This is a genomic window from Winkia neuii subsp. neuii DSM 8576 (assembly GCF_000420405.1).
Taxonomy (GTDB): Bacteria; Actinomycetota; Actinomycetes; order Actinomycetales; family Actinomycetaceae; genus Winkia; species Winkia neuii.
In genome coordinates, this window is sequence record NZ_ATUW01000009.1 from 1 (window position 1) to 57,671 (window position 57,671).

At 55.2% G+C, this 57,671-nt stretch carries 43 protein-coding genes, 1 pseudogene and 1 CRISPR repeat array (1 of these 45 running past the window's edge); of the genes and pseudogenes, 22 read left to right on the forward strand and 22 right to left on the reverse strand.

Going from position 1 to position 57,671, the window contains the following annotated elements; all coding sequences use genetic code 11:
• The first annotated feature begins 5 nt into the window (after positions 1–5).
• A CRISPR array of direct repeats spans positions 6–278; the repeat unit is 29 nt; unit sequence GGAATTACCCCCGCTCGCGCGGGGAAAAG.
• A gap of 143 nt (positions 279–421) precedes the next feature.
• The gene (locus tag G437_RS0108505) at positions 422–2,473 is read right to left on the reverse strand and encodes a hypothetical protein (RefSeq protein WP_024332138.1); all 2,052 of its coding nucleotides are present in this window, start codon (positions 2,471–2,473) and stop codon (positions 422–424) included.
• Positions 2,474–2,694: 221 nt separating this feature from the next.
• Here G437_RS0108505 and G437_RS0108510 point away from each other — a divergent pair, with 221 nt between their 5' ends.
• Both G437_RS0108510 and G437_RS0108515 read left to right on the forward strand, forming a co-directional pair.
• Positions 2,695–3,102 (forward strand): YccF domain-containing protein, encoded by a 408-nt coding sequence (locus G437_RS0108510; RefSeq protein WP_024332139.1) that lies wholly within the window; start codon positions 2,695–2,697, stop codon positions 3,100–3,102.
• 59 nt (positions 3,103–3,161) lie between these two features.
• Positions 3,162–3,821 (forward strand): SDR family oxidoreductase, encoded by a 660-nt coding sequence (locus G437_RS0108515; RefSeq protein WP_024332140.1) that lies wholly within the window; start codon positions 3,162–3,164, stop codon positions 3,819–3,821.
• Positions 3,822–4,008: 187 nt separating this feature from the next.
• On the opposite strand, the gene G437_RS0108520 is transcribed toward G437_RS0108515, so the two are convergent.
• On the reverse strand, positions 4,009–4,230 hold the full coding sequence (locus G437_RS0108520) for a hypothetical protein (protein WP_070622297.1): 222 nt from the start codon (positions 4,228–4,230) through the stop codon (positions 4,009–4,011).
• A gap of 299 nt (positions 4,231–4,529) precedes the next feature.
• Here G437_RS0108520 and G437_RS0108525 point away from each other — a divergent pair, with 299 nt between their 5' ends.
• A complete protein-coding gene (locus tag G437_RS0108525; RefSeq protein ID WP_051141934.1) occupies positions 4,530–5,213 on the forward strand; it encodes a helix-turn-helix transcriptional regulator in 684 nt (227 codons plus the stop codon).
• A 73-nt stretch (positions 5,214–5,286) separates the two neighbouring features.
• Here G437_RS0108525 and G437_RS0108530 read toward each other — a convergent pair whose 3' ends face one another.
• The 4 genes from G437_RS0108530 to G437_RS0108545 form a co-directional block, all read right to left on the reverse strand.
• Complete coding sequence (locus G437_RS0108530; RefSeq protein ID WP_024332143.1) at positions 5,287–6,429, reverse strand: trans-sulfuration enzyme family protein; 1,143 nt, start codon at positions 6,427–6,429, stop codon at positions 5,287–5,289.
• 78 nt (positions 6,430–6,507) lie between these two features.
• On the reverse strand, positions 6,508–7,860 hold the full coding sequence (locus tag G437_RS0108535; RefSeq protein WP_024332144.1) for an aromatic amino acid transport family protein: 1,353 nt from the start codon (positions 7,858–7,860) through the stop codon (positions 6,508–6,510).
• A gap of 26 nt (positions 7,861–7,886) precedes the next feature.
• Complete coding sequence (locus G437_RS0108540; RefSeq protein ID WP_024332145.1) at positions 7,887–8,270, reverse strand: Rid family detoxifying hydrolase; 384 nt, start codon at positions 8,268–8,270, stop codon at positions 7,887–7,889.
• A gap of 298 nt (positions 8,271–8,568) precedes the next feature.
• The gene (locus G437_RS0108545; protein WP_024332146.1) at positions 8,569–9,906 is read right to left on the reverse strand and encodes an aromatic amino acid transport family protein; all 1,338 of its coding nucleotides are present in this window, start codon (positions 9,904–9,906) and stop codon (positions 8,569–8,571) included.
• 678 nt (positions 9,907–10,584) lie between these two features.
• Here G437_RS0108545 and G437_RS0108550 point away from each other — a divergent pair.
• The 15 genes from G437_RS0108550 (at position 10,585) to G437_RS11435 (ending at position 34,080) form a co-directional block, all read left to right on the forward strand.
• On the forward strand, positions 10,585–14,685 hold the full coding sequence (locus tag G437_RS0108550) for a Rib/alpha-like domain-containing protein (RefSeq protein ID WP_024332147.1): 4,101 nt from the start codon (positions 10,585–10,587) through the stop codon (positions 14,683–14,685).
• A gap of 132 nt (positions 14,686–14,817) precedes the next feature.
• A complete protein-coding gene (locus G437_RS0108555; protein ID WP_024332148.1) occupies positions 14,818–15,462 on the forward strand; it encodes an endonuclease III domain-containing protein in 645 nt (214 codons plus the stop codon).
• A 299-nt stretch (positions 15,463–15,761) separates the two neighbouring features.
• The gene (locus G437_RS0108560; RefSeq protein WP_024332149.1) at positions 15,762–17,417 is read left to right on the forward strand and encodes a BCCT family transporter; all 1,656 of its coding nucleotides are present in this window, start codon (positions 15,762–15,764) and stop codon (positions 17,415–17,417) included.
• A 52-nt stretch (positions 17,418–17,469) separates the two neighbouring features.
• Positions 17,470–18,420: a restriction endonuclease gene (locus G437_RS0108565; protein ID WP_024332150.1), complete on the forward strand. Its 951-nt coding sequence runs from the start codon at positions 17,470–17,472 to the stop codon at positions 18,418–18,420.
• A 38-nt stretch (positions 18,421–18,458) separates the two neighbouring features.
• Complete coding sequence (locus G437_RS0108570; protein ID WP_024332151.1) at positions 18,459–18,719, forward strand: hypothetical protein; 261 nt, start codon at positions 18,459–18,461, stop codon at positions 18,717–18,719.
• Positions 18,720–18,723: 4 nt separating this feature from the next.
• Positions 18,724–19,038 (forward strand): hypothetical protein, encoded by a 315-nt coding sequence (locus G437_RS0108575; protein WP_024332152.1) that lies wholly within the window; start codon positions 18,724–18,726, stop codon positions 19,036–19,038.
• 128 nt (positions 19,039–19,166) lie between these two features.
• On the forward strand, positions 19,167–19,805 hold the full coding sequence (locus G437_RS0108580; RefSeq protein ID WP_024332153.1) for a BrxA family protein: 639 nt from the start codon (positions 19,167–19,169) through the stop codon (positions 19,803–19,805).
• Entirely contained in the window at positions 19,805–20,473 is a 669-nt protein-coding gene (locus G437_RS0108585) for a DUF1788 domain-containing protein (RefSeq protein ID WP_024332154.1), read from the forward strand. Before G437_RS0108580 ends, G437_RS0108585 begins: the two co-directional genes overlap by 1 nt.
• Complete coding sequence (brxC, locus tag G437_RS0108590) at positions 20,470–24,024, forward strand: BREX system P-loop protein BrxC (RefSeq protein ID WP_024332155.1); 3,555 nt, start codon at positions 20,470–20,472, stop codon at positions 24,022–24,024. The genes G437_RS0108585 and brxC overlap by 4 nt, the downstream gene beginning before the upstream one ends.
• On the forward strand, positions 24,021–27,617 hold the full coding sequence (gene pglX, locus G437_RS0108595) for a BREX-1 system adenine-specific DNA-methyltransferase PglX (RefSeq protein ID WP_024332156.1): 3,597 nt from the start codon (positions 24,021–24,023) through the stop codon (positions 27,615–27,617). The genes brxC and pglX overlap by 4 nt, the downstream gene beginning before the upstream one ends.
• A gap of 2 nt (positions 27,618–27,619) precedes the next feature.
• Complete coding sequence (pglZ, locus tag G437_RS0108600; protein WP_024332157.1) at positions 27,620–30,157, forward strand: BREX-1 system phosphatase PglZ type A; 2,538 nt, start codon at positions 27,620–27,622, stop codon at positions 30,155–30,157.
• A complete protein-coding gene (gene brxL, locus G437_RS0108605; protein ID WP_024332158.1) occupies positions 30,154–32,244 on the forward strand; it encodes a BREX system Lon protease-like protein BrxL in 2,091 nt (696 codons plus the stop codon). Before pglZ ends, brxL begins: the two co-directional genes overlap by 4 nt.
• Before the next feature lie 62 nt (positions 32,245–32,306).
• Positions 32,307–32,459: a hypothetical protein gene (locus G437_RS11360; RefSeq protein ID WP_155845689.1), complete on the forward strand. Its 153-nt coding sequence runs from the start codon at positions 32,307–32,309 to the stop codon at positions 32,457–32,459.
• The gene (locus tag G437_RS0108615) at positions 32,438–32,623 is read left to right on the forward strand and encodes an isochorismatase family protein (RefSeq protein ID WP_024332159.1); all 186 of its coding nucleotides are present in this window, start codon (positions 32,438–32,440) and stop codon (positions 32,621–32,623) included. The genes G437_RS11360 and G437_RS0108615 overlap by 22 nt, the downstream gene beginning before the upstream one ends.
• Positions 32,624–33,819: 1,196 nt before the next feature.
• Positions 33,820–34,080 (forward strand): hypothetical protein, encoded by a 261-nt coding sequence (locus tag G437_RS11435; protein ID WP_024332161.1) that lies wholly within the window; start codon positions 33,820–33,822, stop codon positions 34,078–34,080.
• A gap of 137 nt (positions 34,081–34,217) precedes the next feature.
• Here the strand turns inward: G437_RS11435 and G437_RS0108630 are convergent, their stop codons facing one another.
• A complete protein-coding gene (locus G437_RS0108630) occupies positions 34,218–34,418 on the reverse strand; it encodes a hypothetical protein (protein WP_024332162.1) in 201 nt (66 codons plus the stop codon).
• Positions 34,419–34,843: 425 nt separating this feature from the next.
• On the opposite strand from G437_RS0108630, the gene G437_RS0108635 reads away from it, so the two are divergent.
• A complete protein-coding gene (locus G437_RS0108635) occupies positions 34,844–38,026 on the forward strand; it encodes a family 20 glycosylhydrolase (protein ID WP_158237499.1) in 3,183 nt (1,060 codons plus the stop codon).
• A gap of 253 nt (positions 38,027–38,279) precedes the next feature.
• On the opposite strand, the gene G437_RS0108640 is transcribed toward G437_RS0108635, so the two are convergent.
• The 5 genes from G437_RS0108640 to G437_RS0108660 form a co-directional block, all read right to left on the reverse strand.
• Positions 38,280–39,641, reverse strand: coding sequence for an alpha/beta hydrolase-fold protein (locus tag G437_RS0108640; RefSeq protein ID WP_024332164.1), 1,362 nt, complete (start codon positions 39,639–39,641; stop codon positions 38,280–38,282).
• 353 nt (positions 39,642–39,994) lie between these two features.
• Positions 39,995–41,647, reverse strand: coding sequence for a glycoside hydrolase family 36 protein (locus tag G437_RS0108645; protein ID WP_024332165.1), 1,653 nt, complete (start codon positions 41,645–41,647; stop codon positions 39,995–39,997).
• Between the two features lie 128 nt (positions 41,648–41,775).
• Positions 41,776–43,131: an ABC transporter substrate-binding protein gene (locus G437_RS0108650; RefSeq protein WP_024332166.1), complete on the reverse strand. Its 1,356-nt coding sequence runs from the start codon at positions 43,129–43,131 to the stop codon at positions 41,776–41,778.
• A gap of 104 nt (positions 43,132–43,235) precedes the next feature.
• A complete protein-coding gene (locus G437_RS0108655; RefSeq protein WP_024332167.1) occupies positions 43,236–44,117 on the reverse strand; it encodes a carbohydrate ABC transporter permease in 882 nt (293 codons plus the stop codon).
• A gap of 5 nt (positions 44,118–44,122) precedes the next feature.
• A complete protein-coding gene (locus tag G437_RS0108660; RefSeq protein ID WP_024332168.1) occupies positions 44,123–45,067 on the reverse strand; it encodes a carbohydrate ABC transporter permease in 945 nt (314 codons plus the stop codon).
• A 117-nt stretch (positions 45,068–45,184) separates the two neighbouring features.
• On the opposite strand from G437_RS0108660, the gene G437_RS0108665 reads away from it, so the two are divergent.
• Positions 45,185–46,339 (forward strand): ROK family protein, encoded by a 1,155-nt coding sequence (locus G437_RS0108665; protein ID WP_024332169.1) that lies wholly within the window; start codon positions 45,185–45,187, stop codon positions 46,337–46,339.
• Positions 46,340–46,560: 221 nt separating this feature from the next.
• On the opposite strand, the gene G437_RS0108675 is transcribed toward G437_RS0108665, so the two are convergent.
• Entirely contained in the window at positions 46,561–47,913 is a 1,353-nt protein-coding gene (locus tag G437_RS0108675) for an MFS transporter (protein ID WP_231782368.1), read from the reverse strand.
• A gap of 105 nt (positions 47,914–48,018) precedes the next feature.
• On the opposite strand from G437_RS0108675, the pseudogene G437_RS11665 reads away from it, so the two are divergent.
• Both G437_RS11665 and G437_RS0108680 read left to right on the forward strand, forming a co-directional pair.
• A pseudogene (locus tag G437_RS11665) lies at positions 48,019–48,147 on the forward strand (LacI family DNA-binding transcriptional regulator); the annotation flags it as partial.
• A gap of 9 nt (positions 48,148–48,156) precedes the next feature.
• Entirely contained in the window at positions 48,157–49,023 is an 867-nt protein-coding gene (locus tag G437_RS0108680; protein WP_024332171.1) for a LacI family DNA-binding transcriptional regulator, read from the forward strand.
• A gap of 15 nt (positions 49,024–49,038) precedes the next feature.
• Here G437_RS0108680 and G437_RS0108685 read toward each other — a convergent pair whose 3' ends face one another.
• The 9 genes from G437_RS0108685 to G437_RS0108725 form a co-directional block, all read right to left on the reverse strand.
• Positions 49,039–49,971, reverse strand: coding sequence for a nucleoside hydrolase (locus G437_RS0108685; protein WP_024332172.1), 933 nt, complete (start codon positions 49,969–49,971; stop codon positions 49,039–49,041).
• 271 nt (positions 49,972–50,242) lie between these two features.
• On the reverse strand, positions 50,243–51,142 hold the full coding sequence (rbsK, locus tag G437_RS0108690; protein WP_024332173.1) for a ribokinase: 900 nt from the start codon (positions 51,140–51,142) through the stop codon (positions 50,243–50,245).
• 2 nt (positions 51,143–51,144) lie between these two features.
• Positions 51,145–52,167 (reverse strand): aldose 1-epimerase family protein, encoded by a 1,023-nt coding sequence (locus G437_RS0108695; protein ID WP_024332174.1) that lies wholly within the window; start codon positions 52,165–52,167, stop codon positions 51,145–51,147.
• Positions 52,164–53,528 carry an L-fucose:H+ symporter permease gene (gene fucP / locus G437_RS0108700; RefSeq protein ID WP_024332175.1) on the reverse strand — a complete coding sequence of 455 codons (1,365 nt, stop codon included), beginning with the start codon at positions 53,526–53,528 and terminating at the stop codon, positions 52,164–52,166. Before fucP ends, G437_RS0108695 begins: the two co-directional genes overlap by 4 nt.
• Positions 53,525–54,175: a deoxyribose-phosphate aldolase gene (gene deoC, locus G437_RS0108705; RefSeq protein ID WP_024332176.1), complete on the reverse strand. Its 651-nt coding sequence runs from the start codon at positions 54,173–54,175 to the stop codon at positions 53,525–53,527. Before deoC ends, fucP begins: the two co-directional genes overlap by 4 nt.
• A gap of 84 nt (positions 54,176–54,259) precedes the next feature.
• A complete protein-coding gene (locus G437_RS0108710) occupies positions 54,260–55,237 on the reverse strand; it encodes a sugar-binding transcriptional regulator (protein ID WP_024332177.1) in 978 nt (325 codons plus the stop codon).
• A 135-nt stretch (positions 55,238–55,372) separates the two neighbouring features.
• Entirely contained in the window at positions 55,373–56,710 is a 1,338-nt protein-coding gene (locus G437_RS0108715; RefSeq protein ID WP_024332178.1) for an alpha-L-fucosidase, read from the reverse strand.
• A complete protein-coding gene (locus G437_RS0108720) occupies positions 56,710–57,606 on the reverse strand; it encodes a carbohydrate ABC transporter permease (protein ID WP_024332179.1) in 897 nt (298 codons plus the stop codon). Before G437_RS0108720 ends, G437_RS0108715 begins: the two co-directional genes overlap by 1 nt.
• Positions 57,606–57,671, reverse strand: partial view of a carbohydrate ABC transporter permease gene (locus G437_RS0108725; RefSeq protein WP_024332180.1) — the end only. 852 nt of this gene lie beyond the right edge of the window; the window shows 66 of its 918 coding nt (coding positions 853–918); its start codon lies beyond the right edge, outside the window; its stop codon occupies positions 57,606–57,608. The genes G437_RS0108720 and G437_RS0108725 overlap by 1 nt, the downstream gene beginning before the upstream one ends.

The following is a 57,671-nucleotide window of genomic DNA, read 5'->3' on the forward strand; positions in this document are numbered from 1 at the left end:
TAACCGGAATTACCCCCGCTCGCGCGGGGAAAAGCCCAACGCTTGCGCTGGCTTACGCCTCGCACTGGAATTACCCCCGCTCGCGCGGGGAAAAGATAATAGGGACATATTACTATCTAATGCCATTAGAATTACCCCCGCTCGCGCGGGGAAAAGGTTAAGAAATTGATTTGCCCTTGGTACGCTTGGGAATTACCCCCGCTCGCGCGGGGAAAAGGGGACGCAGGTAAAATCCCCCCGGCCTCAATAGGAATTACCCCCGCTCGCGCGGGGAAAAGACTAAATGACCTGCGCTTTTGGGCGTCTATATCATTCTTCCATGCTGGTAGCTATCTTACAGTCTGGCGCATGCAAGGCGCGTATCTATACCTAGTAACGCACCATCTAAGTTCTCCAGCTCAGCCTCTGACGCTAGCCTCGGTCAGTTCTTTTTGCGGCTTAGTTTTGCAACTGCGCCCAGGCTAATCATTGCCATGGCTCCTAGCAGGGTGGGTACTAAAGCTGTCGCTCCAGTTGTGGCTAAGAACGAGCCGACTGTTTTTGGCTCACCCGCTTGCCGTCCCGCATCAGACTTGCCGGCGTTTTTGCCCCCAGCATTTTTGCCTTCGCCGCTGGGCCGAGCACCGGGTTGCGAACCAGGCTTTGCCCCAGGCTGCGAACCAGGTTGGGTGCCGGGTTGCGCGCCAGGATCGCTAGTGTGGCCGCCCTCGTCAGAAGCGTGGCCGCCCTCGTCAGAAGCGTTGCCACCCTCGTCGGTACCTGTGGCACCGTCCTTGCTGCCGTCGGCATCCTCACCGTCCTTGCCGCCGTTGGAGCCCTCGTCAGCTCCCCCGGCTGTCGCTCCCGCTCCGATTGGCAGAGTTACTTCCTGTACCTTTTTCCCGGAAACTAGGTCCCAGGCTTCGACGGTCAGGTGGTCGTCGAACACGCGGGCTCGTAGTGAGGACGAACGGTCGTCTTTCAGCGTTTCTTCGTCATTGTCGCCATCTGGAACTATGCCTTCTTTGACGGCGCCCGTGTTGAAGACGGGTATTCCGTCTCCAACATTTTCAGGCAGGGTGTAGCGCCCCCACCAGTCGTTTAGCGTAACAATGTCGTGGGTGTGGGAGGTAAAGAAGGCAACATTTTTGCGTCCACTCAAAATGTCGTTGAGCTCTTCAACGTCGTTGTAATCGTTCTGGTACCAGGCCGAATGCGTACCCGAAACCGTGTTAGCTAACGTGTAGTGGGAAAATATGAGCACCGGCCGCCCTTCGTTTTCCCAGTGGTCCAGCCGCCCTTTCAACCAATCGAGTTGGGCCTGCGACGCGTTCCAAAACGGTTCTTTCCCCTGGGAGGCGTGGTCGTCGTAGTATTCCGTTCCGAGGGCGATGAGCACCACTCCCCCAACTACTTTTTCCGCGTACGGCTTGTCGCGGTCAGCCCAGGTCAAAAAGTTTTTCTGCGCTTTTTCGCTGGATAGTTCTTGCCCGTACTGTTCGTGGTTGCCGCTACCCCACAGTATGTCGGCTCCCGTGTAGGGGTGGGCTTTCAATACCTTTTCGGCTTCGAAGTAGTTCTTATCGCGCATGGTGTCCACGAAATCGCCGTTTACCACTAGCGCCGTACTCTTGTCTTTGAATGCGGAAATGCGGTCCATTGCCCGCCCCCACTTTTTCCCATTTGTTGGGGCGTCGGGATTAGCATGCGTGTCGGAAATAATATCGATAATTCCGGTCGGCTTTTTATCTTCGTATTTATACGGCTTGTGTAGGGCAACATTGTCAATTGCCCACCACTTATCGTTATATGAGTTGTTGTAGTTGAAGGATATTTGCGCCGTTTTGGCTCCGCCCGGCACTTTTACCTCCAGCTCGTGGTGGTTAGAGTAGTCGTTTTTATCCAGTGTCAGCAGGGTTCGGCCTTCCCCGCCGTCAAAGCTAATAGTTACGGTGGCGTTTTGGCCCTTTTTGCCCTGCCGATAGTGGGAGTCGAATCCCAGCACCAGCTGGTTTTGTCCGCCTACCGGAATCTGGGGGCTAACCAGCGCTGTTGAGAAGCTTTCGTCTTTGGCTAGGCGCTGGTGTTCTGATTCCATTACCGCAAAGTTGCCGCTGCCGCGGGTGAACCAGTGGCGTTCATCTGTGCCTGCCGCCCAGGTCCACTGTCGCACGTCTGTGAAGGTCCAGCCTCGCCAACGCTTTTCGCCCGAGGAGGCTTTCGAGGTTTTCACTTTCCACCCTTTGGGCCCGGTGTGTGAGAACCAGTCGGGTAGGTGCAGCTCGTCGAAGTTTTCTGCCCAGATTGTTGCCGGCCTTTCTAGGGTGCCGTTCGCCTGGGTATTGTATTTGCCCATGTCCGAGGGCGCTTTCACGGCCGCTCCCGTGGCTTTCGGTGCCACGGGCACGTCCGCCTCCCCCGCTTGCGCGAGCGGCATCGCAACCATGGTGGCCGCTGCGATGGTTGCCAGCGCCCCTAATTTTTTCGCTCCCATTTTTCCTCCCTTTAGGCCCGGCGGGCCGTGGTGTTTAGGCCCGGTGGGCCCCTCTTCCAGGCCCGCCGTACCGTGTTCTGCTAGCCGCCGGGCCGTGTTCTGCAGGCCGCCGGGCCGTGTTTCTTCCGCGTCAGCCTAGCTAGGCAAAGCAACGCTTCTTTGACCTCTAGGTGAAGGTGGGGTGAACCTGCCCGGGCTCTGCCGGTAGAATTGGGCCCATGTTGCGCGTGATTTTCAATATTTTGTGGCTCTTTATGGCTGGCTTGGAACTGTTTTTTCTTTACATCGCTGCTGGTATCGCCGGGTGCATCTTCATTGTGACTATCCCGGTTGGCGTAGCTTGTTTCCGCATGGCTTGGTATATTTTGTGGCCGTTTGGGCGCAAGGTTGTGCCTAAGCCGGGGGCGGGTGCCGGCTCCGCGCTTATGAATGCTGTGTGGTTTTTGGTTGCTGGCCTTTGGCTCGCCATCGGGCATATCGGCACCGCGTTCGTGCAAATGCTTACGATTGTTGGGATTCCGGTGGCGATTGCGAATATCAAGCTGATTCCCATTTCGTGTTTCCCGTTTGGCAAGCAGATCGTGCCTAACGAGTCTGCCGAGGTCACGGTTCAAACCCCACTGGCTTAGCTTGTTCACGCACAGCAATTACCCTTCCGGGGCCCCGGGGGTCTTGTTAGCGTGAAGGCATGAGTAAAACGGTTGTAATCATTGGTGGCCATGGGAAAGTTGCGCGTATTGCTGGCCCTCTTTTTGCCGAGGGCGGCTACGCTGTTCGCGCCTGGGTTCGCAACCCTGCTCACGTCGACGAGGTTAGTGTTGCCGGCGTGAAGGGTGAGCTGAATTCCATTGAGCAGATGGATCAGAAGAAGATCGCCAAGGAGCTCGAGGGCGTGGACGCTGTTTTGTGGTCTGCTGGCGCTGGCGGTGGGGATCCGCAGCGCACTATTGGCGTGGATCGCGATGCCGCTATCCGCACTATGGAGGCCGCGAAGGCTGCTGGCGTTAAGCGTTTCGTGATGGTCTCTTACGACGGTGCTAACGCCCAGGGCGAGCCCGATAAGTCCAACGATTTCCACTACTACTGGCAGGCTAAGAAGCAGGCTGACGAGCATTTGCGCGAAAGTGGGTTGGATTGGACTATTTTGGCTCCTGGCCCCCTCACTTTGGACGAGGGCACTGGCCGCGTTGGCGCCGAGCCCGGTGCTGACGGTAACCGCCGCATTTCGCGCGCTAACGTTGCGCAGGTTGCCGTTACCGCCATGGACGAGCCGAATACTGTGGGCAAGACTGTGCTTTTGGCTGATGGGGATACCCCGATCGCCGATTATTTGGCAAACCTCAGCTAGGGCTTTACTTTGGGCGGGGCCGGGCTTGTTTCCCGGCCCCGTTTCGTATGCTTACGAGGGCGGGGCCCCTTTTCTCTGCGAGGGCGGGGCCCCTTTTGCGGGCTCGCGAGGGCACGCCCCTGCGAGGCGGGAATAAAAAAAAATTGGCACCACAAAAAGTGGTGCCAATGGGCCAGTTGGCCAGTGCTTATGATCTGGGTGTGCGGGGCATTGTTGAGCGGATTGCCGCATAGATGGTTACGAGTGCCAGGATCATGGCTACGAACCAGGTGATCATTGCGGGCGCCCACCTGCTGATGAACACAGGCCCTGAGCTGATCATGCACAGTACAGGGATCATAATCGCACTGATTAGTAGTAGGTTATTCTGTTTGATGCGCGGCTTGTCGGAGTCGCTATTGCGGCTCATTTTCAATCCTCTTTTCCAGATTCCCGTCCTTGCGGAAACTTCACTTACAGCACGTTGGCTGGCATCACCGACCATGTGACGCACCTCTATTTTACGCCCTCGCCTGGACATTTTCCACTCTTTGCCACCGCTAGAGCACCGGGTAAGGACCTTCCGCCTACGCTTACTTCAGATTTAACTTTCACCGCCCTAGGCAGATTCCTCTGCACGGCCCACTCCCCAAGGGCGCTGCTCTGTTTCGGTTAGGTACCTTATAATTTATCTGAACTCTGTTACAGATCCGCAACTAGGCAGGCGCGATGGGTTTCGAAAAGAACCTCAACTCCGATCTCTCAGCTGAACGGAAAATCATTATCCGCACTTTGATCCCTCTGGTAGAACCTCTTCAGGCTGTTTTACCTGCCCCTAGCGAGGTTGTACTCCACGACCTTTCAAAACTGCCAAATTCTATTGTTGCGATCGCGGGTAATATTACCGAACGCAGTATCGGCGGGGTTGCTACGAACACTCTTATGCAGGATGCCTCTTCCGGGAATCTGGATACCAAATACAACTACAACACTAAGGCTGCCGACGGCAGCGACGTTTCCTGTTCGACAATTGTTTTTCGCGCCTCGAACAACGTTCCAGTTGACGCATTGTGCGTAATTAAAGATGTTTCAGTTTGGAAGAATCTGCAGGAGGCTTTGAGCTCGCTAATTCCTCCCGCGGTCGTGGACAATGCGCAAACTCCGCCGCCGGATGCAGAAGTTTTTAGCAAAGATGTTGACGAGCTCGCGGCAGATTTACTGAAAAGTGCTATTGCTAGGGCTGGCTCCCCTGTCGCAAATATGACTAAGAGCCAAAAAATAGCGGTGGTGGCAGATCTTCAAGATCGCGGTTTTTTCGTTTTGAAAGAGTCGGTTGAAAAGGTTGCCAGCGCGTTGGAGGTTACGCGTTTTACTATCTATAACTACCTAAAGGAGCTTGGCAACAGGAAATAGGTTGGGCGTTGCGCACGATCGCCACGCGGCTTTCACACACAACGCCCAGTCCTAGAAGCATTACCTTTGCCGGTTACAGGATTTGGTCGAGCCCCTGTTTCAGGTCGGCAATAATGTCAGAGGTTTCTTCAATTCCTACCGATAGGCGCAGCAGCCCGTCGGTTACCCCCTGTTTGGCGCGTTCTTCAGGGCTCATGCAGGCGTGCGACATTGCCGCCGGGTAGGAAAGAATTGATTCGACTCCGCCTAGGCTGACAGCCAAGATTGGCAGTTTCAGCACTTGCGCCAGCTTGTTCACGGTCTGCCTGTCGGCCACCTCGAAGGATAGTACGGCGCCGCCGCTGGAGGCTTGCGACATGTGTAGTTCATGCGCAGGGTGCGATTCCAACCCCGGGTAGTGCAGTGCTTTTACCGCCGGGTGGCCTTCTAGCATCTTTGCAATTTCGAGGGCGGATTTACCTGACTGGGCCATTCGCAGCCCCATCGTCTTCATTCCGCGCATAACCAGCCAGCAGTCTTCAACTCCTAGCGTGCCTCCAAGTGCTTTCTGCAGCAGGAATATTTTTTCTGCCAGGGCGTCGTCGCTGGTTATTACCATGCCTGCGATTACGTCGGAGTGGCCGTTGAAGAACTTGGTTGCCGATTCGATTACAACGTCTACGCCTAGGTCTAGAGGACGCTGGAATAGCGGGGTCATAAAGGTGTTGTCGGCGATGGTTACCAGGCCGTGGCGCTTGGCTATTTCTACTACGCCTCTAATGTCGGTTACGTTTAGCAGCGGGTTGGAGGGCGTTTCTAGGTAGATGCCTTTCGTGTTTTCTTTGATTGCCCCTTCCCACGCCGTAAGGTCAGTTTCGTCTACGAAGGATGCTTCGATGCCGAATCGTGCCATCACTTCGGTGGCCAGTTGGAAGGTACCCCCGTAGATGGATTTGCACATTACTACGTGGTCGCCCTTGTTGAAGGTGAGTAGCGCAGCCGATATTGCGGCCATTCCAGAGGCAAAGGCGAAGGCGTGTTCGCCTCCTTCCACTTTGGCTACCCCTACTTCGAGGGCGTGGCGGGTGGGATTGCCGAAACGCGAATAGGTGTATTCGGGGGCTGCTTCAAGCGATTCTTGTTTGAAGGTCGAACACTGGTAGATCGGGATGGAAGACGATCCGGTGTACTGGTCGAAGACCTGGTAGCCGTGGATCAGTTTTGTGTTTGTTTGCATTTTTACCTCTTTTAGAAAGCACAACTGGCGTGCTTTGTTTTGACTCACAACGATGTAGTAGAACGTTTGGTTTTTTGGCTAGCTAAAAGCTAAGAACGGGGATACTAGCAGTAGGATGCCTGCGAATACTATTAGGATTAATCCTGGCCCGCGCAGTTCTTTTAGCGTGGGTACTCGCAAAACCAGGTAGGCGGGGATTAGGCAGCCGATCATCCCAAAGATGGGCGAGCAGATCGAGGTGAACGAGAGTACCGGCGCGTTCAGCACGATCGCACCCCACGACACTAATACCCCGAATACTAGGATTCCCCACGAGAGGTAGCGGCGATTTATGCGCTCTTCGGGGATGAACCGCTTGATCACGTTTGTGGCTATGCCTTGGCAGGCTTCCCGGAAGCCTTGGAAGACGCCGAAGAAGGCGGTCATCACGGCGAAGATGTTGAGGACGACGCTCAGGATCTGCACCCAGGCTCCGTCTAGGTTTCGCGCGGCGATTGCTAGGGTCGAGATGTTTTCGTTTGCCGCCTGCACTGCCTGGTCGTGCCCTAGCACCAGGTTGAAGGACATGGCGTAGAAAAACACCACGGTGAACAAAATAAAGAAGGCTATGTTCATCGCCCGCACGGATTTATACCGTGCCACTTCAATGTTTTTGTTGTGGCTGCGGAACGAGATCACCATGGGCGACAGAGACTGTATAAACAGAATAGAGGTCAGCGTAAACGGCAACAATACGATCGTCTGCTTAATTAGGTACCCCATGTCCGGGAAGGTACCTATGTTGGCTATATTCCAACGGGGAATCATCACTACCCCAAGTAGGAAGATGATCGTTATTTTGGTAATCACCATTACCGAGGAAATGCGGAATAAAACTTTTTCAGCTCGCGAGGCGATCACCACTAGCGCGCACACAATCGCCAATCCGTAAAGCGGGTTTGAAGACCAGTTAGTCTTTGTGATTCCGAATGTCTTCAAGTATGAGGCCGAATCGTTGGTGATCGCAGTTGAGTACACGAACACCCAGATCACCAACATTATGAAGTAGAGCAGTCCCAGTAGGATGCCCCAGTTCTTGCCCAGGTATTCCGCGATCACGCTCGGGTAGTCTTCACATTTTTTCGAATGCGCCAGCGTGTTGATGAACAGCCTTTGGAACAGCCACATTGCTGGGTAGGCGATTATTGCGGATACAAGAAATACCCACACCCCAATGATTCCGACTTTTACTGGTAGGAACACGATTCCTGCCCCAATAGCCATGCCGATGGAGAGGATCACCCACCCCCAGTCCGTGCTGTCGAATTTTACGGCTTTTTGCCATTCTTCTTCAGTTAGGCCTGCCTTTTTTGCGTGTTTGCTAACTCTGCTGCCGGTACACGCCCCGCTTGAATCGGCTCCAGCTTCGTTGCTGGATACTGTCGTTGTCACTGCCGTTTCCTATCTAGTAGTTCTATTCATTTGGTTGGGCACGAAGCCAGGGCCTCTATTTCTACCCGTGCGCCCATCGGCAGGGCTGCAACTTGGAAGGCACTGCGGGCGGGATATTTTTCTACGTCTTTGAAGGCGTTCGCATACACTTCGTTTACTGCCGCAAAGTCGTCTATGTCAGCCAATAACACCGTGGTTTTAAAAACGTCATTTAGCGTGCTACCAAATTCGGCTAGTACTGCCGCGACGTTACGCAGCGATTGGGCCGCCTGAGCCTTAACGTCTGCTACTTCAATCTGCCCAGTTTCCGGGTTCAGCGGTAATTGCCCCGAAACTGCAATCACGTTGCCTGCAGCTTTTGCTGCCGAATAGGGTCCTACTGCTTTAGGGACCATTTTTACCTCAGGCATTTTTCCTCCAAAAATACTTATGCGCGCCCTGCCGGCGCTACAAAAATATTGACGCAAACGCCCCGCGCAAGTCAACTATTTGTTGAAACTATTTTTTCGGCCTCTTGCTGCCGTTTGATGCCCCTACCCGGCGAGCCACCCCGAAACTAGCGGCCACTTTTCAACAGTTTTTCAACATTAGGTTGAAAGACCCAATCGCTCAACAGAAAGGTTTTTCACACGCTAACGAGGGCGGCCACCCCATCACGCCGGTAGGCTAGGGGCGGCTTCAACACTGAAACCGCCCCCTCTACTCTTGCTAGCTAAACGCCAGGAAGGGCGATACCAGCAGTAGGATGCCGGCAAATACGATCAGGATCAGGCCTGGCCCACGCAGTTCGCGCAGCGATTTTACGCGCAGCACCAAGTAGGTGGGAATCAGGCAGCCGATCAACCCGAAGATGGGCGAGCAGATCGAGGTGAACGAGAGTACCGGCGCGTTCAGCACGATCGCACCCCAGGCTACTAGCACCCCGAATACTAGGATTCCCCACGAGAGGTAGCGGCGATTTATGCGCTCTTCGGGGATGAACCGCTTGATCACGTTTGTGGCTATGCCTTGGCAGGCTTCCCGGAAGCCTTGGAAGACGCCGAAGAAGGCGGTCATCACGGCGAAGATGTTCAGGACGACGCTCAGGATCTGCACCCAGGCTCCGTCTAGGTTTCGCGCGGCGATCGCAAGGGTGGAGACGTTTTCGTTTGCCGCCTGTACTGCCTGGTCGTGCCCTAGCACCAGGTTGAAGGACATGGCGTAGAAAAATACGACCACAAACAGGGTGAAGAAGGCTACGTTCATAGCGCGCACGGATTTATACCGTGCCACCTCGATGTTTTTGTTGTGGTTGCGGAACGAGATCACCATGGGTGAAAGCGACTGTATAAACAGGATTGAAGTCAGCGTAAACGGCAACAATACGATTGTTTGCTTGACCAGGTAGCCCAGGTCCGGGAAGGCGCCAATATTGGCTATGTCCCAGCGGGGAATCATTACGAGCCCGAGCAGGAAAATGATGACTATTTTAGCCATTACCATTACCGAGGAGATGCGGAAAAGAATTTTTTCTGCCGCCGAGGCGATAGCCACCAGTACGCACACGATCGCTAGCCCGTATAGCGGGGCTGTAGAGAGGTTTGTTCGGGTTACGCCGAAGGTTTTTAGGTACGAGGCCGAGTCGTTAGTTATGGCGGTCGAGTATATGAATACCCAGATCACCAGCATTATGAAGTAGAGCAGCCCCAGTAGCATTCCCCAGTTTTTGCCTAGGTAGCCGGCTATGACCGAGGGGTAGTCTTCGCACTTTTTGGATTTGGCTAGGGTGTTGATGAAGAGCCTTTGGAACAGCCACATTGCCGGGTAGGCGATTATTGCGGATACAAGAAATACCCACACCCCAATGATTCCGACTTTTACTGGTAGGAAGACGATGCCGGCTCCGATTGCCATGCCTATGGACATGACGATCCATCCCCAGTCGGTGCCGTCGAATTTGGTGGCGGCTTTCCATTCGGAGGGGCTCATGCCTGCTTTTTTAGCGTGGCGGATTACCCGGGAGGAGAAGTTTTTACTTGTGGGCGTTGCGGTGTTTGTTGTACTCATCGCCGCCCCTTAGTTTCGCGTACCCCGGTCCCACCTGCGGGCGCAACACCGCCTGCTTTTTTCGAGGGCGGACCGGAGCTGGCTGGTGGGTAAGATAGTTTTCATATTCCCTTTCTCCATTTCTTTAGCGCGCCTTTACGCGTCACAACATTTACCGTTGTATAAGACTTGGTTGCATAAAAGTTTCCTAGCAGAATGCGACCCTGTCAAACGCGAAAATAAACGGCCTGGTCACAGGGATTGAGGGCTTGAAGGACGCCTACAGTGCCACGTCGAACAGCTCACAATCGGCCCGACACACAGGGCCCGCATCGCCCCTGCCGGAAAATACAGTTGGAAATAAACAGTTTGAGCTCGTTTTTAACAAATTTTTTCCGCCTGGTTATTATCTGGTTGCGCATGAAACTTCTGGTGTGTGGATTTATTTAACCGGTGGAAGTTCGGCAAGAATATACATTGCCGCTTTGCCTGGCGGATGGTAAATTTTCCACAGCTCTTATCTAAATGCAATAAATAAGAGTGTCCAAATACCTAACTAGCATGCTATTCTCTTGGCGTCATTTGACCAGATTTCAACCGAAATATGCGCGAAGTAACCCATATTCAGGCATTTCGTAGTTCAAATGATGGACAATTCTCACTTGTATTTTTTAGCGATTTACGGCAAGAAGGGAAGCCATGAAGAAAAATAAGGCCAATGAGGCTCTGCGGAAGCATGCCGCCGGCGCCATTGGCGCTGGTATTTCCACTGTACTGATTCTAGGTAGCATGAGTTCTGTGGCGGTCGCTGACCCCACTTCTGGCGCTTCTGCCGATGCTACTTCTGCTCACGCCAGTGAGCCAGCTAAGGCTATTCACTGCGGCGGGGCGGTTGTAAAGAATTTCTTCCTCATAGATGGGCTCACGAAGGCGGAAGTCCAAGATGTGATCACCAGGAAGCTCACCGAGCAGGGGCTCAATCCTGCTGATTACACGATCACTATCAACGATGCGGATATTACCGCCGCTAACCAGGGTTCGAACGGGCCGGGGCGCAAAAACCGCCTCCAGACGATCAATGTTTCTATTGCTCCTAAGGCTGCGGGCACGCCAGCCGTCACCTGCAGCACTAAGATCCTTTACTACACGCCTCCGTTTGCGCACCTGGAAAAGGGCGAGTTCCCGCAGAATCATTCGAGCCACAACACCGGCAAGCTGGTATTTGATAACCCCGATTCCTACACCATTTCGCCCGAGGACAAGGCTAAGCTGATTGATGCTTTCCTAAAGGCCAACCCGAACCTGCAGCTGGAAAAGTCTCAGTTGCAGATGGACGACAAGGGCAACCTGACCATAACTAATAAGGCCGGCGAGGATCCGTATTCTGTGACTGTTCCCGCCGAAGAATTTGTCAGCGTGGTGGGCAAGGTTAAGGACATTTTGGTGTTCTTGGATCCGGCTACTGGAAACAAGCTATCTACCGAGGTTCCCGCAGTGCGTGTGCCGCTGAAGGCGGGCAACTGGGATGGTTCTAAGGTTTGGGCTACTAACGCGGCGGGCGGCAACCCCAATTTGGGTGCTAAGAAGCAGCTTTCTGGTTTGGATCTAAAGCGCGAGGGCAACGAGCTGGTAGTTTCCGGCAAGTACGACTCGACTATTTCGAATAATCTTGGGGGCATTCGCTACCTGGGTATTCACCAGAATATGAGCAAGGACTACGCCTACACGCAGTCGTTCTCTAATGGTTTCAAGGTGCGCGTCGTTCCTACTAAGGGTGATTTTGAGATTCGCAATCTAGATAAAGATGCGAAGTTCACTCAGGCTGACGTAGAAAAGCTGATTGGTGTCGACTACAACAATCTCAACCTGCTAAAGCATGGCAATGATGGCAGTCTGACTAAGGCTCAGGTTGCAGCGGACGTGAAGTCGAAGATCACCAAGCATATTTCCGCTGACGGACTAAAGCACCAGACTGGCACCCAGGAGTTCTTGGGTACGCTCTCCACTGATCTTGGGGTTGTTTCTCCGGAGCTGAAGGCTACGGTCATCTATTACACCGAGAAGATTCCCACTACCCTAGTTGGGGATCCTGCTAATCTGACTGCCGAGGAAATCGCGAAGATTACTGACGAGGTGAAGAAGGCCAATAATCTGAAGGACACCGATAAGGTGACTGTAGATAAGGCCGGCAACGTCACTATTGAATTCAATCGCGACGGCAAGAAGATTGGTACGAAGCAGTTCAAGGCTCCGCTGGCCCAGGCCAGCTACCCGGATAAGAAGGTTGAGGCCGGCAAGAGCGTCGAGACCCCGATTACCACTCCGGATGGTTTCGCCTTCCCTGAGGGAACCAAGTTCGTTGTGGACGGTAAAGCTCCCGACGGGCTAACCGTTGGCGACGACGGCAAGATCACCTACAACGCCCCCAAGGGCCAGCCCGCAGGGGACGTGACTGGCAAGATCCTGGTCACCTTGCCGGGCCAGAAGACTCCGACTCCGGTTCCTTACAAGATCACGGTGATCCCGGCTGTGCCCGAAATGTCCTACCCGGATAAGAAGGTTGAGGCCGGCAAGAGCGTCGAGACCCCAATCACCACTCCGGATGGTTACACCTTCCCGAAGGGCAGCAAGTTTGAGGTGAAGGATGCTCCTAAGGGGCTAACCGTTGGCGACGACGGCAAGATCACCTACAACGCACCTAAGGATCAGCCTGCTGGCGATGTGAAGGGTGAAGTTCTGGTGACCCTGCCTGGCCACGACAAGCCTACTGCGGTTCCCTACAAGATCACGGTGATTCCGGCTGTCCCACAGATGTCTTACCCCGACTCTAAGGTAGAGGTCGGCAAGAGTGTCGACGTGCCAGTGACCACCCCCGACGGTTACAAGTTCCCTGAGGGAACCAAGTTCGTTGTGGATGGCGACGCCCCCGATGGGCTAACCGTTGGCCAGGACGGCAAGATCACTTACAACGCGCCGAAGGATAAGACTCCGGGCGAGGTAACCGGCAAGATCCTAGTGACCCTGCCCGGGCACGACACCCCCACCCCGGTTCCCTACAAGATCACGGTGATCCCGGCGGAGCCGAAGGCTTCTTATGAGGACAAGAAGGTTCCTGCTGGGGAAACAACCGAGGTCACTCCTACTCCGGCTGACGGCTACAAGTTCCCAACCGGAACTACCTTCACCATCGACGGAAAGACTCCCGACGGTCTGACGATCGACCAGGCGACTGGCAAGATCACCTACACGGCTCCTAAGGACAGCCCGCATAAGGAGGTCACCGGCAACGTGCTAGTCAACGTCCCTGGACGTGACAAGCCCACCCCGGTTCCTTTCAAGGTCACGGTGATCCCGGCGGAGCCGAAGCTAGCCTATGAGGACACCCCCATCAACGCAGGCGAAACTGCCAAGGTAACCCCGAATGGTGTAGACGGGTATAAGCCTCTCGATGGCACCACCTTCGAGCTGCCCAAAGACGCTCCCGAGGGCGTAACTATCGACCCGAAGACCGGGGAAATCTCTTACACGGCTCCCAAAGACAGCCCGCACAAGGAGGTCACCGGCAACGTGCTAGTCAACGTCCCTGGACGCGACAAGCCCACCCCGGTCCCCTACAAGATCACGGTCACCCCGGCAGAGCCCAAGGCTTCTTACCCGGATAAGACTGTTCCCGCAGGCGAGTCCACCGAAGTAACTCCGGAACCCGCCGACGGCTACAAGTTCCCAACCGGAACCACCTTCACCATCGACGGAAAGACTCCCGACGGTCTGACCATCGACCAGAATACTGGCAAGATCACCTACACCGCACCGAAGGATAAGACTCCGGGCGAGGTAACCGGCAAGGTACTAGTAAACGTCCCTGGACGCGACAAGCCCACCCCGGTCCCCTTCAAGATCACGGTGATCCCGGCAGCTCCGGAGCTGTCTTACCCAGACGGAAAGGTTGAAACTGGAAAAACTATCGAAACCCCGATCACTACCCCGGAGGGTTACAAGTTCCCTGAGGGCAGCAAGTTCATCATTGATGGAGATGCCCCAGACGGACTAACCGTCGACGAAACCGGCAAGATCACCTACACCGCTCCGAAGGATAAGGCTCCGGGCGAGGTGACCGGCAAAGTCAAGGTGACCATTCCAGGGCACAGCACTCCTGTAGAGGTCCCCTTCAAGATCACCGTGGCGGCCCAGCCTAAGGAGGACGGTCCGTCTGATACTGCTAAGCAGCCGGGTTACGAGACCACAACCGGTACTCCGGGGGCGAGCGTCGAGCTGAAGTTGCAGCCGGGCGACACCCCGATCCCGGCCGAGGCTACTTTCGCCAAGGTCAAGGGCCCGGACTATGTTTCGGTTGGTAAGGACGGCACCCTAACAGTGAAGATTCCTGCCGATGCGAAGGATGGGGATCAGATTTCGGGCACCGTGAAGATCACCTACCCGGATGGGACTGAAAAGGAAGTTCCGTTCTTGGTGCGTGTTGAAAAGAAGGACGTGCCTGAAACCGCTTCTCCGTCCCCGTCTACCCCGGCTGACGATCAGGGTGGTAAGGATGAAACCCCGGGTGCTGGTTCCGATCACGACAACGGCCCAGCAAAGCCGGATGAACAGGCAAAGCCTGCCGAACAGGCTAAGCCGGCTCCGGCGCGCAAAGTTGTTGTGACTCATAAGCGCACTCAGGCGGCTCAGCCGGTTTTGTCGCACACTGGTGCTACTGCAGCTACTTCGGTATTGGCAGCTCTTGGGCTGGCGGCTGCAGGTGCGGCAGCTGTTATTTTCCGCCGTCGGAAGAACGATAATTAGTAGGCTTTAGCCTTCTGTTGGGCGAGAGTGCGGGTTTCCGCCTCTCGCCCTCGTTCTTTTAAGCCGGCTTGCTTGCACCCGCCCGCACCCGGTGGCGTTAGTGTGGGTTTGGCTAGTTTTTTAGGAGGCGTGGTGCCGGCTTTTCGCGCTCTTTTTGATTTGCTTGCAAGCCAGGTTTGTGCGGGCACGTGGTGGCCTGCCCAGTCGCGGTTTGAGATTGTTGCCGGTGCGATTTTGACGCAGAATACGGCTTGGACGAATGTGGAGTTGGCGCTCGCTAATTTGCGTCGGGAGCGGGCGCTCGGGGCGGATGCGATTTTGGCTCTGCCGGCGGACCGGTTGGCGCAGCTGATTCGCCCTGCCGGCTATTACAACGCGAAGTCGCGGTATTTGCGTACTGTTAGTGAGTGGTTTTTGGCTCGTGACGAGGCCGCAGCCCACCTTGATACTGGCCGGTTGCGTTCCGAGCTGCTTGCTTTGCGCGGGGTTGGCCCCGAGACCGCTGACGACATTTTGTTGTATGCCTACAACCGGGGCGTGTTTATTTACGACTTGTATGCGCGCCGGCTGTTGGCGGCGGCAGGTTTTGGTGAATTTCGGACCTATGATGCGGCGAAGAAAGCCTTGGATGCGCAGGTGGCTGGGGAAGGGTTTTCGGCCCAGGAGCTGGCCCTGTTTCATGGCCTGGTTGTGGATGCAAGCAAGATTGCCCGCAAAGTGGGCGGCTGGGCCGACGCCTACCCTCTGCTGCAGGTGGGTAGTTTCCCGAGTCCGTAAACCGTAGTGGTCCGACTATGAGCTCGCCAGCGCATGTTGCTTGCAACTGCCCCTAAATGTGCGTGCCGGGCCTGCGTCATATCGATGTGATATTACTAGGATGTTCCCTCCTGCGAAGTTGTTGGGGTTTGCGGGGCTCGCTCAGGTTGACGCGCGGGCCGCTTTAGCTGGATTTTTATCGCTTTCGCATTTGCGCATCCCGCCTTGTTGTGGGAGGTCGACTGCCGCGGCACCCTGCCCGGCTGTTGCGGCTAGTTTGGTCCCCATCTTGGCCGCGTCCGTCTACAGGAAGTGAGTTTATGGTTTCTAAGAAGCGTTTTCGTGTTGGCGTGTTTGCTGTGCCGTGGTTGGCTTTGGTTACGATGCTCGCGATTTCGCTGGTGGGAGCCGACATTTTGATGCGCGGCCTGGATTTTACGACTTCGTTCATTCTGGACAATTTCGGGTGGCTGTTTAACTGGAACACGTTTATTGCGGTCGTTTTGATCGTGTATTTGGCTTTTTCACCGCTCGGGTCAAAGAAGGTGGGTGGGGAGCTTGCCCGCCCTGTTATGAAGTTTGGTTCGCTGGTGTGGATTACGCTTTGCACTACGATCGCGGCGGGGATTTTGTTTTGGGCTTGCGCTGAGCCCCTCTACCACCTTCACCAGCCGCCAGCTCAGGCGGGTGGGCCCGCAAATTCGCCTGCTGCGGCCTTGTTTGCTATGAAGACCATGTTTTTGGAGTGGACGTGGTCCCCTTATGCCCTTTACACGGTGGCTACGGTCAGTTTTGCATTTGCGTTCCACAATATGCGTTTGCCGCATTCGCTGTCTTCGGGGTTGGTGCCTATTTTTGGCGAGGGCGTACTGCGTTTTTCGAGCGTTATTGATGCGGTGTGTCTTACTGCGTTAGGCCTGGGTATGGCTGCTTCCCTGGGTACGGGTGCGCTTTCGATTGCGGGTGGCATTGAAAATAAGTTTGGCCTCCCTTCGGGCCCGGTTTCGTGGGCGATAATTATTACGGCTATTGTGGTCTGTTTTGTGCTTTCTTCAGTTTCTGGGGTTATGAAGGGCATTCGTAAGCTTTCCGAGCTGAACATGAAGGTATATTTGGCTATTTTCGCTTTTGTGCTGGTTTTTGGCCCGACCGCCTACATTTTTTCTTCTGGTACGGAATCGATTGGGGCTTTTCTGGCGGATTTTCCTAAATTGTCGTTGGCGATGGGCACGGCCCACGGTGAGGATTGGAATAAGACTTGGCCTATTTTTTACTGGTGTAATTGGTTGGCGTGGACGCCCATTACGGCCACGTTCCTTGCTTCTATTGCGAAGGGGTTCACCTTCCGCCGGGTGATTGTAGCGAATTTTGTGTTGCCGTCGCTATTTTCTTCGCTGTGGATGGCGATTTTTTCTTCCTCTGCGATTTATTTTGACAAGCATGGGGTGGGCCTGTGGCAGGCTATGCAAGAGCGCGGCCCCGAATCGGTTGTTTACGGGATTTTTGAGCAGATGCCCCTGGCCGTAATTGTGATCCCTGTTTATTTGTTTATTGTGTTTATTTCGTTTGTTACGGCTTCGGATTCGAATACTACGGCTGTGGCCGACATTTGTATGCCGACTTCTGGGAAGGCACCTGCTGGTAAACAGGCCTTGAAGGTTGTTTGGGGAGCCACCGTGGGCGCGGTTACTTGGATCGTCATTAGTTTCGGCGGCATCGACGGCATCAAGATGGCGTCGAATTTGGGCGGGTTCCCCAACCTGTTTTTGTTTATTGGTTTGGGTAGTGGGATTGCCTATGTTTCGCGCCAGCCGGAGCGGTTTTACAACTACCTGGACGGCGAGCGTCCCAGCCTGGTTCGCGACCTTAAATATCGCCTGGCCGAACGGAAGCAACAGGGCAAGGGCGAGGGCGAGGGCGCGTCCGGTACAGCAAAACGGCAAGAGCGGGAGGTTTCTGGGGGGCCCGCCCTATAGCTGGGGGTCCCGCCCTATAAACTGACATTGTTTAGCTGCTGAAGGAGGCAATATGGCCATCTCCGTTCCCACCTGCGAGGAGGGCATTCCTACGATTGATGGCTTCCGGCCCGCTGTACTTGCCGTGATGAGTGACGGTGCTGCCCGGAAGGTTCGCGATATTCGGGAAGCGGCTGCGGATTATCTTGGGCTCACTGAGGAGCAGAGGCAAAAGTCGATCCCTACGGGGCAACCGATTTACCGGAATCGGGCGGCGTGGGCTTGTTCGTCTTTTGTGAAGGCGGGCCTTCTTTCTAGGCCGTCTAAGGGCGTTTATGTGATTACTGAGGACGGCAAGGTGGTTGCTAACAGGCAGCTCGCAAAGTACAGCGAAGCTGATATGTGCGAGTGGCCTATGTGGCAGCAGTACCAAAGTGAGATTGCGCAGCGGCGTGGGCACACTTCGCCTAGTGCCCAGCAGATTAGTGCGGATCAGGTAAATGAGGATCCTCAGATTCGGATCGACCAGCTAGTTAGGGATGTTAACGCCGAGGTCGAAACGGAACTGCGGCAGATGCTTTTTGATTCTTCCCCGGAGTTTTTTGAGAAAGCCGTGATCGAGCTGCTGTGGGCCATGGGCTATGGCGGCCATAGTGGCACTAAGGAGCATTTGGGCAAAAGCGGCGATGGGGGCGTCGATGGGGTTATTCGCCAGGATCCGCTTGGGCTGCAAAATGTTTACGTTCAGGCTAAGCGGTATGCCCAGAACAATCCGGTTGGGCGCGCTCCTATCCATGAGTTCGCCGGCGTTATGGCTAGTAAGGCGGCTGATCGCGGGGTTTTTATTACGTCTTCTACGTTCACCAAGGCGGCCCTGGAAGCGGCCAAGTATATGCGTTCAAACATTGTTCTGATCGACGGTATCCAGCTGACTTCCCTGATGTTGGCTTATGGGGTGGGCGTGGAAAAATCCCAGACCGTAACCCTGTACAGAGTTGACCAGGATTTCTTTGCCGAGGAATAGCCTCGTCTCATTTGTCTGTGGCGCCGTATAGACTACTTATGAAAACTCGCCAGGGCATCGCCCTGATGTTGAAAGGAGCCACGATGGCGACTCATGCGGCGCCGGTGCCTCATACTATCGGAGCACCGGTTCGTCTCAGCACAGACCAGATACGGCGCATGCGTGACGCGTTGGTAACCCAGTACGGCTCACGTGAACAGCTGCTGGATCTTGACAAGCAGCTAGGCCTGAAGTGGGCACAGCGAGTGGCACTCGAAAAGCTGGAAGATTTGGATTACCTAGAGGGAGTCGGCCATTAACCAATTGGATCTAGATGAGCAGGGATTTTTTCCGACTTTCAACACCCTGCACCTGCCCGTAGGTGGCAGCAGATTTCGGCCAGGTATTGAAGATGTGCTGCAGATGGCAGTTTCGGAATTCGGCATAGACGCGCAGGACAACTGGAAGCGCTACCTTGAAGACTCCCGCGCGGATTACCGTGAATCTCAGGTAAAGGCAATGGTTGCGGAACACCCCGAACTTGCTGTAACTGCACTGTCCGAGTTGGGATATGAAATAGACGGTTCTAACACAAAGCAGCTCAAGCAACGTCCATTTGACTCACTGCGAGTTTATTAGACGCCACCCACCCCTTCCTGCGCCCAACCTGCTGCGGGTCGCGTTTCTACTGTTGGCGGTGGAGCCATTTGGGGGCGCTGCCGGCTACACTTAGTGTGTTCAGCAGGTGTGTTTCGCAAGGGAGGGCGATGTCCGATTCAGGCTACGAGCTCGGTTTTACTTCGGGCACGCTCATGCTTGCCGGCTACCGTGAAGCCGCCGAACTTTTCCTTGAAGGCCTCCCGCAAACCCAGGTTAGTAAGCGGCTTTTCGCCGAAAATCTGGTGCGTATCGAGGGCGGAAACCACCGCCGCGCAATGGCTTCTCTTACTGCCTCCCGCCTGGCCCCGCTGGGCAGGCCGGCCTGGCAGTATTTGGCGTCTGGCCTGCAGGGGGCCGAATTTCTAATGTGGCTGTCTCTTTGCTTGCGCTCCCGGCTAACGGCCGATTTTGCTCGCGAAGTGTTGCGCGATCACGCACTGATCCAGGCTAGCGCCACTACCGACCAGGATTTTTTGGAGTTTTGGAAGCAGAAGGCGCTCTGGCACCCCCATTTGCAGGGTCGCAGCGACAAGTCAATAGATAAGGTGCGCCAGTTTGTGTTCACGCAGGCGCGCAAGGCGGGTTTTTTGGACAGGCACAACGTTCCGCAAGAGGTTTTCATCCCCACCCAGGTTGCGCAAATAGTCGTGGCCGCCCCAGGCAAGTGGGGTTGGCCTATGCGCGAGGCGTTTCCGGTGCCCCCGCAACAGTTTGAATTACTTCCCAACGATCAGGCAGGTGCGTGATGTCAAAGCAGTCTCACACGGCATCTTTTAGGCGCTCCCAACAGTATCCGCCTTCGCTACAAGAAACGTTAGATATTGCTCTGAGGGTGATGGCCTCGCGGCGGTTTTTGAATAGGGAGGGCCTTGGCAACGAGGTCCCCTACTACGTGTTGCGTTACCGCATCGAGTGGGATCGTTCCTTCGACCAGAGCCTGCGGCAGATGCTTTCGCACCTGAACGAGTCGGTGCCAACCCTGCACGTTGACGTCTACCAGTTGGCCTTACAAATTTGGCGCGACTGCGGCTACTGGGATCAGATTTTGGCTCAGGAAGGCGAAATGGACAGGCAGGATTTTGCCGACGGGCTGGCACAAATCTTGGATGCTGAACGGGTGCTTGCCCCGGCTATTGCCGAAAGAATCCAGGCGGCCCCCGATTCGCGGGTGGTGATCCTTTCTGGCGTGCACCACCTGTTCCCCATCATGCGCGCTCACCGGCTGCTGAATTGTTTGCAGCCGCTCACGGGGGATGTGCCCGTGGTGCTTACTTTCCCGGGCTCTTACCGCCAGTCGCCTACGGTGGGTTCGGCCCTAGTCTTGTTTGACCAGGTTAGTGAAGATAACTATTACCGCGCTTTTGATCTTTTGGACCAGCAGTACGCATTGGAAACTATCGAGGATGAATCATGAAGCTAGCTGAAATGTATGCGAAGGACATTAACCGCACTATTGACGGGGTAATTAAGGCTAGCGAGGACGAGCACGTGCGCCTCGAGGTCGAAGAGTACGTGTTCACTGCCGAAATTAAGAATGGGCTTTCCCGTATTTTGGAGCAGTACACTAGCCCTCACCCTAAGTCGAATGGCGTGTGGATTTCGGGCTTTTTTGGTTCTGGTAAGTCGCACCTGCTCAAGATGACGTCGTTCCTACTCGGTGACGTGCAGGGTTCTTCGTCTGTGAGCCGGGATTTTGTGGCCGAACAGTTTTTTCAGAAGGCCGACCAGGACGCGTTTTTGCAGGCTTCGCTGAAGAAGGCGGCGGCTATCCCGGCCACGTCGCTGCTGTTCAACATCGATGCGAAGGATGACAAGGCACAGTCTTCGAAGAATCTGGCGCTGCTGGGGGTGTTTTACCGCGAGTTTTACCGCGCCTGCGGCTATTACGACCGCGATTTGGCGGTGGCCCGCCTGGAGCGGGATTTGGATTCGCTGCACAAGCTGGCCCAGTTCAAGGAGGCTTTCACCCAGGTGTCGGGTGGTAAGCGGTGGGAGGATGCCCGCAAGGCGGCCCTGTTTGCGAATGGCGATGCCGAGGCTGCGCTCGCGCAGATTGGCTCCCCTATTACTAACCCGATTAAGACTTATCGCGACAATTTGGCTTTGTCTGCTGAGGGGTTTGCCGAAGAGGTGCGCGATTGGATCGACCGGCAGGGCCCCACTTACCGGTTGAATTTCTTTATTGACGAGGTCGGCCAGTACATTGGCACGGACACTAAGCTGATGCTCTCGCTGCAGACGGTTACCGAGGAGTTGTTTTCGAAGTGTCAGGGGCGCTCGTCGGTGTTTGTCACTTCGCAGGAGCAGCTTTCTTCGGTTCTTGGCGAGCTGGCTGACAGGCGCGGGGATGATTTTTCGAAGATTCAGGGCCGCTTCGACACACAGGTTAACCTGTCTACGCAGGAGGTGGAGGAGGTTGTTTCGAAGCGTCTGCTCACTAAAACGGATCAAGCCTCCGCTGCGCTGCGGCAGGTTTATGCTGCCCATCAGGCCGAGTTTGAGTCTGCTTTTAGCTTCCCGAATTGGGAGAAGACGTATAGGAACTATTGCACTGCCTCCTCGTTTGTTGATACTTACCCGTTTGTGAACTACCAGTTCGACATGTTTACCCAAACTATGATTGGCCTGTCTTCTGCGGGCGCGTTTACGGGCCGGCATTCTTCGGTGGGGGCCCGTTCGCTGTTGGGGGTTGCCCAGCAGATCGCGAAGGATATCCAGAATAAGCAGGTGGGGGTGCTTGCCTCCTTTGACCAGTTCTACGACGGTATGGATCAGTCGCTGAATTCGGATATTAAGCTGAACGTACAGAGGGCTCTCGCGCAGTTTAGGGATTCCAACCCGTTGGCGATTCGGGTGCTCAAGGCTCTGTTGCTGGTGCGGTACGTACAGAATTTCCCTAAGGATCCTAAGAATTTGCGCGTGCTGTTGCGCCGCGATTTGGACGAGGACGTGGCCCAGCTTGAGGCTGACATCGAGGAGGCGCTCAAGCAGCTTGAGCGACAGGTGCTGGTTCAGCGCATGCCGAATGGCACCTACGAGTATCTGACTAACGAGGAGCAGGATATTAAGCGCGAGATCGACAGTATGCCGGTCTCTAATTCGCAGGTGTGGGATTACGTGAAGAGCGCCATCGTGTCGGCGCTTGGCAGCGATGCTACTAAGTACCGTTACCCGGATTCGAAGATGGACTTGAACGTTGGCATGTTTGTCGACGATACGCAAGTGGGGGCCGAGCAGCAGATTGCCATCCGCTATTACACCCCGAACGCGGGCGTGGACGAGGGGATTGTTGCGCAGCGGTCGGTGGGCTCGCAGAGGGACCTGTTTGTGCTGTTGGATTTGGAGTATGAGCATTACTCCGAGATTGAAACGTGGCATAAAACTAACGATTATTTGCGCCGCAATTCGACTTCTGCCCAGGGTAGTGCTTCTAGGTTTATTGTTGAGCACAAGGCGAATAACGCCGAGCGTAACGCTTCGTTGCAGAAGGATATTGCCGATTCGATTAAGAACGCTCGTTTCTTTGTAAATGGGTTAGAGGTCTCGCCTTCTTCTAGGGCTAGCGCTAAGGATGCGGTCAGGGCTGCCTTGGGCCGGGTGGTGGCCACGGTCTACAACCGAATTGGCGAGGTGAAGCCTTTCCTATCTTGGACGGAGTCGAATATTGGCCTTGCTTTGCAAGAGGACGAGGGCGGCATTTTCACCAGCCCCGAGGTGGCTACGCTGTCTAGCTTGGCGAACGAGGTAGCCCAGTGGATTGCCACCACCAGGCAGCGCGAGGGCAAATCTACTTATGTTTCCGACGCTGTGGAGCACTATCGCTGTGCCCCGTGCGGGTGGCCGGCGGCGGTAACCTTGGCGATTATTGCTAGGGGCGTGCGCGATAACAAGTTGGAGGTGTCCCACAATCAGGCGCCGGTTCCGCGCACGCAGTTGGCGCAGCTGCTGGCAACGCGCAGCGAGCACAAGTCGCTGCTGGTGGAGCAGAAGAAGACCTACGACCACTCGCAGGTTGCCCGTTTGCTGGCGGTGGCCAACGATCTGACTAACGCGTGGCCGCAGATGCAGCAGGCCGGCGAGGCTCCTAAGGAGGTTACCCGGTACGCCTACAAGGTGATTGAGGATATGCGCCAGGTAGCCGAAAGCGATTTTGCGTTTGCCGCCCAGACTGAGCAGGTGATTAAGGCTTTCGAGCCATTCTCTGTTACCCATAATGTCGATTTCTTCATGGACGGGCAGAATATGGCCAGCCTCGAAGAATTGTTGGATGTGAAAGAGGATTTTATAGAGCCGGTTAGGGAGTTCTTTAAGAAGCATCTTCCACTGGCCGAAAAAGCCAGGCAGTTGGCTCTTTCTCCGGAAAACTACGATCTGCCGGGGGCAGATGCGCAACTGCCGGGCCAAATTCAGGCTCTGCTTGAAAGCCCCAACCTGTACAACCTGGTGCCGAAGCTGAAGGTAGCAACCGAGTCTTTAGAGCGCGCCCAAAAGGCGCTTGCACAAGAGCAACACCGGCTGATCGCGGCCGAATTGGCCCATGCTGTCGAGGGCGTGCACGCCTCCCAGCAGTGGCGTGAGGCTAGTGAGGCCTCGCGCGAGCGGGTGGGTAATGCTATTGCCGAGTTCGAGAAGCTGGTTGCTAGTTCTGCTAATTCGGCCCAGCTGTCTAGTTTGCAGCTGAAGTTGAATGCGGCTAAGACCAGTTGGGTCAACGAGCTGATGCGCGTAAGCCCCGTGCCTACCCCCGCTCCTGCTGCCCCTGGCGACGCGGATGCGTCCCCGGCCGCAGAGCCTGCCCCGCAGTCGGCAGTGTCGAAGCAGCCCAGGGCGAAGAGCATTTCTTCTTTCCTTGGCTCTTCTTCGCTGGCTACGATCAGTTCTACCCAGGAACTGGATGAGTATTTGGGCCAGCTACGCGGGCAGTTGGCAGATTTTATTGACGATGGTGGGGTTGTGACGCTGTGAGTGCTTTGTCCTTAGAATCTTTAGCTACTTCTGCCCGGGCTAGCTTGACCGACCAGGTGGCTGTGCGCCTGTCTAGCCTGCTTGCCAGCCCAGACACGGATGGGCACGTGCGCACCTCGCTGACGAATGCGATCGCCGCGTTCGGCCAGGATGGGGTTACAGAGCGGGCAGCCTATTCGTGGTTCAACCGGCTGACTGCCGCCCGGTTCATGGATGCGCACTCCTATTCGGGTACCTACCAGGTGGTGACTCCCCCGCCGGGGTCTAACCAGCCTGAGTGCCTGGTGCAGGCCAGGCAGGGTAGCTTCGACTACAAGATTGATCCGCAGGTGCAGGCGCAGGTAACAGACCTGCTGCTGGCCAGGAAAGACCGGCAGGCTTACGTCGCCTTACTTACCGCCTACTTCCAGCTGTGGTCTAAGGCCATGCCCGAGGTGTTCCCGCAGGCGAATAGTTGGGTGAACTATTTAGCCCCAGGCGATCTGCTATCCGCTACGTCCGTGCGCCTGGATATTGTGCAGGCAATGGACCAGGATGTCTGCAAAGATGTGGAAGCTATTGGCTGGTTGTACCAGTACTACATTTCGCAGGTAAAAGCCGAAATTAACGACTCAAAGAAGAAGATCACGGCTAAGGAGCTAGCCCCTGTAACCCAGCTGTTTACCCCACACTGGATCGTGCAGTATTTAGTCCAGAACACGGTGGGCAAACAGTGGCTGCGGGCCCACCCTGCCTCCCCCTTACGCGAGCAGATGGAGTACTTGGTACCCGCCGCCCAGGGGCAAGAAGATGCCGGGTTGGCCATTGGGGATCCCACCGAGTTCCGCATCATTGATCCTGCCTGCGGTTCTGCGCACATGCTAACGTACACGTTCGACCTGCTGTGGCAGATGTACGTCGAGGCCGGCTACTCTACCTCCAAGATCGCCAACCTGATTTTCACCCACAACCTGACGGGTATCGAGATTGACCGCCGCGCGGTACAGTTGGCTTCTTTCGCCTTGGCCATGAAGGCGCAAGAGCACGACAGGCGCTACCTGGAGCGCTCCGGGGTGGCCAGCCCAAACATTGTGCATATCCGCTCCGTGGCAATCCCGCCCATCTCCCCCGAGCAATACCAGCGCATCTGCGACCAGCTGGCAGGCAGCGCCGAGCAGCTGCCTGCCCTGAAAGAGCTGAACAAGCTGCTCGACCAGCTGGGCGAGGCCTCCACCTTCGGCTCGCTAATTCAACCCCCCGCCGGAGCCTACGCAGTACTGCAACAGCTGGCCAACGCTACCGATGCGCAACTAATGGGCACCGACCCTGACGAGCTAGCAACCGCCGCAACAATAGTTAAAGCCCTGCAAAACAACCAGTACACGACAATCGTTGAAAACCCGCCATATGCGGGACGAAAAAAACTTTCTTCACTCTTCTCTGAATATCTTCAGAAGAACTACCCCAGTTTCAAAGCCGATCTTTTCGCGGCATTCTTTAATAGATCTTCTGCGCTAGGCACAGCAGATGCAGAAATGGGATTTATGAGCCCATTTGTGTGGATGTTTATCAAGACGTACCAAGAACTTAGAGAATGGATGATTCAGACGTGCACCATCACCAGTCTCATCCAACTGGAATATTCTGGATTTAGCGGCGCAACGGTACCAATCTGCACATTCACTCTAATCAATTCGCCACATCCTAATTATCAGACTGGATTTGTAAGGCTAGCAGACTTTGTCGGCCCAAAGCTTCAGCGGCCCAAAGCTCTGGAAGCAATCAAGAATCCCGACTGCGGATGGTTTTATAGACGCACCTCAGACTCATTCCAGGCAATTCCTGGGTCTCCGATTGTGTATTGGCTCCCCGACGCGCTCCTAAAAATATTGCAATCAGATGAACACATTGACGAAGTATTTGATGTTAGAAAAGGCATGGACACAGGGGATAACGACAGATTCCTCAGAGAATGGCATGAGGTTAATAGGGGCGACATCCTGCCCGATCATTTTATCCGAGGCGATTCAATCCAATCTACCTGGATCCCTTACAATAAGGCTGGCGGAGGGAACCGATGGTTTTCATACCAAAACACCGTAGTATATTGGCACAACGATGGTGCCGCGATAAAACACTCTCCTAAGTCTAATATAAGAGCCGAGAACTTTTTTACGCAGCCATCTCTCTCCTGGGGGTGGGTGACAAGTTCTCGATCCGCTTTCCGTTATTATCAAGCAGGCTTCATATTCGACTCGGCCGGTCCCTCTATTTTTGGTAGGGTAGACGATAAATTTTGGACCACGCTATCATTCCTAAATTCTAGCTCCGCTACGACTATACTGAGTGCTCTATCTCCAACACTAAATTTTGTAATAGGAGACATAAAAAGACTACCTTCTGTATCGGCGAATAAGAAAATAGCAAAGGAAGTTAAGGAGATTATTAGCATATGCAGCGAAGATCTGAATGAATGCGAAACCAGCAAGACTTTTAACGTGTTTCCCGTCGCTAAAGCGCGAGAATCTCGAATGGCCAAATCATTCCTTGCTCACTATCGGAGTTCTGTTGATCAAGCAGAAGCCATAAAATACAAAGCTACTCATTTCGATGAGTACTGGGCAAACATTTTTTCAGTTCCTAATTGCGGTGTTGAAGAACTTTCGACAGTTTCTTTACATTCCAACCCCTACTTCGCTTTTGTGCCTGAGAGGGGGCAGTCGCGCTCGGAGGAGGAGTACCAGTGGTTGTTCTTCCAGCGGGCGGCGCAGGAGCTGATTTCTTACATCATTGGGCTGTGGTTTGGCCGCTACTCGCTGGACAAGCCAGGGCTGATCTTGGCTGATCAGGGGGCCAGCTTGCAGGATTACCTATCCCAGGTGCCAGAGCCGACGCTTACCCCGGACGACGATGGGATCATTCCCTTCACCGACGGCTACTTTGCCGACGACGCGCTGCTGCGCGTGCAGGAAGCGATCAAGGCGATGTATGGGGAGGAAAACTTGGAGGAGAACCTGGCCTTCCTGGTGCAGTGTTTGAATGTGAAGAGCTCGGGCAAGAAGAGTGAATTCACCGCGCCCGCCCTCCCTAGTAACTACCGGGAGGGACTCTTTAAGTACCTGGACAAAGAATTCATCAAGAACCACGAGGCCATGTACTCCAACCGGCCAATCTACTGGATGTTCCAATCCCCGAAAGGCTACTTCAAGGCGCTCATCTACCAGCACAGATACACACCCGCCACCGCGGGCCAGGTGCTCGCCAAGTATGCGGCCCCCTACCGCAATGCGCTCACCACCGAGGTAAAAGACCTGCAAGCTCAGCTGGACTCCGCCGCTAGGCCGCAACAGGCCGCCCTCAGGAAACGCCTCAAATGGGTGGAAGCCGCCCTAACGGACGTAACCGCCTACATCGACGATTCGCTCTACCCCCTGTCAATCCGAAAGGTGAGCATCGACCTGGATGACGGGGTGCGGGTCAACTACAACAAGGTTGCCTACGGAATCAGCGGCAGCAGGGAACAGCTGAAAAAGAGCGCGCTGCGCCCTCAAAAAGGCTTTAGCGACTGGTATAAAAAGCGCAAAAAAGCTGGAACCCAATTCTGGCAGGAGTAGCAATGAGTGGAACAAACCTAGACCAACTAGCGCACACCTTGCGGGACAAACTCATCTACTCGCGCATCGTGTCCTGGCTAGACCTGAGCGGCGAATACGCCGAAATCATCGAGCAGATGCAAACCCTACTGGGCGTGCCCATCATCGTGATGGACGGCAACGAATTCTCGGTAAAAATCCGCGTCCTAGCCGACAATCCAAAAGACCAGTTTGTGCTGTACCGGAAAGGCGAACTACCCCCGGTAGAAGACGATTGGCTGGCAGACATCCGGCTGGGGTACGCCACGTTCCGCGCCGACTCCATCACGCTACAGGCAACTGAACTGGGGCTGACCGCGGACGAACTGGTGGCCACTATGCGCGCTCATGCGGGCTTTTTCAACTCCCGCGACCGCGTAACCAAGCTGCGTTCACGCCTGCGCGACGGCGTCGATTCAAAGACCCTGCTGGCAATGATGACCTCCACCCTGTTGGGCACGGCCGACCACTCGTTCTCGCACCTATTTGCTGAGCTGGCCTCCAGCGCAGCCCCACCCGCCGGCGAAGAACCGGCCGAAGGGAAATTCCCGCTGCTCAAGTACGGCCTCGACGATTTCTTCTGGGATGGGGCCGCCAAGATCTGGAACTACGACGGCCAAAAGAACCTGCCCGCCCTCGTGCTGTGGCTGTTCCTGCAGGAACAAAACAACTGGCCCGAAAGCGCCAACGCGAACGCGCGCGCCGACTTTAGGAGCTGGTTTAACGCCCTGCCCAACCAGCAGGCGGTTCAGGCGTGGGCAACGTACGCGGCAGAAAAGCTCGGTTCGTTGCGCCAGCTGTCGGCCCGGCCGGCGGGCGAACTTCTGCACAACAAAACGGTGCCGGGGGTAGACGAGCTGCTGGTGCGCCAGCTGGCAGACGAGCTGGTTGCTGGCTCCACCAATGCGGAGGCGGTTCGCAAGGTTGCCGCCGAAAGGCAAAACACCATCTGGTATGAGCGCTCGCGAAATACCTGGAAGGCCCTGCTGAGCGGGGCCGAATGCTTGACGCTGATCCGCACGATGGGCAAGCCCCTGTTCGCCGACGCGGCAGACGGGTTTTTCCAGTACACGGATAGGTGGTGGAAGATCGACCAGGCCTACCGGCAGTTTTTGTACTTTGCTGCCGGCACCGGCGGGGACAGCCCCATAGCAGTGCTGAAAAAGCAGGTGGAGACCGCATACATCTACGACTACCAGCAGCCGCTAGCCCACGAATGGGACACGGCAATTAGGCAGCTGGGCGGGTGGAAGATCCCGGCTCGGGGAAGCGAGTCAGCCCCGTCCAGGCAGGATAGGTTTGTGGCGCTCAATGCTCGCTCGGGCAGGCGCACCATTGTGATCATTTCGGACGCGCTGCGCTTCGAAGTGGGCAAAGAACTAGAAGAAAAGCTGAACCGGCAGGGCCGATTCACTGCCCAAACCGAGCCCTGGTACACGCTGCTGCCCTCGGTGACCAAGTTGGGGATGGCGGCACTGCTGCCACACGGGCAACTGGAATTTACCGAAAAGGCGGAGGTGCGCCTAGACGGCACCTCGGCCGAGGGCACTGAGCGGCGCGACCAAATCCTGGCCAGCGCTTTTGAAGGGCGGGCCGGGGCACTCACCTTCGAGGATGCCAGGTCAATGAACCGGGACCAGATTCGCGACTATGTGCGCGAGCGAGACGTGGTGTACATCTACCACAACGAAATCGATGCCATTGGGGATTCGGGCAGTTCCGAAATGGACACGCCCGGGGGCTGCCAGCGCACCCTCGAGGCACTTTGCCGGCTCTGCGCGCAGTGGGCAAACTACGCCAACACTGCCCGCATAGTAATTACTGCCGACCACGGCTTCCTCTACCAGGAGCGGGCGCTCGAAGACAACGACACTGTGCTGCAAGGGCAGGTGCCCGCCGGAGAGCAGATGGTGGGCAAGATGAAAAGGCGCTACGCCCTCGGCAAGAACCTACAGACCGACAACAACTGGACTGCCTTCACCGCGGAGCAAATCGGCTTGGCGGGCGGCTTGGACGTGGCCGTACCTAGAGGGCTGCGCCGGCACCGGGTGAGCGGGAAAGGACGCCAGTTCGTGCACGGCGGGGCTTCCCTGCAAGAAATCACTATCCCGGTTATTACGGTGGCTGTGGGCCGGCAGAATAAGGCAGAAGACGCGCGGATCGAATTGCACTACTCGCAAACTGCGATCACCACCCCGGCGATCTCCGCCCGTCTGGTGCAAAAGGACCCGGTAGGTGGAAAGACCGCGCCCTTCACCGCCCAGATTGGCCTGTACGCCCAAGATGGGGCGCTACTATCTGACCTGGTGACGGTAGAGGTGAATTCGCCCTCGCAAAGCCAAGAAGAACGCAACCGAAACGTGCAGTTAGCCCTAACGGCCGACGCAAACGCACACAACAACCAAGACGTTTACATCAGAGCGCATAAGCTGGTAAACGGAAACCAGGTAGCGGCGGTGGCCGAACACAAGGTGCGTTTGTTGCGCAGCGGATTTAATGCCTTTGGAGGATTCGACATATGAGCGAACGCAACCAGCTAGAAGCAAAGGCAGCCGAATACTTTCCCGGCTACATAGTGCGCAAAGATCTGGTGCAACAGGTAAAAGGCAACGCGGTTGTGCCCACCTACGTGCTGGAGTTTTTGCTCGCCCAGTACTGCGCAAGCACCAACGAGGCCGAGATCGCCGCAGGCGTGGAATCGGTGCGCAAGATCCTGGCGAAACACTACGTGAACCGCGGCGAATCGGAACTGATAAAGTCGCGCATCCGCGAGCAGCGCGGATACCGGATAATTGACAAGGTCTCTGTGAGCCTGGACGAACGCAAGGATAGGTATGTGGCCGCCTTTGAGAACCTGGGGGTGCGCGACGCGCTAGTATCTGACCAGACCGTGCAGGGCAACGACCGGCTACTTACCGGCGGCGTGTGGTGCATGGCCGACATAACCTACACGGCAGACGTAGCGGTTGGGGGCAAACCTAAAGAGGGGCCGTGGACCGTAACCAACCTGAACGCGATCCAGCTGCCGTTCTTTGACCGGGATGGGTATGTGGCCGCGCGGGAGCAGTTTGAAACTGCCGAGTGGATCGACCTGCTAATCGCCTCGATCGGGTTCAACCCGGAAAAGCTCAGCCGGCGCGCAAAACTATTGCAGCTGACCAGGCTCATCCCCTACGTTGAGCGCAACTACAACCTGGTCGAGTTAGGGCCAAAAGGTACGGGCAAATCGCACATCTATTCGGAGCTATCCCCGCACGGCATGCTAGTTTCGGGCGGCGAGGTGACGCTGGCGAAACTATTCATCAACAACACCACCAGGCAGATTGGGCTGGTGGGATTCTGGGACGTGGTGGCCTTCGACGAGTTCGCCGGCAAGAAAAAGGTCAAGCAGAATCTGGTAGACACGATGAAGAACTACCTGGCGAACAAATCATTCTCACGCGGGGATTCGCCGGTGACTGCGGAAGCGTCCATGGTGTTCGTGGGCAACACGGCGAACACCGTGCCCGCCATGTTGGCCAACTCGGACCTGTTTGAGTCGCTCCCGGAGGCCTACCACGACACCGCCTACATGGATCGCATCCACTACTACATTCCCGGCTGGGAAGTAGACGTGATCCGGCCCGAACTGTTCAACCGCGGCTACGGGTTTGTGGTCGACTACCTGGCTGAGGCCCTGCGGGCGTTTAGGGCCGAAGACTATTCGGGGCGTTTTGCCCAATACTTTGAATTGGACAAGGAAATGTCTACGCGCGACCGGGACGCGGTGCGCAAGACCTTCTCGGGGCTGATGAAACTGGTGCACCCCAGCGGGCAGGCCGATGAGCACGAGGTTGAAGACCTGCTGCGGTACGCGATCGAAGGGCGGCGCAGGGTAAAAGAACAGATCCTGCGCCTGGATGCGACCATGCGCGAGTCGGGGCTGCACTTCTCGTACGCGCCCGCCTCGGGAGGGAATCCGCGCGAGGTGGTAACCCAGGAAGAGCTAGACTACCCGGAGCTGTTCGGCGCCGACGCACAGGACGGCCTGGACGGGGCGGCGAGCGGCGAGCGAGCAAAGCCGGGTACGGCTAAATCGGCAAAGGTGGCCGCAACCAGGCCGGCTGAGGCGGCAGGGGCGCGGGAGCGCCGGATTGAGGTGCCAGAGAATAAGCTGGGAGTGAGCCTACAGCGCCTGCTCGTGGACTACTTAGTAGGAGCCACGAAGGTTGAGATTGTTGACCCGTACGTTCGCATGCCCTATCAGGTAGAGAACCTGTACGAAGTGCTGGCCACCATTTTGGCGGTCAAACCCCGCGGAGAGACCGTCGATGTAAGGCTACTTACTGACTGCGACAGGGAGCACCCGGAGTGGGCTGAAAATCAGCGGGACATGCTGGAACAGTTACAGAACAACTTCGCCAAGTACGGGCTGAATTTCAGCTTCCAGATTGGCAAGGCTGGCCACGATCGCAAAATAACCACTGATACCGGGTGGATCATTGATCTGGGGCGTGGGATGGACATTTACCTGCCGTGGACGTCGGATGGGGCCTTCGATCCGCGCCGCCGGGTGGCCCACTGCCGCCGGACAAAAGCATTCACCTTCACGGCCACCAAAAAGGACTAGGGGGCTCGGGTTCGGGCCGGGCTTCGCGTCCTCGTCTATACGCAAGGCGTACCTATTTGAACATGTCCCAGAGGCTGAACGTGGTGCGCTTGTACACCGAGCTTTTGGCCAAGCAAGTAAATAACGAGGCGGCCGCGATTGTGCAGGCTCACCCGGACCGGTACGGCTTATTTGCTTCTTTGCCGGAGCCGGCGTGGCAACGGGATTCGGGGTAGAGTCGACTGCCCGCGCGGCCAGCGAACTGGACTTCATCGTGGTGGTTGCCTCCGATGCGGTGACCGACATGGATATTGAAGTACACCAACGGGCAATCCAGAAGGTATTCCCTGCGATGGCACAAGTTCGCGACACGAGCACGATCATCACGGCGCTGGAATAGAAGTTCAACACCTGAGAACCCTGGGCGGTGATCCGCGAAGCTAGGCAGCAGGCGCCCGGTTTCGCGGACATGCCATGGCGGACAAAAGCTTCCACGCCTCGCGCAACCACACGACTTCACCACGTATAATTGCGCTTGGCTACCGAGAGCGTAGAGACCGGACGGTAGGAATAGAAGATGATCATTTCCGTTATTACATCTGTGCTATCAGCGTTTTCAGCTATTCTTCCGATTCTTTTGGCCCTGGTGGGAGCAAGAAGTATTCTAGATTGGCTCGGTTACCAAAAGGAGCTAAACACTTCCGCCCTCGAAAAGGCAATCGGTCATCGCGCAAAGCTTGCCGCCCACCTCTGTTCAGAACCACAGCCGAGCGGCTCTGTCGAACTAAATAGTCGTATAAGAAAATACGATGCACGCATTCGCCGAGAAGTACTTCACCAGAATGTGCAACATAAGTTGAGGGACTGGGATCCGGGCCCTGGACTGTTTCGGGAGCCATTTGTAGCTGCCAACATATGCCTGACAGTATTCGCGCTAATAAGCTTCCTAATAATTAGTTGCAAAATTAATTCCCAGCCAAATGCCTCATTGCGCAAAGTCCTCCCGCCCCTCGTAGTAGGCATTTTCGCAGTTTTAAACTGTACCCTAGGTGAAAATATGTATCGAAATGTGCGTCGTGAAAGGGCAGTAAGACAGGCTTTCAAAGAGCTGTATCCTGACTGCACGTCCCCCTATAGCAGCCTCTCGGCTACGACAATTGCAGCGCTCCTGACTACTACCCTGAGCAAGAGGAAACAACAACGTTCAAAAGCAGCCAATAGACTATTCATATGGACGTTCTTGACCGCAAGTTTCTTTCTTAGCATCATTCTACCTAGTTTGAAATCCTGGCAAACCGTGCGTTTGCTCTGTAAAATAGCATTCTTGATGTGTTCAATAGGGCTTTCCACCCAATTAGGTTTGGCGAAAAATAAATTTTGGAAACTCCCGAATCGAAAGGGGAAGGGAAAGATGCCTGCAAATTGCAGTAGAACTAATTTGCTTCGCCTGTGGCAACGCATCCGGCCCAGTAAAGCGGACCGCAATCGATCGGAGCACGGAGGGTCTTAGCGCAGCAGCGGAATTCATAGTGCCTTGCGCCATCGTTACCGAAAGGAATACCAGGAGAGATCCCATTTCAGGTAGGCACATGCGGCGTGAGGAAAACGGTAGCATTGGACAACATGAAAAAGCCTAATTACCGCGAGCCAAGCATGCTGAAAGCCCTAGTGGCAAGTGCACTGATCATCCTGATCACCCCACTACCCCTAGCACTTTACATGAGTGGCCTCGACTGGGTACTTCACGGGATCTCGGCAGTTCCAAAAGAATTTCTTGCCACATACTTCCTCGAATTAGGAATCCTAATCATCGGAATAGCCGTATTCAAAGTTAGAGAGAAGTTCTTCAACAAATAGGCTCTTGTTAGCCACTGTTGCTGCCTGTGTAGCTCCATGTCAGAATTGCTTTTTGCCTAACTATTAAAAGGCTCACCTTAGGGGGCAGTTTGGGTATTGATCCTGTGTTTCGTCGAAGAGCACAGCCGAATCGAAACTTATTTGAACATGTCCCAGAGGCTGAATGTGGTGCGCTTATACACCGAGTTTTTGGCCGCTCGCTTAGGATTTTTCAAATACCCCATCCCCTTACGGCCGTAACCGGGGATTAGTGCGCGCTTAATCGCCCTCTTCGCACGCCCCGTAGTGCGGGCTTTAATAGAACGGGTCAAAGATGGCGTACGCATACCGAACTTCATACCACCCATGGTAGCCCCGCCCTCTGTAATCCATGGACGACAGAGCATCAAGCGAAATAGTGAGGTTGGGTTCGCGAGCTCTGGCCGAATCCGCGAATCTTGGTTGACAACAGCATGACTCGCGAGTTCGACCTGGTTTCGCGAGGGAAACACCATACTTCGCGAAACCTTCCCATACCGTGTGTGGCAACCTGCCTGCACATCCGCCGGCACAGAAATTGCGCAAACCAGTTGATTAATTTCTAAAACCAACCTTAACGCAGGTCACCACTACTTATACTGGAGCGAATACCCAACAAAGTTGTTGGAAAACGTTCCCTATCAATACTCGAAGGAGAGTTTGTATGCACCGAAAAGGTGTACGAAAGCGGCTTCGGCTAATGTTAGCTTTGACCGCCGCGCTGGCAACCATCACAGCAGGAATCATGATTTCACCTACAGCCACTGCTGCCCCACCCACCGACGCCCCCACAGATTCAGCATCCGCCCCCAATTTGCCCTCGACGGTGCCCAGCCTGGACGGCTGGAAGGACGCTGCCGGATCGTGGACGCTAGATAAAAACGCGAAGGTGGCTGCGCCCTCGTCCCTTAGTAGGGAATCGAAAATGCTGGCCAAGGAACTGTCCCTGGTACTGAAGACGAACATTCCCGCCACCACCGACGGCAACATAAAACTGCAGCTAGACTCGGGCCGAAAGTTCTCTGACCTGGGCACTGAAGGCTTCGAAGTGAAAGTAACCCCGCACGGAGTGCAGCTCATCGGCGGCACCGAACAGGGCGTTTTCTACGGCACGCGCACGCTCTCGCAAATGCTGCGGCAGGGGCAGAGGACGCTGCCGGCGGGCTCAGCCGTGTCGGTACCCAAATATAAGGAGCGCGGGGCCACGCTCTGCGCATGCCAAATCAACATCTCCAACGAGTGGATCGAACAGTTCCTAGACGACATGGCGGACCTGCACCTGAACCAGGTGCTGCTGGAAATGAAGCTGAAGTCCGACAAGCACCCCGACACCAACACCTGGTCCTATTACAGCCGCGAGGACGTAAAGAAGTTCGTGGCGAAAGCCAATTCGCTCGGCATCGACGTGATTCCTGAAATCAACTCGCCCGGACACATGAACATCTGGTTGGAGAATTCGCCGCAATACCAGCTCACCTCGCGCGATGGGAAGAAGGCGCCCGATCGGCTAAATATTGCGGACCCGAAAGCGGTCCAGTTCTATAAAGACCTGATCGACGAATACGACGGCGTGTTCACCACCGACTACTGGCACATGGGCGCCGACGAATACATGCTGGGCGACAACTTCGCCAACTACCCGCAGCTGACCGAATTCGCCAAGGCCACCTACGGGCCGGACGCCACAGTAAACGACGCCTTCACCGGCTTCATCAACGACATCAACGACTACGTCAAAGCCAAGGGCAAGAAGCTGCGCATCTGGAATGACGGGATCGTGGAAACCTCGGAGGTAACGCTAGATAAGGACGTCATCATCGACTACTGGTATAAGTCGAACGCGCGCTCGTCAGCCCAGTTGGCTAAAGAAGGCTACCCGCTGATGAACGCTTCGACCGACCTGTACTGGTCGCGCTCGGTGCCCTCGTTCAGGGTGAACTCGCAGCGCCTATACAACAACCGGTCGTGGAATGCGGGCACGTTCAACGGGTCGCAAATTGACCCGGACTACAAGAAGCTGCTCGGTCTGCGCGTATCCATCTGGCCCGACGGTTCCACCAAGCAGACCGAGAACGAGGTTGCTGCGGCCATTTCGGACTCACTGTACTTCACCGCGCAAATGGCGTGGTCGGCCTCGCGTCCCTGGCCCAAGTGGCAGGGCGAGGATGGCATGAAAGCCACCATCGATTCGGTAGGCAAGCCTCTGCTTCGCACCGCCCTACCCACCACTAAGCGCGGCGACGACACCTACCAGATCCCCGAACTAGAACCCATTTCGACCGGACCCTGGCAACTGACCCGCACCCCCGACAGCTACTTTCAGCTAAAAGACCAGGCTAGTGGCAAATGCTTGACACTGCGGGACGGGACGACCGGCAACGACGCCACCGACAAGCACCTGGATGTGGTCACGCGCGTAGGATCTGCGCCCATACTCGCGCCCTGCGAAACCATGGCCCCGTCCTGGGATGACATGGGCAAGGCCGAGGCGCGCAACACCCAAAAGTGGCGGCTAGCAGATGAAGGGACCAAGGTGACGATCCGCTCCGCGCTCACCAACCAGTATCTGGCCACCGCCACCGGGCAGGAACGCCACCCTGACCTACAGGGTGTTAGCGCCGACGTGGAAAAAGCCCTAACCTTCTCTGGCAAAGGCACCCCCGTCCCCGCCGGCAAGATCGCCCAATTCCCGGGCGACCTGGTAAAAGACAATGCGCTGTTCACATTTAGGCCCGTAGCAGCCCTCAAGGTGGAGGCCGACAAGAGCGAAGCCAAGGCCGGCGAAAACGTAAACGTGACCGTCCGCCTAACCGCTCCCCGCGCGAGCGCACTCCCCTCCGGAACCATCACCCCGCAGCTACCCGACGGGTGGAAAGTGGCGCCCTCGACCGTGTCACTAAAGGCGGTCCCAGCTGGGAAAACAGCCGTAGCAAAATTTGTGGCGCAACCCCAGCAGGCCACTGAGAAGGTCACCGGGTTGCGATTCACGTACAAACCCAATGAGGCCTGCCACGGCCTTGGCGACATGAGCGCGGGCGTCGAAGTTGCCGTCGCCGGGCTGCAAACCGTCACCCCCAAGATCGAGGGGATTAGCACCGATTCGCAGGAAGAGGGCGGCGAAGGGCCCGTCAACGGATACCTCAAGGCTGCCTTCGACCAGGATCCGGACACGTTCTGGCACACCAGGTGGTCAACCGGAGAGGACCCGGCTCCTCACTGGGTCGTTTTCAACGCCGGCACGGACGATGCGGCCATCGCAACCGTGAACTACCTGCCCCGGCAGAACAAGCCCAACGGGCGCATCAACGCCTACAAGGTGTACGTTTCGGCCACGCCAAAGCAGGGCGGGGATGATTGGGGCGAACCCGTAGCCGCCGGGGAGCTGCCCAACAGTTCGCAGCTACACCGCATCCGTCTGCCGGAAGGAACCGTCGGCCCGTGGGTCAAACTAGAGGCAGTGCAAATGCACCCCTCAGACAACGGGCAGATTCCCGCGTTCTCGTCAGCCGCCGAGATCAACGTTTCCGTGCCGGTTGCTGCCGGCGAGGGCGAAGAACTGGCGGCTCCCGAACAGCCCACCAACCCCGAGGCAGCCGAACCCACCTGCCCAGCCGACGGCGATAGCGAAAGCGACGAACCTGGAGCTGGGGCTGAGAGTGGGGATGACGACGAGCCAGGAGCTGGGGCTGAAGATGGTTCCGGAGCGGGCGCTGGGTCTGAGACTGATCCCACCGACGAGCCTGGGAAGAGCGATGCCAGCCCGAAGGCAACTGCCGGGCGGGACACGCCCTCTAACGGTAAGTCGGTCGGAGCTGGCCAGCAGGTTGGAAACACTGGCACCTGGGCGGGGATCGCCCTAGGCGTGGCAGGCTTAATCGCTACCGCAGGTGCCTTGTTAGTGGCCTCCAGAGTAAACAGGCGCGGCTAGTACCTGCACAAATGTGTCGCCAGCGTCCACGATCGCATGCGTTCCTTGTAGAACTGCAGACGAAAGTGGGTGTTGGCGGCACTTTGCCATCTCGGCGCGGGCGCGCAACGTGCTCTAGTTTCGCGAGCCTAGGTCAACACCACTATGTCTTGCGAGTTCGACCTTGTTGCGTGGGATAACACAGAAGCTCGAGAAAGATCCCCTAGCCTCCCGAAAATACCAAGGGTCACGATGTCCCCGGCCCGCCCTCGTCTTATTTGAAAGCAACCCTGCGCAGGTAGTCGTTCAGTTCGGCGCGCCAAATATCCCACGAATGAATACCCGGTTGGTCAAACTCGACCACACGCGCCCCCGCCCGGCGGAAGGAATCAGCGCGCAACAGCGAATTCTTCCCAATCGAAACCAAATAATCTTGCAGGCCAGCCCCAGTGTGGATAGCACCTTTGAGCTGCCCAATAGCGCGGCGGTCGGCCTTGGAAAAATCGGTGGCGAGCGTGCCCGCACTCCACAGGCCGTAATAATCAAAGACCCCAGGATGCTTCGTGAGCAGCTCAATGCCACGCGCTCCACCCAGCGAAAGGCCGCCAAATGCACGCCGGCTCGGATCGTCGGAAGCGTTGAAATTCGCCTGCACGTACGGGATGACGTTTTGAACCATATCCTTCGCGTAGGCGCTAGAGACGATCAGCGAATCGGCGCCCATATGGTTGAAGTTGGTGGCCACAAGAATAGTGGGCTCTGCCTTACCGTCGGCAATCGCATTTTCCAAAATGTAGGGGGCTGCCCCCTGCGTGAACCAGTCAGTGTCATTGCCGCCCACCCCATGGCTCAAGTAGAGAACGGGGTAAGGCTTGGCGCGGTTAGGATCATAGCCCTTCGGCAGGTAGATCGAGAGCGGGTGGGACCCTGCCGGCGACATTGAATAAGAGGTCTTATAGCTGGCGTGGACGAACTTGCCCATCTGCTCGGCGGGACGCGGACGCTGGTAGGCATTGTTATAGGTGGGGTACTTTGGGTTTTGCGGCACGTAAACCTGCGACATGTTCTGCCTAGAGAAGCTGGGCAGGTCAGCACTGACGTTCAGGTTGGCCGGATCGGGGTGGCGCTTACACGTGTTCGCATCCGCATCCAGCTGCGAGCAGCCGTGCCCAAAAGCGTAGCTAAACGTTCCCGCAGGAAGAGGCACTTTCAGCTCCCATATGCCATCTGCGCCCTTGTTCATTTCCAGAATCTTCCACGGCGCGGCGGGCACGTCCCCCTTCTTCCACAGCGCCGGGATCCGCCCGTCGCCGCCGCCTAAAGTCTTGATCGAAGCAGGCTGAGAGAACGTCCACTCGCCGTAGAGCTGCACCGACTTCACGCCCTCGGGGGCCTTGTAGCGGAAAGTCACCTCGTAACCTGTGGGGCCGCGGTCAGTCTTAGTTACCGTAGGCCCCAACTTGGCCACCTCCGCCTGAGCAGCCGGGGACGACTGGCCGGACTGGCCCCCGGCAGCCCCGCCCTCGGCCGCGAGCGCTACGGATGCGAAACCGGCGGAAAGGGAAAGGCTCATGAGCGCTGCTGCTCCTACGGTGGCGATCTTTTTTGCTGTGCGAATCGAGCGTGGACGTGTCATAGGTGTGCTCCTTGACAGGGTGGCTGCGTTTGGGTCTACCCTAACGGCACGCCAAAGCCCCTGCAATTGCAAGGCTTGCGCTCGCTGGAACTGAGGGCTGCAAAACGCAAGAGGCTGGCAGGGCCTGCTTGGTGTTGCAGCCGGGGGCTACTTTTGTCTGCCAGGCAGGTGTGGGACCGGCAGTTCGGGCGGGGACAGCAGGCGAGGTGAAGATAATTTTTATCTTCACCTCCCAGAGGGATTTAAGCAAAGATAATATTTATCTTCACCTCCCAAAGGCGTTGGCGTGAAGATAAAAATTATCTGCGCGCACCTGCCGGTGCCACTTGGGGAAGGCCGTGAAGAACCCCGATCTACTTGACCAGCAGCCGATCGCTCATGCGCCCGGTCGGATTAATCCACGGGGTAAAGTCGACCACCTGGCTTTCACCGCCTGCTAGGCTCCCGCGCGCGGCTACGCCCCCACCATTATTTCCTGCCCCGCCGATGCGGAAGGTGTAGCGGCCGATCTGCTCTACCTCGATCTTGCCCTCGGCAAATTCGGCGTTGACCGACCGAATATATTCGCATTGTTCACTGGTCAACCAGCTTGCCGGGTCCGAACAGTTGAAAACCCCGCAAACGCGCGCAGCCTGCACGGTTACCTCATTTACCTCAGGGCTGAGCAGCGACCCATGCGTGCGCACCAACGCCACGTCCGGATCCAAGTCCACAAAGTCCTTTAGCCACACCCGGTTCAGTGAAGTGCGCAATGCATTTCGCACTCCCGGCCCGGTTGGATCTTTGTGCCGCTCAGTATTGTCCCAGTAGGGAGCCGTGTCCGGCCCAACTCTGATCCCATCTAGCAGCCCAAGCGAGGGCGCTATTACCGCACCCGAACCCAGCAGGTATGCGTCTGGGGCAGCCTGCCGGATCAGCTGCAAACCTTGTCGGTACGCCTGCTCGCGCGGCACGTCCTTATACCTACGCCCTGCGTAGGCTGCCGCATAGATGAAGTCCAGTTTGAAATACCTATACCCCCACCCGTAGAGGCGGGAAATCACCCCACGCAACCACTGGCGTGCACCCGGGTGCGTAGTGTCCAAACCGAAGTAACCTTGCCCCCAGTTGTACCCGACCTCGATGGGCACACCCGAGCCGTCGTGAATAAAATATTCGGGATGTTTGCGGGCAACCTCCGAATCTGCCATAGCAATAAAAGGCGCTACCCAGATTCCCGGGGCCATCCCCTGAGCCGAAATTTTTACTGCCAGATCAGCCATCCCCGAGCTGAATTTCGCGTTTGGCCACCAATTACCCACTGCATCTTCCCAGCCGTCGTCAATCTCGAGCACCTTGTACCCCAGGCGCGCGGCGGGGCGGATTTCGCTGCCAATTATTTCTTCGCTGATCTCTTCAAACCACGAATACCAAGAATTCCAAATGGGTTCCGCACGCCGCTTCTTCGAAATCTGCAGGCATTGTCTTAGCGCCCGCACGTACGCCTGCCAGCATTCGCGCTCAGTGCCAAACGCAAGGAACCATTCAACCTCAGCTTCCCCCTCCAGAGGGCGAGCACTTACCGTTTGCGCGTCAACATCCAGCACCGTGCTGTACCGCGAGAGGGCCCCTACCAGCAGACATGCCTCGCCCTCGCGCAGGGCGGTGACCATGTAGGAGCGGTGCCCTAACGCGGTGTCGGTGGCCGCATCCTCGGCAGTATTAGTGCGAGCCGGATTGTTCCACACGCGCCAAGGTTCGCGGTTCAGATGCCACCAGTTAGTGGCGGACCAGGAATTCCACCCGTGACGGAAAAAATCCGAACCTGGGGCGAAGTCGTGTTCTAGCTGCAACGATGCGGCTTTAATGCGAACCCCCTCGCCGTCAAGTATTTCGCCTTTTAGGCTTGGGCCTTGCTCCGCAATGTTGGTAGCTTGGCCGTTTTCTGTGCCTTTTCTAAAAGCACCTGAACTAAAGTCACAGCGCAACACAGCTGCCTTGGTTGTATGCGAAAATTGCGCGAACATAGAACACCTAATTTCTTCTAACTTTTGGTAGGGCCAGATCCGCCCTTTTCTATACCGCGGCTGGCAGATGAAGCTCGGCCTTGCTGGAAAACCTGGGGCGGGGCCTGCTGCCCCGCCCCAGCTTGCTCCTATTCCTGCAAGAGCTTATTTACCTTCTGATTCAGCTGTTTCAGCTCGGTAGCAGGATCTACCTTTACACGCTGAATCTTCTCAATCGACACGTCGGCCTCGGAATTGATCTCGTCAGCCTTATAGGTAATTGGGTAGTAGGACAGGGCCTCCTTGTTCTTGGTGATATCCAAGAACGGGCTTACATCTACACCCCGCTCGGAGTGGGCCTTTGCCGCAGCCTCCGATTGCTTGGTTAGCGACGGGAACACTACCGCCTCGCCAGCAACAATTGACTGGCAATCGTTGCTGGTAAGGAACTTGACCCACTGCCAGGCCTCATTCGGATGCTTAGAATCGCGGGTGATCGATGGCGCAAGCCCGTTAATAATGGTCTTGCGTCCGGCCGGCCCGGCAGGCAGCGGAGCGAACGCAAACTTTTGTGCCTTCGACTGCGCCCACGTGTTTATGCGCCAGGATCCATCCGGCACCAAGGCTGCCTTATTCTGTTCCATCATCGGTTCAAGGCCCAGGTCACCAGCTTTTTCAACGGGAGTTACGTAACCAGCCTCAATCTGCTTTTGCATCCACCCGAGTGCTTCCGCCAGCTTCGGATCGTCTAACTTGTACTGGGTGCCAAACGGGTTCTTGTCCAGATAGTTGAAACCGTTAGACAGAGCCAACCAAGACCAAGGGCCTTGGCCCACAACGCCGCCACCAGTTTCTAGACCCCACCCGTAAGTTTTGACCTTCTTCTTGTCGAAGCCAGGCTCGTCACCGCGCTTACCGTTCTCGTCTATGGTCAGGTGTGCAATTAGTTTGCCGAAAGTTCCGCCATCTGTGGGGTTCCAGTTCAGATACTTTAGGTCTTCTGCCTTATACCCGGCCTCTTCAATATCTTTCACGTTGTAGACGAGGGCGATCGTGTCCCAATCCTGTGGGATTCCGTAACGTTTGCCGTCCTTGACCCACAGGTCGGCCAGCTCGCCGGTGTAACCGGACAGGTCAACCTTATCTTTCTTTACATTTTCGGAAATATCGGCAAGCACGCCCTTCTTCGCTAGTTCTGGGTAGTGTGCTACGTGGTTCGTAATCACGTCAGGGGCCGATCCGGAATTTAGCGCAACGGTAAGGTTCTGCCAGTAGTCGTCCCAGCCTTTTTGATCAATTTTGATCTTCACGCCGGTTTTCTTGGTGAATTCCGCCGCGCACTTTTCATAGGCGGGTTTCTGGTTGGGATCCCACAGGGAATAGGTCAGGGTTACGCCGTCGCCTTTGCCCGCCGCACCGTCGTTTTTCGCTTCCTCTGGGGTGCACGCCGCCAGTCCCACGCAAGTCAGCGCCGCCAGGGATGCGATCGCGATCTGCTTTTTCATTTTCTCTCCTTTGAGAATCTGGTTTTCAGCTTGAAAGCTTTCGAATTTGAATGGTTTAGGGGTTTCATAATTGGTATTTGTTGTTTAGAAAATTGCCTCACCCCCTATTTGGCCGAAGTGAGCCCAATAGAGCTGACGATCGTCCGGCCGAAAAGCAAAAGGATTAGTAGCATCGGGATGGTTTGCAAGGTAGCGGCTGCCATAAGTCCGGCCCAGTCGGGGCGGGTAGAGGGCGAAGCCTGCTGGAACACTGCCAGCGCCACGTTCAACACCCGCACCACGTGTTCGTTGCCTACTAGCTGGGGCCATAAGTATTCGTTCCAGGCGAATACGGCCTGGATAATGGCTACGGTGCTAATTGGTCCCTTCATCATGGGTACTACCACCCCGGCGAAGATGCGCAGGTGCGAGGCACCGTCTAGTTTGGCGGCCTCTTCTACTTCGCGCGGCAAAGCCAGGAAGAATTGGCGCAGGAAGAAGATCGCGAAGGGGCACACGAACACGTAGGGGGCCAGCAGGCCGGTGAACGTGTTCAGCAGGTTCATGTTTTTGATCAGAATGAAGTTGGGCAGAACGATGAAGATCGGCGGGATCATCATGCCGGTGAGTAACACGGTGAAGATGGCGTTGCGGCCGGGAAAGCGCAGGCGGGCGAAGGCGTATGCCGCCATTGCCGAGGAAAGCACCTGGCCGAACACCAATATGGCGGTGAAAATTAGCGAATTTCGCAGGTACAGCCAGAAGTACATTTTGGCGCCGGATCCGCCAGCTGCCATGTCTTCTTCCGGGCTAGCAAGCCCCAGGACTCGTTTGAAGTTTATCCAAGTCACGTCCGTAGGAATTAGCGAGTAATTGCCCGAGAAGATTTGCGCGTTAGGGGTGATAGCGGTGCGGATTGCCCAGGCGAATGGCAGTAGAGTAACCACCAGTAAAAGGATTAGCGTGACCCACCCAAGAATATGGTTTAACGAGAGTTTCTTCTTCATTGCGATCAGTCCAAATCCGTCTCGGTAGCCTTAGTGACCTTTAGCTGCACCAGCGTCATGGCCAAAATGATCAGCAAAAGCACCACAGCCATTGCGGCCGCGTACCCCATTTGCCCCTGATGGAACGCTTTTTCGTAGATGTAAAAGTAGATAACCCTGGTCGAGCCTACGGGCCCTCCCTTAGTAGCAACCGCTACGGTGTCGAAAATCTGGAATGAGCCGATCATCGACACCACCACGACCATCACCAAGATGGGGCGAATTAGCGGCAGGGTAATTCTATAAAAGGTGCACCAGGGGGAAGCCCCGTCGATCGCCGCCGCCTCGTAGACCATCTTGGGCACCATCTGCATTCCCGCAAAAATTAGCAGGGCGGTGTAGCCCATGTTTCGCCAAGAATTTACGAGGGCTACCGTAAATATTGCTAGATCTGGGTTGCCGTAGAAAGCGATAGGACCAACCGAGGCCATGCCTAGAAGATGATTTAGAAGGCCTACGTTGGGATCTAAAATAAATAGGGTAATCACTGCGACGGTAACGTTCGGCACCAGCCACGGCACTAGAAGCAGCGAACGGATAACAGTCGAATGCGAAATCTTTTGCATTAGTACCGCAATGCCTAACCCTGCTGCTGTTTGCGTGGTGATGTTTACTACCACGTAGGTGGCGGTGATCCACAGGGCGCGCAGGAAGTGTTCGTCTGAGACTAGTTTGCGATAGTTGTCGAAGCCTACCCAACGCGAGGGCGAAATCAGGTCCCAGTCGGTGAAGCTGATCTGTAGCCCGCGAGCCATGGGAAGAATGTAAAAAACTACGAAACCAAATATTGCCGGAGCTAAAAAGGCGTAAGCGATTACGTATTCGCGCCTGGAAGTTTTCGAGGGCGCATTTGCTGCCATTGGTTGTTTAGCCTGCGTTTTTACCGTCGCAGATCGTGAGTGCTTCGCCATTGATGCCTCTTTATCTCTTGCGGTAGAAATATTATTACGCTAGTTTCTTTTATAAGTCAAGGAGTGGGGTTCCCTACCCCTTGATATCGTGTCTATGACGCGGAAGACGAGGAGACGATGAAGGCAACTAGAAGGATCCAACGCCGAGCGAATATGGAAGCCGTTCTTCGCGCTGCCATGGCTAAACCTCACACCCTCTCGCAGCTCGCTTCCAAAACCGGCATCACCCGCCCCGCAACCGAATCTGTTGTTCAGGACCTAACCAAACTGGGCTGGATAGGGCCCACCTCTGCCCCAAAGGACACGCCCACACTTGGCAGGCCCGCATCCTACTTTGGCCTTTCGAAGAAGGCTGGACTGGTGGGCGCCCTCGACATAGGGGCACACCATATTTCGGCGGCACTTGCCGAGCTGTCAGGGGACGTCATTGCCGAGAAGACGGGACCAGCCGACGAAGGCACTCCTATCCGCGAGCGCGTAGACCTGGCCGTTAGGTTATTGCAGAATCTGCTCCCACCGAGGGCGAACCTACGCATTTGCGTAGTTGGTGCCCCCGGCATCCATAACCGGGGCAAGGTGGTGTACTTTGGCGGTTCGGGTATGCCCGGACTTCAGGGGTTCGAGTTGGCCTCTGCTGTAAAAGACGAGCTTTCTGTACCAGTGTTGACTGCGGGTGATTGCCACCTGGGTGCCAGGGCTGAGTCTTGGCGTGGGGCCGCCTCGGGTATAGATCAGGTTGTGTTTATCCTGGCAGGAAAGCGCACGGGGGCAGCCAGCGTCATAAACGGGCGCGTTCACGAGGGCCAGTCTGGTGCCGCCGGGCTAATTGGGGAATTAGACTGTTTAGGGTGGCGAACCCTAGAGGAGGAAACTTTTGCGTCCGCCCTCTACCCGGGGCACGCACCAAGTAGGGATGAATTATTTCCCCTCGCCGCCAACGGAGATGAAACCGCGCTTCAGGCGGTGGACCTGTATGCGAAGGTCTTGGCACGTGGAACAGCAGCCATGATTTTGGCGCTGGGGCCGCAGGCGGTGGTAATCGGGGGGCAATATTCTAACTACGCAGATCTGTTCCTACCGACTTTGCGCTGCGAGCTAGGGAAATTTTGTCCGTTCATGCCACAAATTCTGCCGTCCACCCTAGGGGAGAAAGCAGTGTTGGTGGGAGGGATCCGCCACGCCTTAGACGCAGTGTTCGACAAGATTTCCGACCATGTGCGCAATTCAGACTTCTTCCCAGCAGCAAGCCAAGTCCTAGACGCTGAAGACTAGGCTAGCGCTGGAGCTGGGATGGCTTGTTGGTTGGTTGGGGCTGGTTGGTCGCCCTCGGGGTGGGTGTTCGCCCTCGAAATGGGGGGCAAGGCGGTTTCGACCTTGGTTCGCTGCAAAACACCAAGGTTCGCGAAAGTTCCCCTGGTTTTGCGGCCCATACCAGCGCTCCCCCGATGCCAACCCCAACATTCCGAGGACGAACACCAGAATCCGCAGCTTTTCTAGCCCTTCTTGTCTGGGACCAAGAAGGATGATCCGAAAGCGAGTGCCAGGACTACAACTCCCACCACAATTGAGACCACATACTGCGCCTCGACGGCACTTCCCTGACTCATTGATACTTTCTGCGCCGAGTAGATGATGACCCAGCTGAGTCCCGCACCGATATTAAAGGCACCCGTATTCAATCCTGGCAACGAACCGGGACGATCCACGGGACTCAGTACTACTCCCAGGCCATTCAGCATAATGTTCGCCCCGCCAGCGTAGAAGATACCTACCACGATAGCTAGCAGGACGAGGGCGAGCACTGATGACTTATCGACTAAGAAACAGAATCCCAACATACCGATTGCGGCACCTACGAGACCTGTTCGCAGGATCGTTGTGTAGCCAAAAGTGGCTGCTAATCGACCTGAAATTGGCCCCACTAATAGTCCTGCGACAGCATATGGAGTTAGGACTGCAAAAGAGACAGTCTGTGCGGACATCCCAAAAGCTAAGTCTGCGTCCTGAGCCATGGCAGGGATAATCCCGTTCATTATTGCAAATACGCCGCAAAGCGTAAGTGTAGTGGTCAATAGCAGAGCCCACGTCTCGCGTTGCTTTAGCTGCGTAACAGGAACTAGTGGTGCGTCCTGTTTTTTCTCGACTGCCCAGAAAACGAGGAACGCAATAACCGCAATAACCAGACTTGTCAGAATCAACAGCCAATGAGAAGAGTCCATTGCCCCAAGTTCATTCACACATACCAAAGCGGCCCCAACTGCTACAACAAGCAAGAAGGACCCAGTCACGTCCAGAGGGCGGCGGTCGTTACCGAAGGATTCCGATTCAAGTAGGCGTACGCCAATTCCCGCTACACCGGCTACTATGGCCATAACCCAGAAGACACTCCTAAAGCCAAAGTTCGTAGCCAAGTACCCCCCGAGCATCGCGTCAAAGCCGGCAATGCCACCATTTATTGCGGTCACAACTCCCATAAGAGTCCCAAAGGTTTTCTTTTCAGTTACCTCAGCCCGCAGCATGACCAACGCGATAGGAATGACTGGACCCGAAATACCTTGGACAACTCTGCCAACGAATAGAAGAGGTATGTTCGTCGAAATAGCAGCGAGAACGCACCCGCCTGCCATAACGAATAACGAAATGGTTAGTATCTTTCGCCTGCCCAAAATATCCGCCAGCCTAGGAAGAAATAGCGCAAACAGAGCAGCTGCAGTAAAGAATCCTGTCTGGGTGGTGGCTACGGCAGCTCCCGTGGTATGCAATTCTCGCTCGATAGTGACGAGGGCGGGGCTCAGCATACTGGCATTTAACTGGAAGGCTAGGCATGCCAAGAGAAGACCCGCCATTAACGCTGGAATGCTAATTCTCTTGGTTTTGGCGTTGGTAGACATCGTTGTCTCTCTCGTATAGTGGGAATGGTATTTGTATCTATTCCTGGACGGACATATTAGTTGAGCGTTTCACTGAAGGACGTAGCTGATGCAGCAGGAGTGTCGATTGCAACAGCATCACGGGTTTTAAATAACAGCCGAAAGGTTACGCCTGACACTGCTCAGAGAGTTCGGGCCGTTGCAAAATCCTTAGGGTACGTGCTAAATCCTCTTGGCAAAGCGCTTCGCCAGGGAGATAGCGACGTGGTTGGCGTCATCGTGCCGGTTATAAGCAACCCTTTCTATTCTGCTTTAGTTCAATGCCTAGAACTGGAAGTCGAGAAGTGCGGCTACAAATGCCTTATTGCTGATTCCCTTGGGGAGCTAGACATTGAAGAAGATCGAATGCGAACCCTCTCGAGTCGAAGAGTCAGAGGCATTTTCGTCGTGCCCGCATACTTCGACTTATCAGCGAATATAGTCAAGGAGATCTCTGCACAGATTCCGGTAATTCAAGTAGATCGTAGAGTTTCTGACGAATATGCTGCCCCTTTCGTAGGCATTGACAATGAAGATGGAATAGCTAAGTTGCTCGCACACCTGAAAGGCCAGGGAGTAAAGACCGCGACCTACGTGGGAGCTGATAATAGGACCTCAGCTGGCCGGGAACGGCGTAGTGCCCTTGAGCAACTGGCTCCAAAATACGGCATCCAGCTAACTGCGCACGTCCTGAATAGGTTCTTATTCTCGTTCGGCTTTGAAGCTGTCTCCACGATTCTTAGCCGCGGAGAACTTCCAGACGCCTTGATAGGTGCCGATGATCTAATTGCCACCGGCCTCCTGGCTGGACTGGCAGAACACAATCTAATGGTCCCGCGAGACGTTGTGGTGACGGGATTCGATGGCACGCTTCTATCCGAGGTCTCTGTTCCTAGACTCACTTGCATAAAGCAACCACTGGAACAGATAGCCGAGGCCGCCGTGGCGGCTCTGGAGTCACAACGGCTTCGGCCTGGCCAGCACAATTGGAGCACCACAGTGAAGGGGACTCTCCAGATCGGGGGATCGACCGCGCGAAGCTCTTGATCGACCCCCCACCGGCTAGTCCAGATTCCTGATTGCTCCGCGAATTAAGTTCCAGAACTTGTCGACATCAAGCTTCATTGCAATATCGGCATTAGGTTCCTTATGGAGCATGTCATGCAGATCTACCGCGGTGGCACCCGAGGTGAATTTGCCTTCGGTCTCCACGTCCACGTGGGACCTGACCACGGTCGCCACGCTTCGATCAATTGCAATAGCTACTGTAATTGGATCGTGTAGCGGCCCCTCAGGCATGCTTTCGACGGCATCATAAGTACTGCAGAAGAATTTCATAAGTTCTACGCCGAATTTACTGGTATCATTTCTAATATTTTCGATAGATTCAATTACTTCTTTTGTAATCAAAGCCTGATGAGTAATATTGAGTCCTACCATGGTGACTTTTAAGCCAGAATTGAAGACTACTTCTGCTGCTTCTGGATCTACCCAGGCGTTAAATTCCGGATATGCTCCGACATTTCCGCGGGTTGTAGAGCCACCCATCCAGATGATCTCCTTAATCTTTTCGTGAAGATCAGGTCGATCCAAGATTAGCTGCGCGACGTTGGTGATAGGACCTGTAGGAATTATTGTAATCGGCTCTTCAGCACTCTCGAGAATGTCAACAAAAAGCTCCTGAGCAGACCTTTTGTCTAGTTCCACCGTCGGCTCTGGCAGCTCTGGACCCCCGAGTCCGTTGTCACCATGGATCCACGAGGCCGGAGTTAGCTTACGCTTTAGCGGCTTATTCGCACCAGCAGCAACAGGCACATCGCGAATACCAGCTACTGTCATCGCTACTCTGGCATTATAAGTAGTGTTCTTAAGCTGCCCGTTTCCTCCAACGGTTGTAACACCGCGAAGATCAATTTCAGGATTCCCTGCTGCGAGCCATAGCGCAAATACATCATCGTGTCCGGGGTCGCAATCCAAAATAATAGGGGTGGCCATTATTGCTCCTTTGCAATGTAATCGTTTACCACATATTAAAGACTTCCACCTTCGTACGGACCTGTCAAGGGATTCGCAAGACTTTCCCATACGCTTTGGGCAACTCGAAAACTAGACTTCCTACATGTCATGCAGAACGCCGCAGCTCATGAGACTCCACGACAGGGTCGAACACTCTCCTAACATTGGATTTATTCCGTTAGACAATTGTTCCGCCCACAGATACCCTGCGGGCGGAACAAGCGTACTAGCTTTTTAACGTGTCACCTTCTTACAAGCCCACTTCCTTAGCTGTTGCGTATGATGTTTGGGTTCCCCGTTTCGTTACAGAATCCCCCGCGTATTTGTTCGCGGCCTCAATAGAAGCCGCCACGTCGCCGGTGCGCGTCCAGGTATGGCTAAAGCAGCCAATAAAGGCGTCGCCAGCACCAGTAGTATCAACAGCCTCTACCTTTTCGGCCTCTACCATTACTTCTTTGTCGGCTGTAACCCACAGGGCCCCTTTAGAACCCAAAGTAACTATCACATTAGGAATGCCCGCATCCAAAAGCACATGCGCAGCGTTTAGGATGTCTGCGCGCGTATCTACAGGCATACCCGAAAGTAGGGATAGTTCGCTTTCGTTGGGAACAATGAACTCGACACCGCTCACCTTATCGAGCAACAACGCAGGGTCTGCTGGAGCCGGGTTTAGTAGAACAGGGATGTTTAGCTCATTTGCCAGCTCTATAGTGGCGTACACGGTATCGAGCGGGATCTCTAGCTGCATCACTATGAGCTTGCACCCCGCAATCGCCTCCTTCACCCCCTGCACGTCGGCCGGAGTGAGCTTAGCGTTTGCTCCCTTCACAATAATGATTGAGTTGCGGGACTGTGGATCAACAAAAATTGGCGCAACCCCAGAAGTGGCGTCCGTACGCATCACATATTTCGTGTCGATGCCATTATCTTCAAAATTGCGGATCGTGTTGTCGGCAAACATGTCGTTTCCGACCCTTGTCACCATTAGTACTTCCGACCCCATCCGGGAGGCAGCTACTGCCTGGTTAGCCCCCTTGCCGCCGCAGCCCATTCGGAAGTCTGGAGCCTCAACGGTTTCGCCATCATTCGGCATCCGGTTGATATAGCTGATCAAATCAACCATATTCGAACCCACTACTGCAATATCCATTGCTAGTCCTCCTTCACGCCAGTGTGTACGTTGAACTCGCGAGTCTGCCCCGCCTCCAGCTGGATTAGTGTGCCCGCCTTGCGTGCCGCTTCCCTACCTTCAGGCCTTGATGTTCCCGGCAACGCAAATGCAGCCACCTTTTGGTCAGCATTGTGTAAAATCCACCGCGTTACTACCGGGAATTGGGCGGTAGAAAACTCGGTCTGAAATACCGTTCCATCTGGGCTCTTCAAGTTGAATACCGCATCCTTCACAGTGTCAGCAACGCCATCGGCAAAGTACACTATCTCGGGGTCGAACTCCTCCGCGCCCTCAAGAGAATTTGCGTCTTTCTTGCCTGCCTTGATGTCTTCATTGAGCTGCAGCCACTTCTTTGTGGGCTTTACATGATCTGGAATAGATTCACGCAGCTTAAAGGCACCCTCGGGAAGGTTCTGGCTCATGGTTCCGCCCGGCACAAACGCATAATTCATGTGGCACATATACTGCAGAGGCATCGGCGCATACTTCGACAGGTTAGTTATCTGCAGATGAATATCGAACATGGTCGATCCTTCGCGCAAAGTCACGGACGGTTTCGCCAGGTAATGGTCGCCAAACCCCTTCAAGTATTCCCTACTGGATTCGACCGTCACAGAGTTATCTTTGACAATTAGCTTCGCGCTATCCATCGGTGCACAGGCGAACTCGCCATGAAGCGGGTGATCATCTTCAGGACCGGGGCATCCAGCAGCCAACAGGCCCGAGTGGAAGGCAAAGCATCCATAAGTATCCTCAATCAATGTTGCGGGCTTCGGCTCTGGGAACATGTTGGTCATGCGCAGGCTCTTACCAGCAAAAGACGCATCCCAGATGATCTGCCCCATGAACGGCAGCACCTCTACATAGCCACGATCGTTATGGATGGTCAAAGACTCAATTCCCGAATCATATTTTTTCGCAACAACCGACCACTTGTCGGCGTGAAGCAACTCTGCTTCACCAGATCCGAACTGGCTCTTATCCAGCTTGATTTCAAAATTCACTTGCCCTGCTCCTTTCGGGAGTTCTTGAATGCGAAATAGAAGTAGATGAGTACTGCGCCAAAGCAAACTAGATTCACGCAGAAAGAGGTCTGCATTGACCCGGTAACGTCAGAAACTAGACCCTGCACTGCTGGAATTACAGCTCCCCCTATGATCGACATGACGATCACAGCGCCGGCAGTCTCAGTGAACCGCTTGTCCTCTACCGAATCGAGGGTGCGGGTGTAAATGGTTGCCCAGCACGGCCCGAACAAGGCGGAGGTTAGTACAGCAGCGTAAACCGCACTCATGTTCGGAACGAAGATTACGTATAGCAGGGCAACAAGGCCGCACGCCGCGTAGATGATAAGAACCAGATCCTGGTTCATCTTCGTCATCAGAAGGTTGGCGATGAACTTGCCCAAGAAGAAGCCAATAAACGCCAAAACCATGAAGTTCGAGGCAGTTCGCTCGTTCAGCCCATGGTCCAAATTCAAGGCAAGGCGAATAGTAAACGACCAAACCGCGGTCTGCATACCCACGTATAGGAACTGGGTTAGAATTCCCGCCCGGAACCGCCCATTTTTAGCTAGGTAAGCAATCGTCTCGCCTATAGACGCTTGGGCCTCTTCATGCGATTTAGCCTGGTAAGGCTTGCACCTTGGGAACTGCGTGATAGCCACGGTAATCAGAATCACGAGCAGTATCAGAATAATCACGCGGTAAGGATGCAACGTCCTCTGCAACATTTCGCGAGCGAAGCGGGCACTTTCCTCAGCGTCCATTTCTGCCATCTGACTGTGCAGCGAATCGCCACCGGTGAATATCAGGTATTTACCAAGCAAAATGCCAGTTATTGAACCCAGCGGGTAGAAGGTCTGCGAAATGTTTAACCGCAAGGTCGATAGCTTCTTGGGGCCGATCATAGACGAATAGGTATTGCACGAGGTTTCTAGGAAAGAAAGTCCTACCGCAATAGCAAATAGTGACACCAAGAAGACCGAGTAGGTAGCCATATGCGAGGCTGGGAAGAACAGTGTGCAGCCGATAATGTACACCGTCAGGCCGATCATGATCCCCACCTTGTAGCTTGAATGCCTAATTACCCGCGAGGCAGGAATCGCAATTAGGAAATAGCCCCCATAGAAGGCGGACTGCACAAACGCCGACGCAAAGTCTGAAAGCGAGAAAATCGACTTGAACTGGGTAATCAGAATGTCGTTCAAGCTCGCTGCAATGCCCCACATAGGAAAGCAGATCGAAAGCAAAATGTATTGAAAGATAGGGGTCTTATTTAGATACCCATCCCGAAGCTGCAAGGTCCGATCTTTGATAAGTCCCTTGGAAGTGTTTGGGGTGCCCACGTTGGTATCCGCGCTCATCTTGCATCCCCTAACAGTTTCACTCCGGCAGACGCACCTATGCGGCTAGCCCCAGCAGCAACCATCTTTTTAAACGCCTCCGCCGTCCGGATTCCTCCGGAGGCTTTGACACCCATGTCCTCACCAACCGTCTTCCTCATGAGGGCAACGGCCTCAGTGGTGGCGCCCGCCTTAGAGAACCCGGTTGAGGTCTTCACAAAGTCAGCTCCGGCCTCTTTAGCGCACTGGCATGCCTTCACAATCTCCTCATCGGTGAGCAAGCAGGTTTCCAGAATTACCTTGACCAGCGCACCTGCGGATGCTTCAACTACAGCCCTTATGTCATTGGTGACCAACTCCCAGTTGGCCTCCTTGGCAGCGCCCACGTTCAACACCATGTCCACTTCGTCAGCGCCGTCCTCGACTGCCTTCTTAGCCTCGGCAGCTTTGATCGCAGAAGTATGTGCCCCCGATGGGAAACCAATCACTGTACAAACTTTCACGTCGCTGCCAGCTAAACACTTAGCTGCAAGTTCAACCCGGCAGGGGCTGATGCACACTGACCAGAACTCGAAATCCTTCGCTTCCTGGCACAGTTTTTCTACCTGCGCTGCGGTGGCATCGGGACTAAGTAGGGTGTGGTCAATCAGCTTTGATTCCTGACTCATCTTGTCTCCTTTGACTAGTTACGCAGGAGAGTTTAGCCAGGTGCACGCCACAAAGGAACATATTTTTGGCACATATGTGCCTTTTTATAGTTTATGCAGCCCCTTATGATGTGCCGCATAGAGCTTCCTTGCCGTCACAACATCCACCACCAACCGGTTTGCGTACCCATTCATAAGTGCGGCATAGATAGTTGACAACTTTTCTGCTCCACCAGCAACTAAAACTTTTTGCTCCTTATGCCTCAGATCAGGCAGCGAAATACTTAAAGTTCTGGCATTTAAATCCGGTAGGCAGACTCTGGCGTTCTGGTCAACAAAATGCGAGCAGATGTCTCCCACCGCTTCTTCCATCAGCTTGCCTTTTTCGTCCTCGGAATACAAAGGGCTGGCCAACAAGGGCGAAGACGGCCTTGCGGAACCTACCGTATAAACCGCAATTCGGGCCTCTATCCCAAGATCGAGCACTTCGCGAACCACATGCTCGCGCTCCACAGCCTGCTTAGCCGCCACAGATTCAAAACAACTCGGATACCCCAAAAGGTACGTTTGTGCGTTGAGCGAGTGCCTAAGCGCTTTGAAAGATTCAAAGCCAGAAAGATCAGTAGACGGATCCCCTATGTTTCCCCTCAGCTGGACGACTTTAATATCTTGGAAATCAGTTTGGCCCAGGCTTGCTGCCACCTGGCTGACAGTCCTTGACCACGAAAAACCGATCGTGTCGCCATCGCGGATTAGACCTTTCAGAAGCTGAGCTCCGGCTTTGCCTAGCGCCTTGCGCAGATCAGTCTCTCGTCGTCCCCCGGGCGATACCAACCTGACCTCAACCAGTTCGAAAGCATTTTTCAGGTAGTTAATCAGCTCAATGTCACGCTCTCGAGGATCTTCCACACGTATCTGCACGAATCCACGATCGCGGGCATGTGCCAGCAGCTTCGAAACGTTTGCTCTTGACACATGCAATAGTTCGGCAACTTCAACCTGCGAGCGCCCCTCGTAGTAGAGCTTCGCCGCATCAACTGACAACTTGTCTTTGCGAGTTAGCCCCAGTCGATCGGTTTTCACTAGACCCCTACCCGCTTCTACTTCCAAAGCGTTACGTTACAACGCTGCTTATTCCCTCAAGCATAGGATCTAGTGGACCAGTCGCGCTAGGTTAGGGCCGCTGCACCGGCTAGCTCTTCAAGGCAGCCTGCCGCACTAGCTGAGCTGCAAACCGCAGATGTGGTCAGTGTTCACCTCGATCTCGGCGCCCCCATCCCCAACCTCAAACTGTATGGGTCCACCATCGAGCATTTGCGCGCTAGTGTAACGCCCTGGCACCCAGAGCTTAATCTCCTTCCTGCCCGGGCGTTCCTGCGGCACCACAAATACAAACAGCCGGTTCTCTTTCCGCGTGCAGTAGACCCTGGCATTATCGGCTCGCACCTTTATATCGTCAGCTCTACGTGTACCGTAGATTCCCACGGCGTGAGCACCAACCCACTTGCCTATTTGGGAAAGCGATTCACGGATGTGCACTGACATGTGCCCGGTCGCATCTGGGCCTATTCCAAGCAGATAGTTCCCTCCTCTGGAAATTACTTTCAGCAAATCTTCAATAACCTGCGCAGTTGGCTTCGTTTCGTCGTCGCGACTCATAGAGCACCAAGACTTCGTCAAAGTAACGCAAGATTCCCACGGCCAAGCCGGGCCCTGGTCCGGAATCTCTTGTTCGGGGGTCCGGTAGTTCTCGTGCGGCCCGTGGACTTCGCGATCAACCATCAATATTCCCGGCTGCAGTTCGCGCGCCATCGCTGCTAACTCTTCAATCTTGAATGGCTCTTCGGGCCCTCGCACCCATCCGGCATCCAGCCAGAGCATCATCTGTTTGCCGTATTTGCTGAGTAGCTCGCGAATTTGATCGTGGCTAAACTGCACAAACCTATCCCACCTGCGCGGGGCAACAGAGATGTCGTAATTGTGGAACCTATCCGAGATCGGGTTCGCCCGATCCCAGTAGTCGGGTCGCGACCAGTCTGCTTTCGAGAAATAGACTCCCGTTTCAAGACCAACTTCACGAGCTGCCTGAACAACTTCCGCAAAAATGTCCCGGCCCAACCCAGCGTCTTCGGCAGTACACTTCAAATTCGAAAAAGCACTGTCGTACATCGCAAATCCGTCGTGATGCTTAGTGGTAAAAATCAGGTATTTTGCCCCGGCATCCGCCGCTGCCTGCGCCCACTGGTTTGCATCGAATTCTTGCCCTTTAAAATTCCTGGCCTGATCGTAATACCAGGTCTGGTACTGGCCATCCGTGCCCTCAAAGCCAGCAGCTTTATCGGTAAAGTCCCCCAAGTCTTCCCTATGCAGCGACCACGATCCTGCCTGGCCAATGAAAGAGTAGATCCCCCAGTGGATGATCACGCCAAATTTCATGTCTTGCCATCGCTGCAAGGTTTGCGCCACCGCCGGATCAGTAGGGTACGTGTAACCAGGATCGGGGGCGGGCTTTAGCGCGCCGGCAGCCTCTAGTGCATCCGGAGTAAAGTCTGCCATCAGAATTTCACCCCGCCCTCTTCAATGCCGCGGAAGAAGTACTTCTGCGCAAACATGAAGATCAAAAGTACCGGAATAAGTGCAGTGATCGCACCTGCAAGAACCAGCTGGTAGTTCGTTCCAGTGATGGAATTCTTTAGCGAGGACAGCGAAACCATCATCGTCTGCTTTTCCTGGGAAGGCAGAATCATCAGCGGCCACAAAAAGTCCGACCAAGCATAAATGAACGAGGTCAGCCCAACTACCGTCAGCGCTCCCTTCACCTGCGGTAGGAAAATATGCCAGAAACGGGTGAATTCACCGGCCCCATCGATAAGTGCCGCATCCTCAATTTCGTCTGGCACCCCCAAAAATGCCGCCCTCATCAGCAACACTTGGAATGGCCCTAGCATTACCGGCAGCCACACGCCTATTAGAGAACCATAAAGTCCCAACGCGGCAACCTGGTTAAACAGTGCCAACATCAAAGTTTCAAAGGGGAAGATCATTGCCGAGGTAACTACCAGCGTGAAGAACGACCTGCCCCTCCACCCCTTGCGCGAAAGCATGTAACCGCCCACGGCCGACAGCGAGGTAAATGAGATAACCGTGAGCGCACAAACGAACAGCGAATTACCAATGGACTTGAATACGTGCGTCTTTTCGAAGAGGACGAAAAAGGCCTCTAGCGACCAATGTTGCGGGAAGAGCGTTGCACCATTGCCGAAAACGGGCTCGCCGGGGGCCTTGAATGCTGCCAGCAGCGGCAGTAGCAAAGGCCCTAGCAGTACGAACAGAACCACTGTAAGAACGATGTAACGCACAACTAAGCGGTGCCCCCGCAGGGATTGCCCCTGGTTACGTTCGGCCTCTGCAGCGCGGTTGCGCTTGAACCTATTTACAACTGTTGTAGCCATCAGACCTCTTCCGCCTTCTTATTTAGCTTCCTAGAGGCAAGCAAAAAGCCCAGCGTCAGGAAGAA

Excerpts from the sequence above, each read along its gene's own strand:
- G437_RS0108505 (WP_024332138.1), bottom strand. The coding sequence starts at position 2,473 with ATGGGAGCGAAAAAATTAGGGGCGCTGGCAACCATCGCAGCGGCCACC.
- G437_RS0108515 (WP_024332140.1), top strand. The coding sequence starts at position 3,162 with ATGAGTAAAACGGTTGTAATCATTGGTGGCCATGGGAAAGTTGCGCGT.
- G437_RS0108520 (WP_070622297.1), bottom strand. The coding sequence starts at position 4,230 with ATGAGCCGCAATAGCGACTCCGACAAGCCGCGCATCAAACAGAATAAC.
- G437_RS0108525 (WP_051141934.1), top strand. The coding sequence starts at position 4,530 with ATGGGTTTCGAAAAGAACCTCAACTCCGATCTCTCAGCTGAACGGAAA.
- G437_RS0108530 (WP_024332143.1), bottom strand. The coding sequence starts at position 6,429 with ATGCAAACAAACACAAAACTGATCCACGGCTACCAGGTCTTCGACCAG.
- G437_RS0108540 (WP_024332145.1), bottom strand. The coding sequence starts at position 8,270 with ATGCCTGAGGTAAAAATGGTCCCTAAAGCAGTAGGACCCTATTCGGCA.
- G437_RS0108545 (WP_024332146.1), bottom strand. The coding sequence starts at position 9,906 with ATGAGTACAACAAACACCGCAACGCCCACAAGTAAAAACTTCTCCTCC.
- G437_RS0108550 (WP_024332147.1), top strand. The coding sequence starts at position 10,585 with ATGAAGAAAAATAAGGCCAATGAGGCTCTGCGGAAGCATGCCGCCGGC.
- G437_RS0108560 (WP_024332149.1), top strand. The coding sequence starts at position 15,762 with ATGGTTTCTAAGAAGCGTTTTCGTGTTGGCGTGTTTGCTGTGCCGTGG.
- G437_RS0108565 (WP_024332150.1), top strand. The coding sequence starts at position 17,470 with ATGGCCATCTCCGTTCCCACCTGCGAGGAGGGCATTCCTACGATTGAT.
- G437_RS0108570 (WP_024332151.1), top strand. The coding sequence starts at position 18,459 with ATGAAAACTCGCCAGGGCATCGCCCTGATGTTGAAAGGAGCCACGATG.
- G437_RS0108580 (WP_024332153.1), top strand. The coding sequence starts at position 19,167 with ATGTCCGATTCAGGCTACGAGCTCGGTTTTACTTCGGGCACGCTCATG.
- G437_RS0108585 (WP_024332154.1), top strand. The coding sequence starts at position 19,805 with ATGTCAAAGCAGTCTCACACGGCATCTTTTAGGCGCTCCCAACAGTAT.
- brxC (WP_024332155.1), top strand. The coding sequence starts at position 20,470 with ATGAAGCTAGCTGAAATGTATGCGAAGGACATTAACCGCACTATTGAC.
- pglZ (WP_024332157.1), top strand. The coding sequence starts at position 27,620 with ATGAGTGGAACAAACCTAGACCAACTAGCGCACACCTTGCGGGACAAA.
- brxL (WP_024332158.1), top strand. The coding sequence starts at position 30,154 with ATGAGCGAACGCAACCAGCTAGAAGCAAAGGCAGCCGAATACTTTCCC.
- G437_RS11360 (WP_155845689.1), top strand. The coding sequence starts at position 32,307 with ATGTCCCAGAGGCTGAACGTGGTGCGCTTGTACACCGAGCTTTTGGCC.
- G437_RS0108630 (WP_024332162.1), bottom strand. The coding sequence starts at position 34,418 with ATGAAGTTCGGTATGCGTACGCCATCTTTGACCCGTTCTATTAAAGCC.
- G437_RS0108635 (WP_158237499.1), top strand. The coding sequence starts at position 34,844 with ATGATTTCACCTACAGCCACTGCTGCCCCACCCACCGACGCCCCCACA.
- G437_RS0108640 (WP_024332164.1), bottom strand. The coding sequence starts at position 39,641 with ATGACACGTCCACGCTCGATTCGCACAGCAAAAAAGATCGCCACCGTA.
- G437_RS0108645 (WP_024332165.1), bottom strand. The coding sequence starts at position 41,647 with ATGTTCGCGCAATTTTCGCATACAACCAAGGCAGCTGTGTTGCGCTGT.
- G437_RS0108650 (WP_024332166.1), bottom strand. The coding sequence starts at position 43,131 with ATGAAAAAGCAGATCGCGATCGCATCCCTGGCGGCGCTGACTTGCGTG.
- G437_RS0108655 (WP_024332167.1), bottom strand. The coding sequence starts at position 44,117 with ATGAAGAAGAAACTCTCGTTAAACCATATTCTTGGGTGGGTCACGCTA.
- G437_RS0108660 (WP_024332168.1), bottom strand. The coding sequence starts at position 45,067 with ATGGCGAAGCACTCACGATCTGCGACGGTAAAAACGCAGGCTAAACAA.
- G437_RS0108665 (WP_024332169.1), top strand. The coding sequence starts at position 45,185 with ATGAAGGCAACTAGAAGGATCCAACGCCGAGCGAATATGGAAGCCGTT.
- G437_RS0108675 (WP_231782368.1), bottom strand. The coding sequence starts at position 47,913 with ATGGCGGGTCTTCTCTTGGCATGCCTAGCCTTCCAGTTAAATGCCAGT.
- G437_RS0108685 (WP_024332172.1), bottom strand. The coding sequence starts at position 49,971 with ATGGCCACCCCTATTATTTTGGATTGCGACCCCGGACACGATGATGTA.
- rbsK (WP_024332173.1), bottom strand. The coding sequence starts at position 51,142 with ATGGATATTGCAGTAGTGGGTTCGAATATGGTTGATTTGATCAGCTAT.
- fucP (WP_024332175.1), bottom strand. The coding sequence starts at position 53,528 with ATGAGCGCGGATACCAACGTGGGCACCCCAAACACTTCCAAGGGACTT.
- deoC (WP_024332176.1), bottom strand. The coding sequence starts at position 54,175 with ATGAGTCAGGAATCAAAGCTGATTGACCACACCCTACTTAGTCCCGAT.
- G437_RS0108715 (WP_024332178.1), bottom strand. The coding sequence starts at position 56,710 with ATGGCAGACTTTACTCCGGATGCACTAGAGGCTGCCGGCGCGCTAAAG.
- G437_RS0108720 (WP_024332179.1), bottom strand. The coding sequence starts at position 57,606 with ATGGCTACAACAGTTGTAAATAGGTTCAAGCGCAACCGCGCTGCAGAG.